Genomic DNA, 57,671 nt, shown 5'->3' with positions numbered 1-57,671 from the left:
CAGCCAGAAGCAACAACCAGTGTTGTACCGAGTAGGGTGATGAGAAGAAGGAGGAAATCTACAGACCCCTGAGCGGCTAAAAAGAAGCCGCCCAGAGTGGTAACGAAGTTACCAAAGAGAATTCCTGGTTTAGTCAGGAATAAATACTTTTTCAACATGACGATCAGTTTAGATCATCATGTTGTAGTGTAAGTAGTTCATAATCCATACAGAGCCGACTAGAAGTACAGCAATACAAAGTACTGTATAGATAAATGCAATCACGTTCCAACGTTGCTCTGAAGATGAGTTCATGTGCAAGAAGTAAACTAATTGAACTAGAACCTGAGCAACCGCTGTAATTGCAATAACCGCCATAACAATACCACGGCCAAAACCACCTGCCATTACCATACCAAAAGGAATAATGGTAAGAATAACAGATAGGATAAAGCCAATCATATATTGCTTAGTGTTACCGTGTGATGCACCAGCAGAGTTGTGATCGTGACTCATTAGAGAACTCCCATCAAGTAAACTACGCTGAATACACAGATCCAAACGATGTCAAGGAAGTGCCAGAACAAGCTTAGGCAAGCTAAACGACGCATGTTCGGAAGAGTCAAACCATATTTCTTGATCTGAATCATCAAAATGATCATCCATACCAAACCTGAAGTTACGTGAATACCGTGCGTACCAACCAAAGTAAAGTACGCAGATAAGAACGCACTTGTAGTTGGTCCAGCTCCATGAATAGTTTCACCCAATGAGTTTACATATTCATAATGGAAAGCTAAATGGTTGAACTCATAAAGTTCCATACCAATAAAGATCGCACCGAAAACCCATGTCACGCCTAACCAAGTTAGAACTTTGGCAACATCTTTCTTGTAAGCAGCTAAAACAGCAAAACCGAAAGTTACAGAAGAAATCAACAGGGCAAAAGTTTCTGTAAGAACGAAGCCTAATGACTCGCCAAACAAATCTTGAGCTGTTGGAGTGCCTACTGGAACGTGGCTACTTAATACAGCGAACGCGATGAAGAGTGTACCGAATAGAATCAAGTCACTCATCAAATAAGTCCAAAAACCAAAGACGGTGATGTCAGTATCATCGTGGTGATGATGCTCATCGTGTCCGTGGTTTTCGTGATGAAGTACGTCGGCCATTGTCTTAGTCCTTCTTCAAATGTTTTTCAAGAATCGCGTAACGTTCATTTTCAATACGCTCAACTTCAGCAGCAGGAACATAGTAGTCCACTTTCTTCGTGAACGAAGACGCGATGAAGCTGATAATAGAAGCGATGAACATCACAACAACTAACCACCAGATATGCCAGATTAAACCAAAGCCCATAACAGTAATGAACATGGCAATCACAACACCAGCAGCACGATTCGTTGGCATATGAATGTCTTCGTATGAAGTAGGTTTCGCATATGCTACGCCATTCTCTTTGTCATTCCAGAACGTATCAATACCATTGATTGTTGGAAGGTGAGCAAAGTTGTAGAACGGAGCAGGAGACGAAGTCGCCCATTCAAGTGTACGACCATCCCATGGATCGCCTGTAAGGTCGAGGTTGTCGTTGCGTTGTAAGTAACCAACAACAATCTGCATAACGAAACATGCAATACCAATCGCGACTAACACAGAACCGAAGAATGCAATAGCAATGTACGGATCCCATTCAGGGTTGTCATATGTATTCAAACGACGAGTCATACCCATGAAACCAAGGATATAAAGTGGCATGAACGCAAAGTAGAAACCGAAGAACCAGAACCAGAACGCAGCTTTACCCCATGCTTCATTGAGCTTCCAACCAAACATTTTCGGCCAGTAGAAAATGATGCCGGCAAACATACCAAACACCACACCACCGATAATTACGTTATGGAAGTGAGCAATCAAGAACAATGAGTTGTGTACAAGGAAGTCCGCAGGTGGAACAGCCATTAATACACCAGTTAAACCGCCAATACCGAATGTTACAAGGAAGCCAAGCGTCCATAACATAGGAGTAGTGAAGGTAATACGACCCTTATACATCGTGAATAACCAAGAGAAGATTTTCACACCTGTAGGAATCGCAATAACCATGGTCATGATACCAAAGAACGCATTCACGTTCGCACCAGCACCCATGGTGAAGAAGTGGTGAAGCCATACTACGAACGCAAGTACTGTGATCGCAATTGTTGCATACACCATTGATTTGTAACCGAACAACGTTTTACGAGAGAACGTTGATACAACTTCAGAGTAAATACCAAATGCTGGTAATACTAAGATGTAAACTTCTGGGTGACCCCATGTCCAAATCAAGTTTACATACAACATTGGGCTACCACCCATGTCATTTGTAAAGAAGTGGAAACCGAAGTAACGGTCAAGCGTTAACATCGCAATTGTTGCTGTTAACACTGGGAATGACGCAATGATCAATACAGCTGTACACAAAGATGTCCAAGTAAAGATCGGCATGTCCATAAGTGACATACCAGGCGCGCGCATTTTAATGATGGTAACGAAGAAGTTAACACCTGTTAATAGCGTACCTAAACCTGAAATCTGAAGTGCCCAGATATAGTAGTCCACACCCACGCCTGGAGAATATTCGATACCTGAAAGAGGAGGATAAGCCATCCAACCTGTTGCAGCGAATTCACCAATTGCAAGAGATGCCATCATTAAGCCTGCAGCACCAGCAAATAACCAGAAGCTTAGAGAGTTTAATAATGGGAAGGCAACGTCACGTGCACCAATTTGAAGTGGTACAGAGATGTTCATTAAGCCAACAACTAGACCCATTGCTACGAAGAAGATCATGATTACACCGTGTGCGGTGAAGATCTGATCGTAGTGTTCTGGGTGTAAATAACCTTCACCGCCACCTTTTGCAAGGAACAGTTGAAGACGCATCATAATCGCATCGGCGAAACCACGCAAAAGCATGATGATCGATACGAAAAGATACATGATACCAATTTTTTTATGGTCGACTGATGTGAACCATTCGTTCCACAAGTAGCCCCATTTTTTAAAGTAGGTAATACCAGCAACAACTGCGATACCACCTAAGATCATCATTGCAACTGTGACCAGTACAATTGGATCGTGCGGAATAACGTCCGGACCTAACTTACCTAAGAAGCTCATGTCTTATTCCCCTACAACTGATGAAGCAGGTTCAACAGCGGCATGTGCTTCAGATGAAGCAGCCCCGTGAGCACCCGCAGTCGCTGAGTGATCAGCACCGTGATAGTTGCTCATATATTTGCTGATGACTGACTTAAACAAGCCTTCCTCTACAGAAGAGTAGTAAGTCACAGGGTGTGGCTTAGTTGGATAAGGCTTCATTGCCTCAGCAGCAGCCTTCTCTTCAGGAGTTTTTGCTTTTGAAATCAAAACTTCAATTTGGTGTTTACCACGGTTACCGTCACGTAAAGACTCAAATTCAGCTTGATCTAAAATTGTTTTTTGTACAGCTTTAGGATTAATGCTTGTACCGTTACCTGCTTTAACTGCAGCAACCCATTCAGCGAATTGAGCGTCAGTTACAGAGTGAGCACGGAAGCGCATTTGCGAGAAGCCGTAGCCTGAATAGTTTGAAGAGAAACCGCGGTAGCCTTCAGCTGGGCTAGTTCCATCTGCTAACAAATTCAAGTGCGTTTGCATGCCTGCCATTGCATAAATTTGACCGCCTAACGCAGGGATGAAGAACGAGTTCATCGTGAAGTTAGAGGTAATTTTAAGTGCAACTGGAGTTTTTTCAGGGAAACGAATTTCGTTAACCGTCGCAATGTTAAGATCAGGGTAAATGAAGATCCATTTAAACTGTTCTGCAATGACTTGAATATTTACAGGTGCTTTATCAGATTCGAGTGGGCGGTAAGGGTCATACTTGTGTGAACCCCACCAAGTTAACCAAGCCAGAATACCAATAATAATGACAGGAATACCCCAAACTACAATTTCAATTGCAGTAGAGTGTGCCCATGTAGGTTTATAGTCTGCATCTTTATTCGACGCGCGATATTTCCAACCAAACCATAATGCCATTACGACTGATGGAATAACCACCAATAGCATTAAATAGATCGCAGTCATCATTAAGTCAGATTGACCTTGTGCAACTGGACCTTTTGAGTTTAGAAGTACCATATCACCACCACACCCAGTTAAGAGCGCGGCTATCGCAGATAAAGACAATACAGCTAAAATCGTTTGTCTCATTTTACAACCTCGGTGAAGAGTCCCATTCCCTAATAAAATTGGGATAGCGAATAAAGTGTAGCATGATTGAAAAGTTTCTTTTTAAGTCTAAAAACACTTCTCAATCATAAGACACCGCTACGTTGTAGGGCATTATGCCTCATATCGACAAACTAAGCTATACGTAAAGATGCTTTAAATGACTGTTATAAAAACCGATTTTTCACTCGGAATTTTATAATTTCTTTGTGGATTTATTTTGAATATCAATAAACTGCGGAAAACTGAGGTGCGCCAAACCTCAGCTTAAATATGGTCAAATTACTGCTTAATGACCTTGGTTTTCGCCAGCTTATCGTGCAAAGTTTGACGCTTTGAAGTTAAACCAAAGACGTGATCGATGATGGTAATAAACGGCATGAACAGCATATTGAGCACAATAAAGACAACACTGCGCAATGTGAATACACGCAAAAGGCTGACTTTTTCGTTGGTTTCTACGTCTACAATTTTAATTTTGGTAATTTTTTTGCCAATACTTTGACCACTTTTTGCTAAGAAAAAGGCCTGGATACCGAGCATAATCAGCAGGTAAATTCCCATGGTGGTCCATGCTTCAGTTGGAATCAAACTGAACAGTTGTGCTTGCAGTTCACTGGCCTGAGTGGCTGTAGTAGCCGCTTGCATTTTTTGCTGAATTTCAGTGAGTTCACCAAATTTATCTGCTTGTAAAAAGAACGAGGGAATAGCAGCGGCAGGGAGCCAAAGAAGTAAATCAATGACTTTGGCTAAGACACGTGTGCCTATCGATGCCAGTTCAGGTTGAGCAACTTTTGCCGCTAGGCGGTTTGGTTGTGAAAATTGATTTGGCGCATGCATTGGCTCAGGAATAGGGGGTTGAGGCTGATAACCTACAGGTTCATACGCCAGTTTTCCTTGGGTGAGTTCACCTAAAGCTTTCCATTCAGGCAAACCCTGATGCCAAACTAAATCCGTCAATAAAACTTGTTGGCTTGCGAGCATCTGATTCAACTGCTCTAAGGTATATGGACCGGCTTGTTGATTATTTCGTGCCAAGTAAATCTGCATATAAACTTAATCTCAAAATATAAATTGGGATATTCAAATAATAAATGTATTTGTTTCAGATGAAAAACAAATAAAAATCTATGATAAAACATGCGGATAGTCTAGAGAATTTCAAGCTGAAATTAACCAAAACTACACAAAATGCAGGACAGTGTAGCAAGGATTATGCTGCTTCTTCTAGCTTTATCGCAATGCGATCTCTTCTCAATCAAGATATTGCTGCATGAATGCCAAACTTAGTCTAAATTTTGTATCAATATGCTTGTTTTAATGCGGATGCGTTAAAAGAATAGATATAAAAAAGACCCATGAAAGGGTCTTTTTTTCGCATCAAAGAGTTAAGCTTTTTGAACTTTTTCTTCTGCAAGGAAGAACCAAGTGTCTAATACTGAGTCAGGGTTAAGTGATACAGATTCGATACCTTGTTCCATAAGCCATTGCGCAAGATCTGGGTGATCTGATGGGCCTTGACCACAGATACCGACGTATTTGCCTGCTTTACGGCATGCATGAATTGCCATAGAAAGAAGTGCTTTTACGGCTGGATCACGTTCATCAAATAAGTGAGAAACAATTCCAGAGTCACGGTCTAGACCAAGCGTTAACTGGGTTAAGTCGTTTGAACCGATAGAGAAGCCATCGAAGTGTTCAAGGAACTGTTCAGCTAATAATGCGTTCGTTGGTAACTCACACATCATGATCACTTTCAGACCATTTTCACCACGTTTCAAACCATTTAACGCCAATAATTCAATTACACGTTTCGCTTCATGTACAGTACGTACGAAAGGAATCATGATTTGAATATTGGTTAAGCCCATTTCGTCACGTGCTTTTTTCAACGCGCGGCATTCTAATTCGAAGCAGTCACGGAAGTTGTCAGACACATAACGGCTTGCACCACGGAAGCCCAACATTGGGTTTTCTTCTTCAGGCTCGTATAACTTACCACCGATCAAGTTTGCATATTCATTTGACTTAAAGTCAGACATACGAACAATCACAGGTTTGTCTGCAAATGCTGCAGCAAGGGTAGAAATACCTTCAACCAGTTTTTCAACATAGAATTCGATTGGAGATGCATAACCCGCAGTACGTGCCATGACCGCAGCACGTGTTTCACGTGGCAAGCTGTCAATGTTCAACAATGCTTTAGGGTGAACACCGATCATACGGTTAATGATGAACTCAAGGCGTGCAAGGCCAATCCCTTCATTTGGAATTTGTGCAAAGTCAAATGCGCGGTCAGGGTTACCGACGTTCATCATTACTTTGAACGGAAGTTCTGGCATAGATTCGATTGAGTTGGTTTGAATCTCGAAATCTAAAGAACCTTCGTAGATGAAACCTGTATCACCTTCAGCACATGAAACAGTTACATCTTGGCCGTCTACTAGAACTTCAGTTGCATTACCACAACCGACGATTGCTGGAACACCCAATTCACGCGCAATAATCGCTGCGTGACAAGTACGACCACCACGGTTAGTGACAATTGCAGCGGCACGCTTCATTACTGGTTCCCAGTCTGGGTCAGTCATGTCAGATACAAGCACGTCACCGTCTTGTACTTTGTCCATTTCTTTAATAGACGTAACAATACGTACTTTACCAGAACCGATACGTTGACCGATTGAACGACCTTCACAAATCACAGTGCCTTTTTGTTTTAAAAGGTAGCGTTCCATGGTGCCGACGTTTTCACGGCTCTTCACTGTTTCAGGGCGCGCTTGAACGATATAAATTTGACCGTCATCGCCATCTTTTGCCCACTCGATGTCCATTGGAGAACCATAGTGGTTTTCAATGATCAGCGCTTGTTTTGCAAGTTCTTGTAGTTCGTGGTCGTTTAATGCGAATTGTTGACGCTCTTGTTTTTCAACATCAACCACAACAACTGATTTACCTGCAGATGCTTCTTCGCCATAAATCATTTTTTGGTGTTTAGAACCCAGATTACGACGGAGGACAGCGTGCTTGCCTGCATTTAAAAGGGGTTTAGAGAGGTAGAATTCGTCAGGGTTTACTGCACCTTGAACAACCATTTCCCCCAAACCATAAGATGCAGTGATGAAAACTACGTCACGGAAACCTGATTCAGTGTCGAGTGTAAACATTACACCCGCTGCACCAGTTTCAGAGCGGACCATACGCTGAACACCAGCAGATAAAGCCACAACATCATGCGCAAAATTTTGGTGTACGCGGTAAGAAATTGCACGGTCGTTATACAGTGATGCAAATACTTCTTTGATCGCGATCAATACGTTGTCGATACCGCGAATGTTTAAGAAGGTTTCTTGTTGACCTGCAAAAGAAGCATCTGGTAAATCTTCTGCTGTCGCTGAAGAACGAACGGCAACCGCGATATCTGGGTTGCCGTTTGAAAGCTCTGCAAATGCTTTACGAACTTCTTGTTCGAGTTCTGCCGTAAGTGGGGTATCTACAATCCATTGGCGAATTTTCGCGCCTGTTTCAGCAAGAGCATTTACATCATCAACATTGAGGACTTTTAACTCTGCATTGATTTTAGCGTTTAGGCCACTTTGCTCGAGAAATTCACGATATGCTTGAGCTGTAGTAGCAAAGCCACCTGGTACAGATACACCTGCATTTGATAGGTGGCTGATCATTTCACCTAAAGATGAGTTTTTCCCACCTACAAGTTCAACGTCGTGTTTCCCTAATTTTTCTAGACCAATTACGCGCGCTTCCAAAGTTGTTACTCCACTTTTGCAGTATTTAATCACTATCTTGGCATCAGATTATAACAAATCTACTTAGCTTTTTGATTTTACTAAGCGACAGTCATGTAAGATCGGTTTACTATAAAGATTATATAGCACTAAGACAAATTTTTGAGGAGAATTTTAATGTCAGGAAGTAAACAATTTAAGCGGAGTGTTTTTTTTGTATCAGATGGTACTGCAATTACCGCTGAAACCCTTGGGCACTCGCTATTGGCGCAGTTTCCAAATGTTGACTTTGACATTCATATTATTCCTTATATTAGCTCTGAAGAAGCTGCTACAAATGTGGTTGCTGAGATCAATTTAAGGGCGCAACAAGACGGACAAAAGCCACTGGTTTTTGACACTTTAGTCGACCCGTACGTGCGTGACATTATTAATACTGCAAATGCTATAAATCTTGATGTATTTGAGGGGCTTATTAGTAAATTGTCTGAAGAGTTGGGAACACCGCCTACAACTTTAGTCGGACAGACCCATGCGGTGACCGATTCGGAGTCTTATAAAGCACGTATTGATGCGGTGCATTTTGCTTTGGATAACGATGATGGTGCACGTACACGCCACTATGACAAGGCCGATCTGATTCTGATTGGGGTATCACGTTCGGGTAAAACACCGACTTCAATTTATTTGTCATTACAGTTTGGGATTCGTGTAGCAAACTATCCATTGACAGAAGAAGACTTGGATGACAACCGTTTACCTGCGGTACTTCGCGCACATAAGCAGAAGCTTTTTGGTTTGATGATTGATGCTGAACGTCTGGTTGCTATTCGCTCTGAACGTAAAGCCAATAGCCGTTATGCAAGCTTCAGCCAGTGTCAAATGGAGCTTCGCGCAATTGAAGGGATTTATATCTCTGAAGGGATTAAATACTTAAATGTCTCGGAAATGTCGATTGAAGAAATTTCAACTCGTGTACTCCAAATGACGGGTTTAAAACGTCGCATTGGTTGATATTGTCATTACATTATAAAGCCTCATATTGATGATGCTTTATAATGTTGATCAATATAAAAATACAGATTAGATCAAATGAAAATAATATCAAAATGCCTATTAGGTGTATTTTGTTTTGCTCATTTTAATATGGCTGTATATGCGCAAAATATATCAATTCAGCAGGCTGAGCAGGCCATTGATCAAAAATATGCAGCGCTAGATTTTTATGCAGTGAATCAACAGATCGAAAATGATGTGGTTGATTTAATCCGTGAAAATGCAGAAAGTTATGCTTATTCTTTCCCCAAATTGACTGAAAATCTTAGACTAAAGATTAATGCCTCACCGGACCAACTGCTTAAATTCTATACCTTTGATGTAGGTGGTGGCGGTACCATGGGTGAATTTTCATCCTATGTGCAGATGAAATCGAGCAATTCCACTAAACTTCAGCCTTTAGAAACAGGCTATATTTTAAAGATTGATCAACTGAAATGGGGTGCACAGCCGATTTATCTGATTCAAAGTTATTACAAAGGCGATAGTTGTCACGGTCTCTATCAAATTCAAGCCTTTAAAATGCATGCCCAAGCTTTGACAGCAACACCAGTTTTTCAGACCAAAAAACAGCAGTTAAGTTCAATTGAAGTAGATTATGACTGTCATTATGACGAAGAGCAGCGCGGTTCATATATTCGTGTTTCAAAAGACTTAAACAAGATTGATATCACTTTATTGGATCAAAACAGTCGACCGACTGGAAAGTACTTACGTTATCAGCGTTCAAATACAGGCTATCGGTATACAGGTGTGACGAAATAAACAACGGGTAAGTGGGTATAAACTTACCCTATACGGTTAATGACTATAGGTGGTAATGATCACATCGACGAGATATTCAGCTCCATCTAAACTTTGAATATCATGTTCTCGAATTTTGACGATTGGCCAAGTGATTAGCTTACAGTTGTCGCGCTGTAAGGCGTGATAATAATGATCGGACTTGAAAAATTTAAGTTTATCGGCAGCGGAGTTAGGTTTGAGTTGATGTCTAAGCCATGGGTCTTGAACTTGGGTTTCTAAAAAGCGTAGGGCCAGTAGGCATTTGATGCGTGTATTAAATAGGCGTCGGTTCTTAATAACCAAAGGATGTTGGATTAAACGCTGAATTCCGCTCTCTGTTTTTGGCAAGATGAATTGCGGTGCGTTTTGAAAAACACAGACCGATTGAGCGACCTGACAAATCGATTCGAGGGCAGTTACTGTATGCTGGTTGGTACCAATAATGGCGACACGTTGCTCGGCAAAAGTATGTTGTTTAATTTCTGAAGCAGCAATCAGTTGTCCTTTAAAATGCTGAAAATATTCGGGATGGTTTTGAAATAAACCAGATATGTTTTCTGTTGAATGCAAATTGACCATGTTCTATCCTTAATTGTTTTTTATCGTCTTTCCTTAATTTATGATTTTTAGTGCTTTTGCTCTAAAAGGCAAAGTGATAAATTGTCTGAGCAGTCACGCTAACTTTAGTCTAGGGCTTGTTGAGAATTAACAAATGCTACTGATTAATTTACAATAGTACTATGGATAGATACATACTTACCGATGCCCAATGGGCAAAAATGGAACCTTTTTGCCTAGGTAAAGTGACCGATCGAGGTCGTAGTGGAAAAGATAATCGATTATTTTTAGAAGCAGTCCTATGGATTGCCCGTACAGGCAGTCCATGGCGTGATCTACCTCCTCATTTTGGTAAATGGAATACCGTCTTTAAAAGATACCGTGATTGGGTGAAAGCTGGTGTATTTGAAAATATTTTTGCATCTGTAAATGAAGATGTTGATTTGGAATACGCCATGATTGATGGAACGATTGTTAAAGTTCATCGACATGGGCAAGGTGCAAAAGGGGGACTTTCAAACAGTCTATAGGTAAATCTCGAGGTGGAATGACCTGTAAAATTCTTGCCTTAGTGGATAGTCTAGGCAACCTTATTAAATTTCGATTAATGCCTGGTCAATATCACGATTTAGTAGAAACCAAACCTTTAATTGAAGATGTTGATTTTCAAGCATTACTGGCTGATAAAGCATTTGATGCAGATTGGCTCATCCAAGAACTCAATGAACGTAAAGTGAAAGTGGTGATCCCACCTAAATCTAATCGAAAAGTAATGAGAGCATTTGATACGATTATGTATAAATGGCGTCATCTCATTGAAAACTATTTCTGTAAGTTAAAAGAATTTAAACGTATAGCGATGCGTAGTTGTAAAACAGATACGAGTTTTGAAGCCATGATTCAATTGTGCGCGAGTTTAATTAACTCTCGGTAATTCTCAACAGACCCTAGACATATCAGCAGTTTTTGCAGGGTTTTAAGGATTTTTTAGATATCGGCTGAGATTTTAGTTATTCATTTATGTATGTCGCCTTATGGGTATGCATTAATACGCATAAGGCGATTCACTTCATTTGTACTTAGCTATTTTTGATCTGCATGAGACGTTCAAAGTTTTCTAAACGTTTGTCCGTGTCATAGATGTCACAGGTGAAAATGAACTCATCGACATCATATTCTAAAAGAAGCTGTTTCAAGCCTTCTTTCACCGTGCCATTGGAACCGATTTGGGCCATGGCATAAAAACTATCTACCGACATTTTTTCCGCAGGTGACCATAGACCGTCAATGCTGGCAATTGGTGCTTTTAACTTTAAACTCTGACCGCGCATAAGACCTAAAACTCGTTGGTAGGCACTGGTCGCTAGATATTCAGCTTCAGCATCGGTTTCAGCAACGACCGTCGGGACACCCATAGACACATAAGGTTTCGATAAGTATTCAGAGGGTTCAAAGTTTTCACGATAGAGCTGAATCGCTTGTTTCAGCATACGCGGTGCAAAGTGTGATGCAAAAGAGTAGGGAAGTCCGAGTTTTGCAGCCAGTTGTGCACTAAATAAACTTGAACCGAGTAGCCATACAGGCACATGTGTCCCTTGCCCTGGAGTTGCAATGATGCGCTGATTCGGCTCAGCGTCTTTAAAGTAATGCAAAATTTCTAAGACATCTTGTGGGAACTGATCTTCAGTTTCTTGACGGCCACGGCGAAGTGCGCGCATGGTCACTTGGTCTGTACCCGGTGCTCGACCTAAGCCTAATTCAATCCGGTTTGGATAGAGTGTCGCAAGCGTACCGAATTGCTCCGCTACGATCAGTGGTGCATGGTTTGGGAGCATGATACCGCCAGAACCCACTTTTAAGGTTGAGGTATTTGCGAGTAAATAGCCGAGTAGCACCGCAGTTGCAGAGCTGGCAATACCATCCATATTATGATGTTCCGCAAGCCAGAGTCGGCTATAGCCTAAACGCTCAGCTTGTTGGGCCAATTTTAAGCTATGCTGTAGGGTGAGTTGTACAGTCTGATCTTCGCGGACAGGAGCTAATTCTAAAATAGAAAATTGAGTCTCGGACAACGTGCGCATTCTACTTCTCAGTTTTGCTTTATATATCGAAATAATACGATATAACTGTTATTTTGTATATCGATTTTATTCGATATTCTGGTTGTTTTATATAAGATATTGATTTAAAAATAAAACTAAATATCTATTCAACATCGTTGATCCGCACCAGCCACACATACGTTTAAAGCAAAAAGAAGTAAGCTACTGTATCGCAGAGACGATACAGTGTCTTTTTTGAGTGTCGACTGTGAGATAAATAAAAAGCACCCGAAGGTGCTTTTTATTTGAAAATATTTTATAGGTGCTTAACGTTTCCCGTTTTTGTACCAGCCCAAGTGACGGCCATTGTCACCACGATAGTCGCGACCATTATATTTATAATTGCTGTTACGGTAGCCGCGGCTGTCATAACGACGATCATAACGGTCATCGTAACGGCGGTCATATTCATCATCATAACGACGGTCTTCAGAGACTTTTTTACCTAGAACTGCGCCACCCGCTGAACCGAGACCTGCGCCAATATATCCACCATTGGTACCGCCCATGTTTTTACCTACGGTATAACCACCAGCACCACCGAGTGCTCCACCAATGATTGCACCATTACGGTCACGTTTGTTGGCTGAAGCGGCTGCACCTGCACCACCACCAATGGCAGAACCAATCATCGCGCCTGTTTGTCCACCCATTTGGTTACCAATCGCCGCACCGACAACACCACCTAATGCAGACGTCAGTGCGGTATTGGTTGTATTACCTGCATATGTTGTGGTCATCGTTAATGCAGAAGCTGCAATTACGGTACTCATTAAAATTGATTTAATTTTCATTTTTAAACTCCTAAGAGCATGTTCATTTTGTCTTGATTTCACTTTAGCGAAACAAGTTGGAAGAATAATGAAGAGAAACTTTATCGAAACCGTTGCTTTGGTAAGTGCTGTGTAACGACTCTTCGTATTTTCTACCAGTTTGACTAGAGTGTTATTGCGTCTAAATCTGTGCCATAAAAAAGCACCCGAAGGTGCTTTCAATGACATCTTTACGATGCAGCTAATTAATGGTGTTTATGTTTTTTCTTCCATTTTTTACCATGGTAAGAGTCATACTGTTTATCTTTTGAGATTTTGTTGCCGAGTGCTGCACCGCCCGCTGCACCTAATGCAGAACCCACGTAGCCACCATTGGTGCCGCCCATGCTTTTACCTACGGTATAGCCCGCACCACCACCGATCGCACCGCCAATAGCAGATTCAGTACGATGACGTTTGTCACTTGCAACTGCTGCACCACCTGCACCACCAAGTGCTGCGCCAATAGTTGCACCAGTTGTGCCGCCCATGTTTTTACCAATTGCTGTCCCTGCAACACTACCTAAAGCACTGGCTGCTGCAACGCGAGTTGTGCTGTCTGCATACGCAGTTGCAGTAAACATAGATGCCGTTGCTAATGTTGCTGACATTAAGAGTGTATTAAGTTTCATGTGTTTCTCCATGTCCAACATTGGTTGAACTGTCTTACTTTTTTCGATGTGGCTAATGTAACAAAAAGATTCCAGTTAATTGTGGAGAGTTAAAACTAAATTGAAACCCGTTGGTTTCTTGTTTGTATCAGTTTTATTACAAATGTGAATAAGCAGAATGAAATTTATCCAAAATCATGCAAATGTGGATAAACCTAGGAGTGATGCAGTTCACACTCTGAATTTTGAGCTGAAATGACCTATTTAAAAGATGTATATGAAATAAGCTGTTTTGCATTTTTTAAGCGTTAGTAAGCGCATAAACACGCTTTAAAAGTGTATCAATCTACTGAGGTGTATAAAGTAAACGTCGCTCAGGATTGAATAAAGATGTTCTTTGCGTGATAGAGCCGTTAAACTAAGCGCAAATTTTTTGGTGCTGTGAAACTGTATTGCAGCCTTTATATTGAGATATTTTCCTAATGAAAGAATCGTTACGTTTACGATTAGATCAACTTTCTGACCGTCACGAAGAATTAACAGCATTACTTGCAGATGTAGAAGTCATTTCGGATAACAAACGCTTTCGTCAGTTGTCACGTGAACATAGTGATTTAAGTGAAATCACAGAAGTGTGGACCAAGTACAAACAAGCTGAAGCAGACATTGAAACAGCTGAAGCGATGCTGTCAGATCCTGATTTTAAGGAAATGGCTGTTGAAGAAATTAAAGAAAATAAAGCCATTATTGCGTCTTTAGAAGCTGATTTAAATATCTTAATGATTCCGAAAGATCCAAATGATGCGAACTCTGCATATTTGGAAATTCGAGCGGGAACAGGCGGTGATGAAGCTGCTATTTTCTCGGGTGATTTATACCGCATGTATACCAAGTACGCTGAATCACAAGGCTGGCGTATTGAAGTGTTGTCTGAAAATGAAGGCGAACACGGTGGTTATAAAGAAATTATTTGTTTGGTGAATGGTGAGGGCGTTTACGGCCGCTTGAAGTTTGAAAGTGGCGCGCACCGTGTACAACGAGTACCTGCAACGGAGTCTCAGGGTCGTGTACATACTTCGGCGTGTACCGTTGCGATTTTGCCTGAAATTGATGTCGATACAACGGTCGAGATTAATGCATCAGACTTACGTATTGATACCTACCGTGCCTCAGGTGCGGGTGGTCAGCACATCAACAAAACCGATTCGGCTGTGCGTATTACCCACATTCCAACAGGAACGGTGGTGGAATGTCAGGAAGAGCGTTCGCAGCATAAAAACAAAGCCAAAGCGATGGCTTTACTTGCTTCACGTTTGGAAAATGCAAAACGTGCAGCAGCTGATGCAGCAACTTCTGAAATGCGCCGTGACTTGGTCGGCTCGGGTGATCGTTCAGAACGTATCCGTACCTATAACTACCCACAAGGTCGTATGACCGATCACCGTATTAACTTAACTTTATACAAGTTAGATGCGGTTATGGAAGGCGATTTAACTGAACTATTAGATAGCTTACATCGTGAATATCAAGCAGATCAGCTTGCGATGCTTGCACAGCAGAATGGTGGATAATGAATATTGCCCAAGCTTTGGCTTTACGTGGTGAAGCTGAGAGTTACGAACGTCAAGAGAATGCATGGTTGTTGGAGCACATTACCAAAATTGATTCTTTTGATTTGGTTATGAAAAAAGATCAAGTGCTGACCGATGAACAAGAGCAGGCCTATGTTGCTGCCTTGGCACGAATCGAAGCAGGTGAACCTTTGGCCTATGTGACAGGTTCGCAGCCGTTTTGGACGCTAGATTTGATTGTTACTTCTGACACTTTAGTTCCACGTCCAGATACCGAGGTACTGGTTGAAACTGTACTACGTTTAGACTTACCTGAAGATGCGCGCATTGTCGACTTAGGTACGGGGACAGGTGCGGTTGCGCTTTCATTGGCCAGTGAACGGGACACGTGGGACATTACGGCGACCGATATTTATGAGCCAACTTTAGCTGTTGCGCAGCAAAATGCAGAAAAGCATGACTTAAATGATGTGACTTTTGTGTGTGGCAGTTGGTTTGCACCGCTGAATCGAAAGTTTTTTGATGTGATTGTCTCGAACCCGCCGTACATCGATGCCGATGATGATCACATGCAAGACTTAGCAACTGAGCCTGAACGTGCTCTAGTTGCGGCAGATCATGGTTTGGCTGATTTAAGAGTCATTATCCAGCAAGGTAAAAAGCATTTAACTCTTGATGGCTGGGTGGTACTTGAGCATGGTTATGACCAAGCTGACGCTGTACAGAAAATCTTTAAAGAAGCGGGCTATAAACAAGTCCGTACGGTGAAAGATTATGGTGGTAATGACCGCGTCACTTTAGGGCAGTGGACACAATAATTTCATTGTTCCCTTCAAAATAAAAGCGCAGTTGATGCGCTTTTATTTTTTCTACCTTATGTTCCAAATACGTCACGCCAACGCAGTAGCCAAGTCTCGATGGCTTTCATAATGCCATCGCTGAATTTTCCAAGTACGGCTAAAAGAATAATTGCTAAGATCACAATATCGGGACGTGAAGTTTCTCGGCCATCACTCAGTAAGTAGCCTATGCCTTGTGTCGCTGCAATCAGTTCTGCTGCAATCATAAACATCCATGCCAAACTTAAACTGTTACGCAGTCCCGTTAAAATTCCCGGAGATGCTGCAGGTAAAATAATCTGTTGCACTTGCTGCCAGTACTTCAATCGATAGACTCGTGCGACTTCGATGAGCTTGCGATCAACCCCTTTAATCGCTGCGACAGTGTTGGTATAGGTCGGAAAAAATGCGCCAATCGCTATCAGGGTAATCTTCGATGCTTCATCAATTCCCAACCACAGTAAAAGTAGAGGAATCCACGCTAAGCTTGGGATGGATTTAACCGCTGAAAAACTGGGTTCTAAAAATGCTTCAACCTGTTTGTTAAGCCCGACCAAAATCGCACAAATTAACGCCAGAGCACTCCCAATAAAAAAGCCTAAAAACACCCGCCATGTACTGGTCCAGACATGCATCCATAAATCTGCCTGACATAAATCTAGAAAGGTTTGCCACAGACTACTAGGTGCAGGCAATAAATAAGGTTCAATAAAACCTGCACGAACCAGATATTCACAAGCAATCAGTAAGAGCACTGGAAGGGTGATCGCTTTGAGAACACTCTTCAATTTCAACTGAACTGAGGAACCCTTTTTCACTTCAATAGGGGTGAAAGAGCTCGTGACTGACTTGGTCATTATTTGCTTACAACCTTTTGTGCATATTGTGGTTTAAACAACTGAGTCACGACTTGATTAACATTGGTGCCTTTACGGACTAAGTCTTCTTCATTCAAGATGCCACCAGACTTTTGTAATGCGGTAATCTGTTTGGCTGACGGGATGTTTTGATCAAAATTGGTACGGCTTAATTGTAATTTTGCGACATTCAACGGAAGTTTGGACTCGCGTGCCAATAACTCCGCCAGTTTCTCTGGATTAGCTTTGGCCCATTTGCGTGCTTGCTCATAAGCTTTAATCACGGCTTCAATGGCTTCGGGACTTTGCTGAGTAAAAGACTCTTTGACACTGAGCACACTATAACTATTAAACCCAATATTTCGATACAGTAGTTTTGCGCCAGATTGCACTTGTGCCGAAGCCATCAGTGGATCTAGGCCTGCCCAAGCATCGACTTGACCGCGTTCTAAAGCCGTTTTGCCATCTGGATGTTGTAAATGAACCAGTTGCACGTCGCGTTTATTTAGACCCACTGTATCCAGCGCTTGTAAGGTAAATAGAAAAGGGTCTGTGCCTTTGGTTGCGGCAATTTTCTTTCCTTTTAAGTCTTTTAGGCTTTTAATTTGGGAGTTTTTAGCAACCACCAAAGCAGTCCATTCAGGTTGGCTCTGGATATAAACGGTATTGATTGGACTGCCGTTGGCACGACTGAGTACGGCTGCAAGTCCTGCGGTTGAAGCAAAATCGACACTGCCACTATTTAAATATTCCAATGAGCGGTTACTGCCTTGGCTAAACACCCATTTAATTTCAGTTTTAGGTAAGGCTTTTTCTAACAGTTTTTGTTCTTTCACCACAAGACTGGTTGGTGCGTAGTAGGCATAATCGAGTTTAAGTGTGTTTGGAATAGCGGCATGGGCATAAGAGCCGATCAGACCTAAAATCAGTGAAGTGCTCAGTAGTTTAAAGTTTTCCATGTTGCATCATTTAAATAAGTTTATTTGTGGATTCTTTTAACCTTATGTATGCGAAAAATAAAAAAAGAAAAATGGATAACAAAATATTAAATTGAAATAAGCAGACAACCTTGATTTAAATACTTGAAATTTAATAAATAGATTGAAGTATGTGGCGATTTTGCAATATAGAATAACTTTAAAAAAGCATAGAATAATTTCTTCTTATATGAAGACTGCATAACTAAATCATTCATTTTGAATGTAAAAAAAGCGACTGTAATAGTCGCTTTTTTTAAGGGATTGCAAGCTTACATAGGATAGTCTTGTAAGCTGTCAGAAACTTCAACTTGCTCTAAAGCATCAGTTTCAAGTGCAAGGCAAAGCGTCACAATTTTCTTTAGATCAGCTAGATATTGTTCATCTTTAAACGATGCACCTAACTGCAGGGCTTGAATACGGTCAGCGCTAATATCTAATGCTTGAGCAGCTTCAATCGCATTAACTTCATTAAAAAATGCAGTAACAGCATGATTTAATTCAAGGTCTGATGCATTGAGAATACCTTGATCCAGTTGCTCTTCAAATTGTGGGGTAGGAGACTGCAAAGCTTGAGTAAAGTTTTGCACCAGACGTTGATCGAGAACATCAATCATTTTAAGCATGTCATAACCTTTAAAAGAAATAAGGTGATTAAACAGGGGGAGTACAGCCGAAAATAAGCATTAAAAATGCTTTAAAAGTGAGTAAAAAGTAATCTATTTTGGAATGTTTTGCAAATAGATTCCGATAAATGAAAGATGGATTTGTTAAGTAAATGAAAAGCCTAAATTTATTAAATTGAGTTCCTGTTTACATTTTACACTATTGTTCCAATGGACTCGGATCGATTAAAAAGAAGTATTCAATCTGGAATATTGTGGAATCTCAATTAAAAATTTATTTGAATTTATTTTAAATTATTGAAATATAATGTTTATATTTTCGGTATTGTTGCAATACTCTTTATTTTAAGATTACTGATTCAAACTTAGACATATTGTGGAAGTGAAATTTACAAGGACCAGCTAAAGCAACATGAGGTATATCACCTTGCTTTAGCTGCTTTGTTTAGGGTGGAGAATGATGAACGTTTAAGCCACTAGTTAAAGTGCTTTTGCCTCAGTTGTTCTAGACGGAGTTGATATTGCTGTTGCCATGCACTTTCAGCTAAGTTTTGTTTTTGCTGGTTCATTTCTTGGTTTAGAGCAGCAAGCTCAGATTGATAACTGGCGATCTGTTGTTGTTGTCGAGCGACTTGTTGTTCGCGTTCAGCCAATTGCACTACATCTTTGCCTGAAAAGTAGCTGTTACGAATTTGTTGGGTAATTTCTTGTTGCTGTATTGGGTCGGTGACGCCAATTAAAGCCAATTTAAGGGCTTTATCATAACTACCACTTTGACCATCAATATTTTTGCTCGGGTTTTTATATTGTTGCTGTAGTTGTGAAAGTTCACTCAGTCGTTGTTGTAAGGTCATGTGCGGTGCGCGGCTCAAGAGCTCACCATAAGCAAACTGATAGCTGGCAAAATCTTTTTCTTCAGCAAAGCCGAGTTGTGTTTCTTGCTTACCTAAAGTCTGTTCGCGTAAGTTCCAAATCTCCTGATAACGCTGTTGCGGTGTCATTTGTGTTGACATGGTTTTAGCTTGCATTTCTTTTTCGTACAGTGGTGGGCGTTCTATCAATTGTTTTAAAGTTTGAGCAAACTGTTGATCTGGATATTCGTCCAATACCTGTTTTAATAATGCCTGACAGTTGGTATCAGGGTAGTTTTGCTGTAACTGGTTTAATAATTGTGTGATATTGCCCGGGTTTTTTTGAAAGTGTTGAATCATTTTTTGGATGGATTCTTGTTGCTGTTGTTGCTGCATTCTTGACTCGTCATTGTTTGCAGCGGCAAGCTTCTCTTGCAAACTGCTGGGTTGAGCAGTCTCTGTAAGGGACGGTGAGGATGCCTGAGTTTGACCCGATGTGGCATATGATGAGCCAAGGCCCAACCATATCACCACACCGATCACCAATACACTCAGCACCAAAGCGATAAGCCCAAAGCGCTTCATTATTCTTCCTTATGGGTTGTATTGGAATTGACCCATTACTGGGAAGTGGTCAGATAAGTCCCAAGTCATAAATACGGGGTCGGCAGCCGAGCGAAGAATACGGACATCATTACGTGCTTGCATAGGCTGACGGTGGTTATTGGATGACACTACATAGTCTAAATATTCTACGGTAGAGCCGCCCGTGAGTCCTGCACCTGCGAGTTTATTCACTCGTGGATCGAAGGTCGATTCGGTATATCCTGTGCTGACTGGTACCGTACCATTCAAGTTGATTTGCATTTGCGCATAATCTTGCGGCCACAGTAGTTTATTGACATTAAAGTCACCGCCCATGAGTACCGCATCAAATGACGCGATATTTTGCTTATCGACCAAAGCGCGGATTTGCTTAAATTGTTGCTGGCGCATATCACGTGCCGCGTCGGTATCAAACGATGCGGTATGCGTGGAGGTCACATGATAGGCTTTGCCATTCTTGAGAATTTCAGCATAAATCACGCCTTTATCGGCAAAACAGTCAATGCCTGTACAGCTCGGGTAAATAAAATGATCCGTTTTTACAATTGGATGGCGACTTGCAACCAATATGCCGCTGTCATAGATATTGAAACCTGAACCGATTGGAATATAAGTTTGGTACGGATATTCCTGCGCTAATTTGGCCAACATGGCGGTACGACCAGAAGCAAAGGTTTCTTGGAATAAGATCGCGTCGTAGCCTTTTAGGTTTTGCGGCAGTTGTTCTAAACGCGAATCAATTTTACTTGCCACTAAAGGAAGAGCATAAATATTGTAGGTTAAAACTTTAAACTCATCGGCACTGCTGACAACGGGTTCTGGCACGGTATTTTGATGGATAGTGTAGTGGAAGTCGTCATAACCACCAGTGTATTCAGCTTTAAAAGCAGTCTGCGCTGCTTTTCCTGCATAATTGGTGTTGAAGCGCTGAATGTTACGATCGTTAAACCATGGTGCAGAGAAATCACTGCCAGATGCAGAGTGTTTAATATCACTGCCAGACTAATTGCCAGTCATAGATTGCTTCAGGGTGACACTGGAACCACCGCCTGTAATCACGGTATCAAAATTATAAGTTTGACCTGACTTTACCCCAGTATAACGGTTAAAACGCAGTACACGTTTGGTTTCATAAGGTGCAATTTGGGTGGCTTCTTGAGCCCATTGACTCCCCTGAGTTAAGGTGCGTGTACCATGATGATTAATATTGACGGATACCGTTTCTGGGGTGGTATTGGTCACATAAATGTATGAGTCTGCTATCACTTGCTGACTGCACAGCAATAATGATAACCATCCGATATTTTTCATTAAGTTTTTATTTAATTGGGTGCTCATGTGTTCCCTCCATGATGTTTTTATAGTCAAACTACTTTATTATTCATACAAGATTCGAAAAAAACTCGAAATAACTCATCGACTGAATCGATCAACCATTCTTTACGCTTACGTTTAACCCATGCCCACATCTGTTCTATAGCATTTAAATCAGGGCTGTATGCAGGAAGCCAAAGAATTTTATGCCCTTGTTGTTCCAATAACTCCTGAATATCTGCTCTTTTATGAAATGCTGCATTATCCATAACCACTACACTATTTTCTGGTAATTCTGGTATGAGGAATTGCTCAATCCAAAAATGAAAAACATCTGAATTGATTTTGCAGTCAAATAAACCGACTGAAAATAAATACCCTTTATGGATTGCTCCAATGGCATTGGTCTGATTCTTTAATTGCCAATTATATTGCCCTAGACAGGGTACTCCTTTTCGTGAGTAGCCATGAGGTCTGTAATCATGTGACTTAAAACCACTTTCATCCAGATAAATAATCGGGTGGTTTTTTTCTAATTCATTCACTTGCTGAATAAATTTATCCCTAAGCTTTGTATCTGCTTTAGGATGGCTTAACGTCTTTTTTTAACTGTAATATTTAAGCGCTTTAATGCAGCACCAATAGATGAAACACCACAATTAAAACGTGCCACACGTTCATATTGATAAGCATCAGGATACTTTTCAACATCTTCACGTAAAGCATCATCGTTAATTTTAGAAGGTTTACGTACACGAGTTTTTTTAATCTCTATACGTTTCTTCCATTGAACAATGGTATTTTTATTAATTTCAAATTGTGCAGCTACCGCTCGAATAGAATAACCTTCCTCAAGCTTAGCTAAAATTTTACGTCTAAAATGTTCTGAATAACTCATTGCACCATTGTATTGGTTTTATAATGATTTGACTATATTCAACATTGTGTCAAGAACAATATGACGAGATCACTATGGCAGGTAATTTTTTTAAGTCAGTGACAAAGTGCGACAGTGCCCTAATTTTCCGATGAATGAGCATCAAAAATTCAATTTAATTTATAAGCCCTGTTGACATTTCATTTGGCCAATCAAAACCAAACCCAGAACAATAGAATGTTGAGGTTTACTTTAACGAGAGAGTTTTATGGGTTGGTTATTTGTTATGTAGAAAGAGCAAGAGCGTTTCGTAGTTGCTTATACCAATCGACTGAAATTAAGCATCCTTATTTTGACGATAAGCACCGGGGCTGACCCCAGTCCACTTTTTAAAAGCACGATGGAAAGCACTCGGATCATGAAAATTGAGTTCAGTGCTAATGTCTTGTAATGATACTTGGCTGTTACTGAGCAGCTCAATGGCCATATCGCGGCGTATATCATTTTTGAGCTGTTGATAACTAAAACCTTCACTTTTCAGTCGCCGCTGAATAGTCGCCTCAGACATATTGAAATGATGGGCAATTTCAGACAGTTCAAGCCACTGGGTCGGGGGTTCTTGCATTAAATAGCGACGAATTTGGGCACTGGTTGAATGTGGATTTTTATAACGGGTCAGTAAAATATGTGGGGTTTGCTGAATAAATTGATACCACGATTTACTGTCCTGTTTTATGGGCATTTTTAAATAATTGGCATCGAACTGAATATAGTTTTCAGCCATTTGATATTGGATATTCTCACAAAAACGAACTTTGTAGTCGATGTCATTTGTAGGTGCATTACATCTGAGTTGAATTTGATTCAAAATCACCCGTTGACCCACTAGCCAACACATTAGGGCATGAATCAGCATGATGTAAGTTGCGTAACTAAACATACGCTTGGGCTGTTGTCGTTCATAAATCACAATATAGGCATAATGCTCTTGCACCATGAGTTGACTGCTAAAGTCGTCTAGTACCAGATTCATAAACTGCAAAATATGCTGAATGGCTTGCTCCAACTGGGTGGTGTGTAATAGTGATTTAGATAAAAACTGAAAACTGCCACGGCGCATAGCATGGCGATCCATTCCAAAAAACTCATCATTCATGACATTGGCCAGTTCAGTCCAGAGCTGTGCATATTGATTGACTGAGACTCGTGTTTTTGTCGCACTTAACAATTCGCTATTGATGCCTGCATTTTTCAAAATATCAGCAACTGCATATCCCTGCTTTTCAGCTTCAAACAATGCTTCGTGTACCAAAGCAATTGAAATGGAATCTTTCTGGGCGTTTGCATGTTCCGATGCAGTCATAGTGGCTTCCATATTTTTATTGTGCATTTTGAGCATTGTCCAAAACCATCATGGAAGATGCAATATTTGGAAATTGTACTCAAGTGCTTCTGTGTTTACATTTCTTCTTAAGTCGTAGCATTCAATCATACAAGGAAAAATAAATGAAGATTCAAGGGACGGTTTTTGTCGTCACTGGTGGTGCATCGGGTTTAGGTGCAGCGACAGCACGTCATTTGATTGAGCAAGGCGCGAAAGTCATTTTGGTGGATATGAACCAAGCTTTAGGTGAAGAGCTACAGCGTGAGTTGGGTGAAAATGCTCAGTTTAAAAGCCTCGATGTTACTGATGAGCACGCTGTGCAAAGTTTCTTCCAAGAAGTCGAGGCGGAATATGGCCAATTGAATGGTTTGGTGAACTGTGCAGGTGTAGCGCCTTCAGCCAAAGTGTTGGGTCGTGATGGTATTCATGAGCTGGCGTTATTCCAAAAAGTATTAAACATCAATGTCTCAGGTACTTTTAATATGCTGCGTTTTGCTGCGCAGTTAATCGCGAAATATGAACTTCAAGCTGGTGAAGAAGAACGCGGAGTGATTGTGAATACAGCTTCGGTTGCAGCCTATGACGGACAAATTGGCCAGACCGCTTATGCAGCCTCTAAGGGCGCTGTGGTTTCAATGACTTTACCGCTGGCACGCGAGCTAGCACGTGAAAAAATTCGAGTGATGACCATTGCTCCAGGCATTATGGAAACGCCAATGTTGAAGGCGATGCCGCAAAATGTACAAGATGCGTTGGGTGAAATGGTGCCATTTCCGAAGCGGTTGGCAAAGCCTCAAGAGTTTGCTCAGCTTGTGGGGCATATTTTTGAAAATAGTTATTTGAATGGTGAAGTGATTCGTTTAGATGGCGCGATTCGTATGCAGCCTAAATAATTTATTTTGACTTGTGATCTTTGAGTTTATAACGGAGTCTTTGCCTCGATAAGTAAAGGCTTCTTATAATCTTCGGTTCGACCTACTTTTCTTTCGGGAAAAGTAGGCAAAACCATCTCCATTCGCAAAACCTGTTTTATTAAATTTACAGACTACTTTCTCGCAGAAACATTATCTTTTGAAAGGCTTTCAGGTTGCGAATGGGGCGCCGTGTATCAAATATTTATTAAATTTAATAACCTGAACAGAGAAGGGATACTCCATGCTTTTAAATGAAGAACAAAAAATGATTCAGGACATGCTGCGTAGTTATTCGCAGGAAAAACTGAAGTCAACAGCAGCAGAACGTGACAAAACCGCACAGTTTCCTGCGCAACAACTTAAAGAGCTGGGTGAGTTGGGTGCTTTGGGTATGACTGTTTCACCTGAGTGGGGTGGTGCGGGTTTAGATTATATTTCACTGGTGGTAGCACTTGAGGAAATTGCAGCAGGTGATGGTGCGATTTCGACCATTGTCAGTGTGCAAAACTCACTGCCGTGTGGCATTACCCAACGTTATGGAACTGATGTTCAAAAGCAGAAATATTTAAGCAAGCTTGCCACAGGTGAGTGGTTGGGTTGTTTTTGTCTCACTGAACCACAAGCAGGATCAGATGCAGGTGCGTTGGAATGTAAGGCCGTTCGTTAGGGCGATGAATGGGTGTTGAATGGAACTAAGCAATTCATTACCACAGGTAAGCATGCTCAAGTCGCTTTGGTTTTTGCAGTCACAGACAAAGCCGCGGGTAAGAAAGGTATTTCTTGCTTTTTAGTCCCAACCGATACCGAAGGCTATATCGTCTCTCGTATAGAGGAAAAGATGGGGCAGCATTGTTCGGATACGGCAACCATCGTTTTGGAGAACTGCCGCATTCCGGCTGATCATTTGCTAGGCGAGGAAGGTGAGGGCTACAAAATTGCGCTTTCGAATTTGGAGTCGGGACGTATTGGTATTGCAGCGCAATCAGTGGGTATGGCGCGTGCCGCTTTAGATGCAGCAGTTGAATATGCCAATGAACGCAAAGCCTTCGGTGTTGAAATTGTACATCATCAGGCAGTTGCTTTTCGTTTAGCCGATATTGCGACGCAAATTGAAGCTGCACGTCAGTTAATTTTCCATGCAGCTGCTTTGAAGGATGCAGGTTTGCCATGTTTAAAAGAAGCTTCTATGGCCAAACTGTTTGCCTCAACTATGGCGGAGCGAGTTTGTTCTGATGCGATTCAAATTCATGGTGGCTATGGCTATGTTTCAGATTTTCCTGTTGAACGAATTTATCGGGATGTCCGTGTGAGCCAGATTTATGAAGGGGCGTCTGATATCCAGCGTCTTGTCATTGCACGTGAAGTTACCAAGGTTTAAGTCTACTCAGTTTTAGACCTTGGTCGATGTTCAAAGCCTGCATTTTCATTGAGGGATTTGGAAATTGTAGGTGCATTTAAAACATGGTTATCTAGGTGCAGCAGTTATTTACCATTATTAAGTCGAGCAGCTAAGCTGCTCTAGATTTTCAATAATATAGGACTGACAATGAGGTCAGTTCAACGCTTAAAACGATAAAGAACATGGACGGCCAAAGTGGATTTGGCCTTAAAAAATGGATAATGCGAGGTTGTCGTGATGAAGACATTAGAACAAGCCCATCAAGAATTTAACTATGATCAACTGATTCAAGAACATTTGGTAGGCTAACCCAATGCAGTGAATGCTTATATTGAGTGCTGTCAGCGCTATGTCGGGCAGCAAAAAACAGCACTCATTTGGGAAGGAAAAAATGGCGAGTCTGAGCAATGGAGTTTTGAACAGCTTGATGTTGCCTCAGCTCAGTTGGCAAATTATTTTAAAAGTATTGGCATTCAAGTGGGTGACTGTATCGCAGGGCTGTTACCGCGTACGCCTGAACTGTTGATTACGATTTTAGCAACATGGCGGATCGGTGCGATTTATCAGCCTTTGTTTACTGCTTTTGAGTCGAAGGCGATTGAACATCGAGTTTTAACTGCAAACACTAAATTGATTGTGACCAATGCAGAGCAACGTCCAAAGCTAAATCACGTTGAAGTCAAACATATTCTTACAGTGAATGCGGGAACAAACTTAGCTAGCAATGAAGCTGATTTTTGGCAGGAAGCAAAACAACAGTCCGATCAATGTGAAGCTGTTTTGCGTAGCTTTGATGATGATTTCCTGATGATGTTTACCTCAGGCACCACGGGTTTGGCCAAATCGGTTCCTGTCCCTTTAAAAGCAGTTTTGGCTTTTAAGGGCTATATGCAACATGCAGTCGATTTAAGAGAAGACGATTCTTTTTGGAACTTAGCCGATCCGGGTTGGGCTTATGGGTTGTACTACGGCATTACTGGCCCGCTCAGCTTGGGGCATAGCATCATTATGGATGAGCGCGCATTTAGCGTCGATCATGTGGTTGAAGTCATTAAAAAGTATCGCGTCAGTAACTTAACGGGTTCGCCTACAGCTTTTCGGATGTTCTTTGGTTTTAAAGAAAAGTTTGATCCTTCCATTAAAACCCACCTACGTGCTGTTAGTAGCGCGGGGGAGCCTTTGACCCCAGAAGTGATTCATTGGTTTAATAATGATTTGAACGTCAACATTTATGACCAATATGGACAAACTGAGTTGGGCATGGTGATCGCCAACCATCATGCATTGGATCATGAGAAAAAAGTCGGGTCGGCAGGCTTTGCCAACCCCGGACACCGCTTTGCTGTACTTGATGCGAACCACCAAGAAGTGAAGTGCGGTGAAATTGGAACGCTGGCGATAGACTTTAGCCAGTCACCACTGACATGGTTTAAAGGCTATGGTGGCAATAATCGTAAATCCTTTGTGGGACAGTATTATTTAACAGGTGATACGGTCAAGCTCAATGAAATTGGCGGTATCGACTTTGTTGGACGTGCTGACGATGTCATTACAACGTCAGGCTATCGAGTTGGGCCTTTTGATGTCGAAAGTACTTTGCTTGAGTGTGCGGAAGTACTCGAGTCAGCTGTGATTGGTAAGCCTGATCCAGAGCGCACTGAAGTGGTGAAAGCTTTTGTGGTGCTAAAGCCACAGTACCAAGCCTCTAAAGAGTTGGATAGCAAACTCCAAGCCTATGTGCGTTCACGTTTATCTAAACATGCTTATCCGAAAGAAATTGAGTTTGTTGAAAGCTTGCCAAAAACGTCGAGTGGAAAAATTCAACGTAATTTGCTGAAACAGCAAGAAGTGGCAAAGATGCAAACCCTACAAGCTGCCATTTAATTTAAAAATAAAAGGGTCTTAGGGGTAACTTGAATTCGATGTATTGTTGATTTAACCGATTGAAAAACAATTATTTTGGCGGAGCCTTATCTAATTTTCATTCAATTTCACCATTAGCCTACGGCTCGCCTACTTTTGTTTCGGCAAAAGTAGGCAAAACCATGGTCATCTGCAAAACCTGTTCTTTTTATCTTACTTACACCATGCAGGTTGCAGATGACGTTTTCCGAGTATCATTTTTTGTTGAAATCTAGTTAGAGTTAAAGCGAGTCAGTTCTAAATAGACTGACTTTTTCTTTTAACCATTTATAGTGGTATGTGACTTGTGGAACACCGCTTGAAATATAGTTAGAGGTATAAATAGCCTAAGAAAATTTAACTAGGCAACTAGGGTCTGTTGAGAATTACCGAGAGTTAATTAAACTCGCGCACAATTGAATCATGGCTTCAAAACTCGTATCTGTTTTACAACTACGCATCGCTATACGTTTAAATTCTTTTAACTTACAGAAATAGTTTTCAATGAGATGACGCCATTTATACATAATCGTATCAAATGCTCTCATTACTTTTCGATTAGATTTAGGTGGGATCACCACTTTCACTTTACGTTCATTGAGTTCTTGGATGAGCCAATCTGCATCAAATGCTTTATCAGCCAGTAATGCTTGAAAATCAACATCTTCAATTAAAGGTTTGGTTTCTACTAAATCGTGATATTGACCAGGCATTAATCGAAATTTAATAAGGTTGCCTAGACTATCCACTAAGGCAAGAATTTTACAGGTCATTCCACCTCGAGATTTACCTATAGACTGTTTGAAAGTCCCCCTTTTGCACCTTGCCCATGTCGATGAACTTTAACAATCGTTCCATCAATCATGGCGTATTCCAAATCAACATCTTCATTTACAGATGCAAAAATATTTTCAAATACACCAGCTTTCACCCAATCACGGTATCTTTTAAAGACGGTATTCCATTTACCAAAATGAGGAGGTAGATCACGCCATGGACTGCCTGTACGGGCAATCCATAGGACTGCTTCTAAAAATAATCGATTATCTTTTCCACTACGACCTCGATCGGTCACTTTACCTAGGCAAAAAGGTTCCATTTTTGCCCATTGGGCATCAGTAAGTATGTATCTATCCATAGTACTATTGTAAATTAATCAGTAGCATTTGTTAATTCTCAACAAGCCCTAGTATGATTCAATCTCCGTAATTTAAAAATGAAAAAGTTGAGCTATGTAAAGCACGTAGCATTTATTGAATTTGTGCATAGCCAACCTTGGTTTCATGGTTATAATTCGCCATCAACATTTTCTTTAGCAAAAGGCTGAATCATGGACGAGTTAGATGAAAGTCTAGAACTCAGTAGTGCTGAAATGCATCTTTATAGCCGCCAGATTTTATTGGATGGATGGGATATAGAGGCACAAGAAAAACTAAAGTTGGCCAATGTACTCATCGTAGGCTGCGGTGGTATTGGTTGTATGACTGCGGAATTATTGGCGCGTGCTGGCGTAGGGCAAATCACTCTGATAGATGCTGATACCATCGAAGTAAGCAATCTTCAAAGACAGATTGCCTATGTAGAAAATAATGTCGGTTTTTATAAAGCAGAGGTTTTGGCCCAGCGTTTAAAGCAGATCAATCCCTATATCAAAGTCCATGCGTATGCTGTAAAACTTGATACAGCCAATGCAGCTAGTTTAATTGCAGGTCAAGACTTAGTCCTTGATGGTTGTGATAATTTTACGACACGGTATTTGGTCAATCAGCAGTGTAAAGCGGCCAATGTTCCACTCATCAGTGCATCGGCCATTGGTTTTCAAGGGCAACTGTTTATGGTGGAAGGTGAGTCCGCTTGCTATGAATGTCTGTTCCCTAAAGAAGAACATGCGAATGAAAGCCTACGCTGTGCAGATTCGGGCGTTTTAGCTACCACCCCGAATGTAATGGCCAGCCTTCAAGCGCATCATGCACTTTTATATTTGGGTTTAAATGTGACTGCACTCAAACAACGCTTGTTACTTTGGGATGGCTTAAGTATGAAACAACGTTTGCTTGCTTTCGAAAAAGATACAGATTGTCCAGTTTGTCAGGCAAGATAAGCCTGCAATTTTTTCATTCTTTGATACACTCAATACAATTTATTTTTGACCGATATTATGAAAAACAATATCTTTTTAGATGGACTGCGTTCTGTTGCCCGTGTTGGGGAAACTGCAGTCATTGCAGCACGTGCTGGTATTAAGTACGCAACTGAAAAACCAAGTAATGCCAAATTGATGCGTGAAACCTTTGAGTCTCTGGGTTCAACCTATATCAAGTTGGGGCAATTTATTGCGAGTACACCTTCACTTTTTCCACGTGAATATGTTGAAGAGTTTCAAGGCTGTTTAGACCAAACCCCATCATTACCATTTAGTTATGTACAAGGGGTTTTAGCTTCTGAGTTTGAAGGTCGAAATCTGTCTGAGATTTTTGCATCGATTGATGAAACGCCGTTAGCTTCAGCGTCTATTGCCCAAGTTCATGCCGCGAAGCTGGTGACGGGTGAAAATGTGGTGATTAAAGTACAAAAGCCAGGTGTAGAAACCATTCTCTATACCGACTTAAATGTTCTGCACTGGGCTACCAAGGTTTTAGAAAAAGCAGTGCCTAAAGTCAAATTTGCATCTCTTGCAGATATTGTAGAAGAAATCAAAACCCGCATGGTTCGCGAGGTCGATTTTATTGAAGAAGCCAGTAATCTGGATGACTTTGTGAACTATCTCAATATCACGCAAAACCATAAGGCGATGGCACCTAAGGTCTATCACCAATATTCAACGCGCCGTGTACTCACCATGCAGCGTCTTTACGGCGTACCACTGACTGATTTTGAAGTGGTTAAAAAGCGCTGTAAAGACCCATCCCAAGTCCTGATTACTGCTATGAATACATGGTTTGGTAGTCTAATGATGTGTAACAGTTTCCATGCTGATTTACACGCTGGAAACCTGATGCTGCTTGATGATGGTCGTGTGGGTTTTATTGATTTCGGAATTGTGGGGCAGTTGAAACCTGAAGTATGGACAGCTTGCATCGCGTTTATGGATGCCTTGCAAAAAACAGATTATGCACTCATGGCGGAAAATATGCTGGGAATGGGCATGACCGCAGTGAAGATTGATACTCAGGTGTTGGCCGCAGATCTTGAACGTTTATTTAGTGGTGTGTTGTTGGCAGATCCGCAAGAGTTGCTTAGTTCAAACCCAGCAGATTTGAATGACATCATGATGGATATGGTCGCAGTGGGCGAGCGCCACGGGATTCGCTTCCCGCGTGATTTTGCCTTGTTATTTAAACAGATGCTGTATTTTGATCGTTTCATGCGCATCCTTGCGCCGTATACCGACATCTATGCTGACCAGCGTTTGCAAATGGTGCAAACTATGGACCCAAATGTGTTATTAAAAAACTAAGTTCTTTTGAAACACATTCACCAAAAAATCTCTTTCAGTCCTTCTTTTGAAAAGAGGGACTGAAAACGCTTTCCTGTTTAAAAGGGTGAGAAACTTGGTTTCGCAAGGCAGGGATTAAAAGTCAAAATCGGTTAAAGGTAATAATGTGGACGCAATTATCATTGAAGGCTTAAAAGTTGAAACAGTGGTTGGCTGTTTTAACTGGGAACGTCAGATTATTCAGCCTTTAATGTTGGATATGATTATTCAAACAGATTTGGAACAAGCTTCAAACTCAGATGACTTAGACCATACCTTAAATTATGCTGAAATTTGTGAAATTGCAGCAAAGGTTATTCAAGATGCTAAGCCTGAGCTGATTGAACATGCGGCAAAATTGGTCATCAACGCACTTTTTTCTACCTTTCAGGCGATTGAATCGATTAATATTACCATCCGTAAGCCTGCCATTATCGCGCAAGCAAATTCTGTAGGAATTCGTCTTGAACGCCACCGAAACGATTTTCGCCCTAGCTCTGGCGAGTAATAATAATCCAAAGCAACACTTTTTATATGCCTCTGATGAACTTGCTAAAATTGGGCAACTGCAATTTTCGAATATTTATTTAATTCCATGCCGTGATGGGGTTGGGGCAGATTATTGGAATGCAGCCTGCTTGCTGAAATCATCTTTTTCGGTTACCGATATTTCGGTATTGCTGAAAAATATGGAAGTCGCATCTGGGCGTATCCGCCCATCGCATCAGATTTCATTGGATGTCGATTTGATTGCATGGGGGAGTGACTTAGAACATATGCAGTTCAATCCCAAAAAATTACCTTTAGCTTTAGACGTTAAAATTCCAATGTTTGATGTGTGGAAGGATGCTGCATTTCAGCATCAAACACATGCATTTCCAACGGTGAGCTGCTTGGAAGCCAAGTAACATATCGAAGTGTGATTGACACTTGAACTGGCTTAACATGCTTATAAAATATAATTCGCAGCGAGCTATTTTCATGAAAATACAAATTTTGAGTGCTCTTTCTTTAGCCATGTTTTTAGCGGGCTGTCATTCAACTCCGTCCAAAACGACAGCGACACCTGCTATGGATATAACGAGTGTATCTCAAACGACTGAAAAACAAGGGTTAAAACTAGCTATACAGGCCTATACGCAAGATCAATCGGATTATCAAACTAGCCTATATGATTTAAACCAAGACGGAATCGATGACGCCGTGGTGCTATTAAGTGGGATGGAGTGGTGTGGTTCTGGTGGCTGTACATTGCTGGTCTTTCAAGGTCTTGCAAATGGAAGTTTTCAACCGCATAGCAAAATGACCGTGTCATCTACACCGATTTATGCCTTAAGTACCCAAACCCAAGGTTGGCATGATTTGTCGGTTTATACCCGTGGTTTAGGACAGGTCATACTGAAGTACAATGGGAAAAGCTATCCATCCAATCCATCACTAGCGTCAAAATATACGGCGAATTTAAAGCAAGTAGGTAATACTTTATTACTGCCGATATCAGCGGAATAAGCAAATTAGAGTCAATAAAAAAGCAGTGGCATAACCACTGCTTTTTTATAAGAGTAAGGTCTCTGTACACGACAAAAATAGATAACTCATTGAAATAATGTCATAATAATTGTTTTCTAACGACGAATACTATGACACATCTCAATGAGTTATATCTTATCTTAAACAAATCTCTAAAATGGAACAAGTCACATTTAAAGTGCTTTGCGCTCATCATGCTTGTGATCATTTTAAAGCAAACATGTAATCTTTCTTCTGCATCTAAAGCCTTGCCCATCAAGTGCTTACCACAATCATTTTATCGACGTATGCAGCGCTTCTTTGCAGGTCAGTATTTTGATTATCGTCAAATTTCTCAGTTGATTTTCAATATGTTTTCATTCGACAAAGTGCAACTGACTTTAGATAGAACCAATTGGAAATGGGGAAAACGAAATATTAATATCCTGATGCTTGCGATCGTTTATCGTGGAATAGCGATACCTATCGTTTGGACATTGCTTAATAAACGTGGAAATTCAGATACGAAAGAGCGGATTGCTTTGATTCAACGCTTTATATCCATTTTTGGTAAAGACCGTATTGTGAATGTGTTCGCAGACAGAGAGTTTATCGGTGAGCAGTGGTTTACATGGTTAATTGAACAAGACATCAACTTCTGCATTCGTGTTAAAAAAACTTCATTGTCACCAATCATTTAGGGAAGAATCATAAAATTAGTGATTTATTTCGCCATCTTCAACTTGGTCAAATTGAATGTCGTAAACGACGGATTTTGGTTGGTCGGGTGAAACTATATATGAGTGCACTACAGTTAGAAAATGGAGAGCTTTTACTCGTCGTTTCTCCTCAGTTTAATGCCAATGCTATTCAGGATTATGCATTACGCTGGGAAATTGAAACCTTATTCAGTTGTCTCAAAGGACGAGGATTCAATCTTGAAAATACGCGCTTGACAGACCCTAGACGAGTGAAAAAATTGATTGCGGTCTTAGCTATAAGCTTCTGTTGGTGCTACTTAACGGGTGAATGGCAACATGATCAAAAAAAAGCGATAAAAATAAAGAAGCATGGACGACTCTCAATGAGTTTATTTCGCTATGGTTTAGACTATGTTCAAATGGCGATTCAGCGTTTAATTGGTTTTGGGAAAAAAGAAGAGTTTAAGGAAATTCTGGCAATTTTAAGAAGGCAGATGCCTGATAGGATAAGAGTTCTGTGAAATTTGTCGTGTACAGAGGAGTAAGGTATATTTGTTTAAATAAAATAACTGGTCTTGGTCATGAGTTTTGAAATAGCCGTCATGGTGATTTTGACAGGAATTGGCAAATCGACTCCGCCAGCATTCAGTGCTGTATCACGATGGTGTAATTCATCTTCATTCATTTGCACAAGAATATTGCGTGAACGGTCATCTTGAGCAGGGAGTTGGCTGATGTGATGCTGTAAATGCAGGCTCACTTGGCGTTCAGTTTCTGCAACAAAACCTAAGCTATATTTATCGCCTGCAATGCCTGCGATTGCACCCATGCCAAAGGATAAGCCGTACCAAATTGGATTGAGCAGACTGGTATGGCTATCTAGCTCTTTTAAGCGGTCTTCACACCATGCAAGATGGTCTTGTTCTTCAATCGCCGCTTGTTCCATTTCGCGGCGTACATTCGGCAGTTTTGCCGTTAAAGCTTGCCCATGATAAAGCGCTTGTGCACACACTTCACCACTATGGTTGACCCGCATTAGACCTGCAACATGACGTGCTTCACTCACTGCGAGTTGGGTTTCTACCGCCTTGCCTGGGTTTTCACGTTGAGCAGACGTTGTGCCTGGAACTAAGCTACGCAGGGCTTGATCAAAAGAATTGATAAATTTATCGATGCCAGTGTAATGACGCATAACTTTAGTCCTCTAACTCAGGTTGTACAGTTTTTAGCATGGGTTTGAGTCGATATAACAACCACAGCGTAAAGCCCGCACTTAATACAGCAGTAATGCTGAAAAGTATTTTAATATCAATCTTCAAAACACTTAAAATGATAATCGAAAATATAGCAGAAGACACCATAAACACCGCATTTAATATGTTGTTTGCGGCAACAACACGTGCACGATGTGAACGCGGTGAATAGGCTTGCATCATGGCGTATAGCGGCACAATATAAAAACCACCACTGATGCCGAGCAAGGTCACCGCAAGCATGACATGGTAGTAAATTGCACCGTGGTTAAACATATCCGTGACATTCATCATTGCCCCTGTACGCTCAGGTACAAAGGCTAGACTCAAAGCCAAGTAAAAGGCAAATAGGGTGAGCCCAATCGAACCGATAGGCACCATTTTAATATTCACTTCAGAGCCACCAATTCTACGACACAGCAGGGAACCGACTCCAATCCCGACAGAAAAGAACGTGAGTAAAAGACTGACGACATTTTCTGATGCATGTAGGTTTTGTTGAGTCAACTGTGGAATTTGGGTGAGATAGGTCGCGCCGTAAAACCAATACCATGAATTTCCCAGTAAAATCATAAAGATGAGGGGGATGCTTTTGGCATATTTGAGTGTTTGAAAACTGGTTCTAAAGAAATTCCAGTCAATTTTTAAGTCGGGTGAGCTGACTTTTTGTTTTAAGATAAATCGACTGGAGAAATAACCCAAAACGGCAATGATGACGACAGTCAGGCTGATCCAAATAAGATTGCCTTGAGACATCGAAATGACCGCACCACCTAAAATCATGCCCACCAATATGGCAATAGATGTACCCGACTGAAATAGCGCATTGCCCGACATGAGTTCATTTGGTTTTAGAATCTCAGGTAAAATGGCGTATTTAATGGGGCCAAAGAAGGTGGAGTGTGTGCCCATCATAAATAGAGCCAAGAGCAGTAGCCATAAATTGCCCAATAAGAAACCCGCGGAACCGATGAGCATAATCACAATTTCTAGAACTTTGATGCCACGAATAAGTTGTGAGCGCTCAAACTTATCGGCAATTTGTCCTGCGGTTGCAGAAAAAATGAAGTAAGGCAAAATAAATAACAGCGCGGCTAAATTATTTAAGGTACTGACATCCGCGGCTTGTTGATTAATCCATCCATAAGTAATGACTAAAAGCAAAGCTTGTTTATAGACATTGTCGTTTAAAGCACCAAAAAATTGGGTAATAAACATGGGAAGAAAACGACGGGTACTTAATAGATGTTCATTGTTTTTCATGCTTTTTGCACTGCATTAAGTTTTATTAAGAAATGTGACTAATTGCTCAAACGTTCAATAAAATCATGTAAGATATTTAAAACCTGAAATTGGGTAAAATAATCAATAGATTTCAGTTCTTTTGTGACAATTCATTAGAGCAAATCCATAACGATTAAATAAATTTAGAGTTTTCTATGCTTGCCAAAACACAATTTAAAAAGTCGACTCTTTCATTGAGTATGAATTCTTTCATACCGTGGCATCATAACAATAAATATTTGTGTCTGAGTATCTTTTTAACGCTTTTGTCACAAGCCGCTTTGGCTGAAACGCCCGTTGCGATTGAACCAAGTAACGCACAAGTCGAGCCACAAACTTCTACGCAATTCACTGAAGACATTAAAAAAGAAGCAATTCGCCAAGGTATGGGCAGCGCGGACGAATTAAAAAAAGTTGAAAATTCTGTAGTTCAGCCCACGGTTCCAGACAGTATGCAAATGTTGCAACAGCAGCAGACGGCTTTAAAAAATTTACCTGAATTTGCACCGATTGAGTTTGATGATCTTGAAGATTTTCCAACTGTGCAAGTTGATCAAGGCATGGCCAATGATATTTATCAGGTGGCTGAGCAAGCGAAAGCAGAAGCACAAGCTTATCGTAGTGGCCAAACGAAAGAGCTGGTGGTGAGTGATGCCACTCAACAGGAAATGGCGGAAATTAATCAAGCTCCAGTCAATGTTGATCAACTGATGCAAAGCATCCAAGCAGACAGTAAAATTTCTGTAGAAGCCAACACGGAAGGCAATACCTTAGACTTTGGCATGAGCGCTGAAGAGCAAATTGCCAAAGAACCCAATTTCTTTAAGCGCATGCTTTATAAAATTCGACCACCAAGAGAACTGGATACTGCAAAAGTACCGCGGATCAGTGCGGATGTTGAAATCATCAATGCGAAATATGAAGGCGAAATATCCAATAAAGCGTATCAGGCCGCTTTGGTTAATTTAAAAGAAAATATTGAAGGTAAAGTTTCAAGCTTTACACAAGAGTCTTTTGAAGATTTTCCTTCGGCATTGCCGCAGCTACGCTCAATTTCAAACCAAGCCGCACAAGCCGTCGGGTTTTATAATGCGGAATTTAAGTTTGAAAAAACCAGCAATAACCGTGTGCGCATTCAAGTGGTGCCGAATATACCTGTGCGGATTGAAGAACAAAACATCGAGTTTAGTGGTGCAGGTCAGTACTTACCGCAGTTCCAAGTGATTAAAGTCTTACCTGAACAAGACGTCGGTGATGTATTGCATCATGGTTTGTACGAGTCGACCAAAGCACGAATTAATGAAGCGGCCAGCAATAACGGTTTCTTTGACAGTTACTGGCGCTTACATGATGTGAAAGTGGAACAGCCGCAAAATACGGCAGACATTAACTTACGTTATGAAACAGGTGAACGCTATAAACTCGGCGGTGTTGAGTTTGTGATGAGTGACTCAAGTAAACCACTGCCTATTGATTTAGATGTTTTGCAAAGTTTAGTGACTTGGGAGCCTGGCGCGGACTATACCTTTTGGCGTGTTAATGGTTTGGCCAATAATTTGACCAACTCACGTTACTTTAACTACAGCTTGGTAGATGCTGTTCGACCTGATCCTGTTGAAAGAGTTCGTGAGTTACCACCTGATTTACAGCAGTTGGTCGATGAACAACAACTTTCTCGTCAAGATGCTTTGATCCAAGAGAGGAAAGAAGTTGTTTCAAATCGTGAAGTAACACAGTCTGTGGTGAGCGAAGCACAGTTCGCCGGTGTCAATGATGCCGAGCAGAACAAAGCACAAGCAGCGCTTCGCACCGCACAAGAAACCAAAGAAAGTGAAGAAGAACGTTTAAAACTGGAAGCTCGAGAAACAAAAGTAATTCCTGTTAAAGTTACTTTAAACGCGGACCAGTTAAACAGTGTAGAAGTCGGCGCAGGTTATGGTAGTGACTCTGGTGCGCGTTTACGTGCGCAATACCGTCGTGCCATTGTAAACCGACGTGGTCACTCTTTTGACGCCAACTTTGAGCTTTCAGAAATTCGTCAGTCTATCGACGGTCGTTATAATATTCCTTATAAACATCCACTGAATGATTATATCAGTCTCGTGGGGGGTTATGAGCGTGAAGTGCGTGATGATGTGGGACAGGGCGTAAACTTACTCACAGAATCAGCAGTTGCAGGGGCTGACCGTGTCATTAAAAACCCAATGGGGAACTGGCAACATACTTATGGGGTGCGTTACCGTTTAGACCGCTTAACGCAAAAAGGTACAGCGAGTGCAACAGATATCCCTGATGCATTTATTGCCAATGATGACCCAGAGCAAGAGTCACTTTTATTGGGTTATGAAATTTCTAGAATTGACAGTGATAAACGGGTCAACCCAAGCAAAGGAATTAAACAAACCTATAAAATTCAATTGGGGAGCGAAAGCCTACTTTCAGATGCAGATATGGCCATCGTAAACGCGGGTTGGCGTTTTATCTATTCCTTGGGTGAAAATGACAATCACCAATTTGTCGGACGTGGCGATCTCGGTTATATCTTTACTGAAGACTTTAATAAAGTCCCTTATAACTTACGTTATTTCACGGGTGGAGACCAAGGCATTCGTGGTTTTGACTACAAGAGTCTGTCACCTGTGGTCGATGGTTTTAAAGTGGGTGGTCAAGCCTTAGCTGTCGGCTCCATGGAATACAATTACCAATTTAAAGAAGGCTGGCGTGCGGCAGTATTCAGCGACTTTGGTAATGCTTATGATACAGATTTTAGCAATGACACCGAATACAGTGTAGGTCTTGGTGTGCGCTGGGCATCACCGATAGGCCCCATTCGGATTGATGTAGCTTCAGGTATTTCTGATGATAGTCATCCGATACGTGTGCATTTCTTTATTGGCTCATTATTATAAAATTTAACACTTTTTTGGGAAGACTATGGCTGAAGTAGAACAGCAGCAAGAACCAACACCACCTGCGCCGCTCATCAAGCAGCGACGTATTTTTAGAAGTGTCATTTTGACGCTGTTGTTGACGCTCATCTTGTTGGTGATATCGCTTGCGGTCATGTTTTCTACCGATAAAGGCAGTAAGTTCTTACTTGACCAAGTTTTACAACGTCAGCAGATTATCCAATATGAGTATGAAGGCGGTAATCTGTGGAAAGGCATTATTCTTAAAAATGTGGTGGTCACCTTAAAGCCTGTTGATGTCAAAATTGACCGTGCTGATGTGAGTTTGGGCTGGCGCGCCATCTTAGATAAAGAAATTCATTTACGTGAAGCCGATGTGCGCAATTTGCGCATCATTACCAAAGGTGAACCGAGTGATGAACCGTTTAAGTTCAGCGAAATTAAATTACCCTTTGTTTTACGTTTAGATACCGCAGATGTTGATCATCTAAATATCCGTACCGCATCCGATGCCCAAGTAGATTTTTATGATGTGCATTTAAATAATGCCCTCTGGTCGGGGACGGAACTTGAGTTTGAAGACTCTCGTATGGACATGGGCTATTTAGCAGTTCGTAAAGCAACTGGGAAAATGAAATTCTCAGGGAAATATCCGCTTGAAGCGACCGCCATTGCAAACTTACCGGCACTGCGTGATAGTTTAAATGTGCATGATATTGCTGTACACGCAACGGGGACACTGGACACTATCCAAGCGGGTGTCGCGACACGGACGCCTGACCTGTTGACGGGTTGGGCCATTTTGCACCCTGTACGTAAACATGTACCGATGCAAGGTCAGCTCAAATTTAATCATTACAACTTACCGCTGTTGACCGATTACAAACTCTATGCTGAAAAAGGTGTTGCTAAATTTTCAGGTGATATCGAACGTTTAAATATCGACTTAAATACAGATCTGAGTGGTAAAGACATTCCTAAAGGTCAATATACTGCTTTGATGCATACCGATTTGGTTCATCAACTTGATATTGATAATCTAAATGCTCAGTTGATGAAAGGCTCGGTCAATCTGGGTGGTGTGGTGAGTTGGAAAGATCATGTCACTTGGGATGTACAAGGTCGTTTAGATAAAATCAATCCTAAAGACGATGTACTGCCACAAGTGGTTTCTGACTTTCTACCGCCAAGTTTGGATGCAAAAATTGCATCACAAGGCACGCTTGAAAAAGGTTTACACTTAACCGCAGATCTAGACTTTGATCGTTATGAAGCATGGCATCTCAAACTAGACCAAAACCCAGAGAAAAATAACAAAGTTCAGCCAATGTTGATGGATGTCTCTTGGAAAAATATTGACCGCGCCGTGCCTTATATCGGCTGGTTAAGTAGTGCTTCAGGGGATGTAAAACTGGCGTTGGTTGAAGGTCAGCAAGATATTCATGTTGCCACTGTTGTGAGTCAACACGAAAAAGCGACGTTACCTGCGGGTAATTACCTCGCACAGTTAAATTTTAAAAATAATAATTTAAATGTGCCGAGTTTTAGTTATGTGGCAGGCAAGGGAAGCTTAAGTGGTAATGCGGTGGTTGAGCTACCAGATGAGAAACGTCAACTGAAGTGGAAAGCCGTTTTAAACGCGAAAGATTTTAACCCGCAAATGGTGGCAGAGGCTTCACCGGTTAATCTATTGAACGGAAAGCTACAAGCAAGTGGCTATGCCAAACCGAATCAGCAAATCATTCAGCTACAGGGCATTGATCTGACTGGAAAACTAGTGGGTAATAATGAAACGGTTCACTTAACGGGTAAGTCAACTGCGGCACTCCTGTTCAATGATGAAAAAGCGGGTGGTGCTTTCAAAGGCTATGCAGTGAACTACGATGGTGCTTTAAAAGCCAGCCAGTTTGAAGCCAGTCAGGGCACATTAAACCTAAAACTTTCAGGAACGCCTGAATTTATTAAAGTGACTGAGCTGAAACACAATGGTGTGGCAGGTCAAATTAATGCCAGCGGTTTGGTGCATTTTATTCACGGCATCACTTGGGATGTGAATGCAGCATTCATTCGTTTTAAACCTCAATATTTTGCGTCTAGTGTTAAAGGCGAATTGTCTGGTGTGGTGAAAACCAGAGGCACATGGTCGGATGCTTTAAAACGCATTAACATCGAGAGCTTAAACCTAGCGGGTACGCTGAACAATAAGCCAGTGCGTGGCACAGGTAATTTAGCTTTGGTGCTCAACTCCAGCGAAAAGGGCTTTTTACCGCAACAGTTTGAAGCGAATAACCTACTGTTGGCTTATGCCAAAAACCAAGTGCAAGCGACAGGTAATGCGCAAAATTTAAGACTGAATATTAATGCGCCTGCACTGTATGAAATTTATTCGGGCTTACGTGGTCGTGCCTACGGCTATTTAAATATCCAATCTCAACCACGTTTAAGGGCTACGACAAACTTAGCAGTGGATAATTTTGGCTTTAAAGATCTGATTGATATGCGTAAATTACGCATTGTCGGGCAATTACCGACATCGGAAACAACACCGTCATTATTGACTGCAAAAATGGAAAGTTTAAGAAGTGGTAATCGTGAAATTCAACAAGGTGAAATTTCACTGGCAGGTATTCGCAAAGCCCATTTATTAAAAGTTTCTGCACAAAACGAAAAGTCGAAATTTTATGTGCAATTGGCAGGTGGTTTTAATGCGCAAAATGATTGGTTAGGTCAGATCCAAAAAGGTGATTTTGACTCTTTGCGCGCACGTTTGGTGCAGCGCCAAAGTGCAGCTGTGGTCTATAACAGTGCCAAAGCAGATTTGTTGATTGGCGCGCATTGTTGGATGAGTCAACAAAGTCAGTTGTGTTTTGACCAGCCGATTCGTGTCAGTAAAACGCGTGGCAATATTTCATTCTTGACTCAAAACCTCGACCTAAACGACTTTGCTGCCTTTATGCCTGAAGGATTAGCGATTACAGGTAAGTTAAATGGACATGCTAAAGCGGTTTGGGCACAAGGATCTAAACCAAAAATTGATGCACGTTTAGTCACCCGAGATGGTGTGATTGGCTTGGCGGCGGATGACCCACAAGATATGGGCTCAACCTTAAAATATGAACAAGTGGCTTTGGTTGCCAAAAGCATCGCGGAAGGTTTACAAATCCGTTTGGATGTCAAAACACCTGAAATTGGTGTGGGCTATGCCAATGTGGTTATTGATCCGTATCGGGACAGCATGCCTATGCGCGGTGAAATTGCATTTGATCAGGTGCAACTCAAAGTCTTTAAACCTTTCATTGCTGATGTACGTTCGATGGGCGGAACACTTTCGTATGCAGGTAAGATTAATGGAACGCTAAAAGCACCACTATTGACAGGTGATGTCCGTCTGAAAGATGGTTCGATTAGTATGATTTCATTGCCAGTCAACTTGACCAATATCCAGCTGTATTCGGCTATACGCCAAGACCAAGCCACCATCAATGGTGCTTTTAACAGTGGTCGTGGTGTGGGTACACTTACAGGGACGGTAGATTGGAAGAATGATCCACGCATTCAGCTTCAGTTGAATGGAGAAAATTTACTGATTCGCCAAGCGCCATTAATTACCGCGCTAGTGACACCGAAAATCACACTGGATGTTTTGCCGTTGAGTAGGAAGTTGACCTTAAACGGTGAAATTCAAGTTTCTCGTGCGCTTATTTCGATGCCTGAAGCATCTGTACCTGTGGTGAATGTATCGTCTGATGTACGCGTAGTCAGAGAAGGCCAAAACCAATTGGCGATTTTAAATAGCGCCAAACCTTGGGACATTCGTGCCGATCTGATGGTCGGACTAGGTAATCAAGTTGTCTTCCAAGGGTTTAATAGTCGTATTCCATTGTTAGGTCGTTTATATCTATCGCAGCGCGGTGCTGAAACCGCAATGCGTGCCAATGGTGCAATTGGGGTAAGTCAGAAAGTTAAAATTGAAGCCTATGGGCAGAGTTTGGACTTAAACCGTGCCATTGCGCGTTTTAACGGTGTGTTGAGCAATCCAACACTGGATGTCGATGCAAATAAAAATGTACAAGGCAGCACGGTGGGTTTCCGTGTGACGGGTACGGCAACATCACCCAATATTCAAGTCTATAACGATGCAGGGCTTTCCGAGCAAGAAGCTTTGAATGCATTAATTACAGGCCGCATTAATGAAGGTACAACTGGTTTAAGTCAAACGGAAGGCTTTAAGTCAGATGTCAATAACACCATTGCTGCCGCAGGGATTAGTTTAGGTTTAGGCGGGACACGCGCCTTTACTAACCAAATTGGACGTACTTTTGGTTTAAGCGGTTTAGCGCTGGATGCGCAAGGCACAGGGGATGACACACAAGTCAGCCTGACGGGTTATATTACACCTGACTTATATATCCGTTATGGCGTGGGTGTCTTTACACCAGTTAATAAACTGACCCTGCGTTATCAAATGAACAAACGTATGTACTTAGAGGCGAGTCAGTCATTAGAGCGTGCCATCGACGTCTTCTATAATTGGAAGTTCTAAAGCTGCTCTTCTGCCAAATAAAGCCTACATCATGTAGGCTTTATTTTTAGCTGCTCATTTAAGTTTAATACGACATTTGATAAAACTCTTTATTTGATAGATGAAGAAAACCTATGAATAACAGACACTAGATACTTAAAATCAATTAAACCATAATGAAAGTAGGTGTATAGTAAATGGACTTGCTAAATTTAGAGTGATGATCCCTATGCCGATCAATTTTGTAATACGCTTTGCAGTGATTTTATTTTCAGTTTTAATTTTAGTGGCGCTTGCTATCCAGTTTTTCTTTGATCCGCACTATACCGTGGTCTTTTGGATCTTTGCTATGCCGTTCATTTTAGGTACTCCAATTCTAGCATCTGTAGTTTTAGCAAAAAATGAAGAGCTTGATATTCACTCAGTCAATTAAAATTGACCTGAAAATCTAGCTTTTCAAAATAAAAAGTCCGTCAAATGATGGGCTCTTTATGCAATCTTAAATTTTGCAAAACTCGCACAATTTTTTTCAAACATATTTGCTATGTTGATCTTTTATCTAAAGAAATATTTTTTATGAAAAAAATCGTAATGCTTGGATTAATGGTTGCTGCTATTTCGGGTTGTAGTACTGCGCAAAAAAATGAAACTGAAAAGCCAACTTTAGGTATGGCTAATCCTGCCAGTACATACTGTGTTGAACAGGGTGGTAAATTAGAGATTCGAAAAGAGGCCAATGGTGAAGTAGGCTATTGCCATTTGCCGAATGGTCAAATCATTGAAGAATGGGCGCTTTTCCGTGCTAGTCAAAGCAAATGTGTTGCTGAGCAAGCGACAGCTTTGATTGGTCAGTCAAATTTAACTGAAGCACAGATTAAGCAAAAAACCAGTGCGAAGATGGTACGCTTAGTACAACCAGGGCAGCCTGTGACTATGGATTATCGCGAAGACCGTGTGACAGTAACAGTCGATCCGAAAACCAATAAAGTAGTTCAAGCAAGCTGCGGTTAATTTTTCTAAGTATAAAAGCTCAAATTTGGGCTTTTATACTATTTAAAGTGGGTAATGGTTCTTCATTTGAAAAAGTTTGATTATGATAGGGCGAATAGGAGGGTTGTAATGAAAAAGTTATTCGCTTTGGCTGCTGTGATTGCACTGGTGGGTTGTGCTGAAAAAAAACCGTTAACACCAGAAGAGCAATGGCATGGCTATTGTAAAAGTATTGGTAATGCAGCACGTTCAATTATGTTAGACCGTCAAAATGCCATTGAAAAAGATAAAGCGATTGAGCATGCCAATAAAGTTGAAGACGAAATGACCAAAACATTTGCGTTAGAAATTATTGAAGATGTTTATGCTTTACCTGAGGCTGAAATTAAATCCGATATTGAAGGTGCGCGTGAAAAAATTCGTGTGAAATATACTGAAAAATGTATTGCAACACCGCATACTGAAATGCCAGATTACAAACCGTTCTAAGGAACGGTTTTTTATTTTTTGCATGGAACTTTTTGTGACAAAACTCTAAATCATATATATAGCAAAGCATATAAAAATAAAGAATAATGAACCTAGAATAAAAAAACGAGAGGAGCAGAAAATGGAAGTTGTTGGCTATTTAAATCACGCAGATTTACTCTTGGAAGATGAAAATGGTGTGGCCGTAATTGGCGGTGGTCATTATGTTCTCAGCTTGGGTGACCATGTATACTTCAAACACGCACTTGACCATGAACCTACACGAATTTCAGTACAAATTTCTTTTGCAAGCTCTGCACATCAAAATTTACATGAGGATGAAATTCAGATGAAATTTGAAGGCTGTCGTGAAAGTTTCAAACAATATATTCAAGCCACAACAGTACACTAAGGTTGAATATTTATATTGCGTAAAAAGAGGCAACATAGGTTGCCTTTTTTGTTTTTAAATGGCAGTTCAAAGTTAATGTGAAATAATTCCAAACGATCTGACTATATTGCTGTTTTTATGTGCAATTGATATGAACATCATTTAGTTTGAAAATAATGGGCATCACGAAGAAACACTTGTAGCGCATTAACTTTTAACTGGAATTTTAGTAAAATTAAGCAGTCCATATTATTTACGTAGCTTTATTTAAAGCAGGAATACGTAAATAATTTTTTAAAAAAGAGGAATAACACCGTGCTAGAAGCTTACCGCCAACACGTTGCAGAACGTGCCGCACTCGGAGTCCCACCGAAGCCACTTGACGATGCTCAAACAGCTGCATTAGTTGAATTATTAAAAAACCCACCAGCTGGCGAAGAAGCATTTTTAGTTGATTTACTAGAAAACCGTGTTCCAGCGGGTGTTGACCAAGCTGCATATGTTAAAGCTGCATTCTTAGCTGCTTTGGCTAAAGGCGAGGCGACTTCACCATTAGTTTCTAAAGAACGTGCGGTTTACTTACTAGGTACTATGCTTGGTGGTTATAACGTTGCTCCTTTAGTTGCTCTTCTTGACGATGCTGCACTTGCTGAATTAGCGGCTGAAGCATTGAAGAAAACGCTTCTTGTATTTGATGCGTTCCATGACGTTGCAGACAAAGCAAAAGCGGGTAACGCGAATGCACAAGCGGTTATGCAATCTTGGGCTGATGCTGAATGGTTCACGACTCGTAAAGACGTTCCGACTGAAATCAAACTGACTGTTTTCAAAGTCACTGGCGAAACTAACACTGACGACTTGTCACCTGCACAAGACGCATGGAGCCGCCCAGACATTCCATTGCACGCAAATGCAATGTTGAAAAACGTACGTGACGGTATCAACCCAGAAGTTCCTGGTGAAGTTGGTCCACTTAACCAAATCAAAGACTTGATCGCGAAAGGCAACCAAGTTGCTTACGTAGGTGACGTTGTTGGTACTGGTTCATCTCGTAAATCTGCAACTAACTCTGTACTTTGGTTCTTCGGTGACGAAATTGCTCACATCCCGAACAAAAAAGACGGTGGTTACTGCTTAGGTTCTAAAATCGCTCCGATTTTCTTCAACACAATGGAAGATGCTGGCGCGTTGCCAATCGAGATTGATGTTGCAAACATGAACATGGGCGACGAAATCGTTCTTAACATTGATCATGCTGCTGCAAAAGTAACTGCAACTAAAGACGGTGCAGTCATTGCTGAAGCTGAACTTAAAACTCCAGTGCTTCTAGACGAAGTACGTGCGGGTGGTCGTATCAACTTAATCGTTGGTCGTGGTTTGACCACTAAAGCGCGTGAAGCTTTAGGTCTTGCTCCATCTACTTTATTCCGTACTCCAGTTCAACCTGCTCCTACTGGCAAAGGTTTCACTCAAGCACAGAAAATGGTTGGTCGCGCATGTGGTCTTCCTGAAGGTCAAGGCGTACTTCCAGGTACTTACTGTGAACCTAAGATGACGACTGTTGGTTCGCAAGATACCACTGGTCCAATGACTCGTGACGAATTGAAAGACTTAGCTTGCCTAGGCTTCTCTGCTGACCTAGTTATGCAATCTTTCTGTCACACTGCTGCGTATCCAAAACCAGTTGACGTTCAAATGCAACACTCGCTTCCTGATTTCATCATGAACCGTGGCGGTGTATCTTTACGTCCAGGTGACGGTATTATCCACTCTTGGTTAAACCGTATGCTTCTTCCAGATACCGTTGGTACTGGTGGTGACTCACATACACGTTTCCCAATTGGTATTTCATTCCCAGCGGGTTCTGGTCTTGTAGCATTCGCTGCTGCGACTGGTGTTATGCCACTGGATATGCCTGAATCTGTACTTGTTAAGTTCAAAGGTAAAATGCAACCTGGTATCACACTACGTGACCTTGTACATGCAATTCCTTACGTTGCGATTCAGCAAGGTGACTTAACTGTAGAGAAGAAAGGTAAGAAAAACATCTTCTCTGGTCGTATCCTTGAGATCGACTTAACAGAAATGGAAACTGACCTTACTGTTGAACAAGCATTCGAACTTTCTGATGCTTCTGCTGAACGTTCTGCTGCGGGTTGTTCTATCACGCTTTCTGAAGAGAAAGTTGCTGAATACTTGAAATCAAACATCACAATGTTGAAGTGGATGATTTCTGAAGGTTATGGCGATGCGCGTACGATGGCTCGTCGTGTAGAGAACATGGAAAAATGGTTAGCGAATCCATCACTTCTTAAAGCTGATGCTGACGCTGAATACACGAAAGTGTATGAAATTGACCTTGCGACAATTACTGAACCAGTTCTTTGCTGCCCGAATGACCCAGATGATGCGAAATTGCTTTCTGACGTTCAAGGCGTGAAAATTGACGAAGTATTCGTTGGTTCATGTATGACAAACATCGGTCACTTCCGCGCAACTGGTAAGTTGTTAGAGAAAGTTCCTGGTGGCGTACTTTCAACTCGTTTGTGGATTGCTCCACCTACGCGTATGGACGAACGTCAATTGATGGAAGAAGGTTTCTATAATACTTATGGTAAAGCTGGCGCACGTACTGAAATGCCAGGTTGTTCATTGTGTATGGGTAACCAAGCACGTGTAGCGCCGAACACTACTTGTGTATCGACTTCTACGCGTAACTTCCCGAACCGTTTAGGTCAAGGTGCGAACGTTTACTTAGCGTCTGCTGAACTTGCTTCTGTTGCTGCTGTACTTGGTAAATTACCAACTCCAGAAGAATACCAACAGTATGCAGCTCAAATTGATAGCATGTCTGCTGACATCTACCAATACTTAAGCTTCGACAAGATGACAGACTATACTAAACCTGCATCTGAGATTGATACGAAGAAAATTGCTGCTGCTCAATTAACTTAATTGTTGATTAAAAAGTAGTTTAGAATAAGGGCTGATTTATCAGTCCTTATTTTTTTATGAAAAATTATTACGAAGAAAAATTTGATTCATTATTTACAGAATTTGATCCAAAAAAAGCATTAGAAAAAATAGTCGAAGACTTACTATATAAAAGTTCACAACCAAAATATTTTGATTATAAAAATAAATTTGATATGTTTTGGCAGTCAAATTTTATTAAGCTACTTACAGTTGATGAGGTTAGGAGTGAGAATTATATTTTGGCTCTAAGTCAGTATATTCGATATACAATTACGGATAAAAATATTTGTATAAATTATCTAAAACTTGATATTCAGAGTTTTATTTTAGCGGTACGATATTCTGGCATTATTCTCAATTCTGAGCATGATTCATGGGGTATATTAAAGGAAATTTCACAAGAATTTGATTCTGAAGAATTATGCGGCTTTATTCAGACTGTCACACATTTACAACTACAATATAAACATAGATTAGCTGTTTATGAAGATATACAAAATAAGCTGAATATTGGTCAAATTACTGCTATGAGCTTCAGTAGTTTATATGCTTATGAATACTTAGTGCCCAATAAAGACTTTTTTCAATTGCCATATCAATTTGACCCAGAAGAAAAAAATTCAGCTGAAGTAGTGTGGAGGGCATTTGATGAGATTATTAAGACTTCAAGGAAAAATACAAAGAAATTAACAGAAAAATCTTTAGCGTTAGCTTTAAAATTTAAGATGATTCCTTTCTTACTCGGTGAAGGAATGACGAGTGAGCTGCAACTCCAATATGATTTATTTAAAAAGTTAGTAGCAATTAAAGTTGAACTTATAAATTACAAAAGGAATGTATTAGAGTCTTTTAGTTTCGACTCTACTGTAAAATATATTTTAAAAAATGAATCATTATCATATTTAAATCAACGGAATGTAAAAGATAATTGGCTTGAAAAGCACTCACTTTTATTAAATTACTGGTTGATAGTGGGCAGTCAAAGATTATTTGATTCAGATTATATTTATAGAATTTTACCGACGGGTGATAATTTAGAAGCAAATGCAATTGCTCTGTCGAAAGCTTTTGGTGTGAAAGAACAACTAAAACAAATTTATGGAATTGAGTATTTAAAAGTTGATAATGTACATTTAGATTTATTTGATGTGATGATGACGCTTTCATTATCACAAGCACATTATTTAAAAGATCATATACATAAGTTCGAACAATTTTTAAGTGATTCAAATTTTAATTTAGAAGCACTTAGTAAACTTATGATGCATGGTTTTATAATAGGTGAAAATCGTATGCCAATGACATTTGCTTTAGAGAATGATAAATCTAAAAAAATGTCGTCTTGGATTACAGAAGGTAGTAATAATCAAAAACTCAAACAAATGAAGAAAATTCTAAAGTTTTGGAGTTTTGATTTATATGATGAAAATGATCAATCAACTTATATGCAAAAGCCATTTTATCGAATCGATGATTTTATTTTTCAATTTCCGTGGCTTACTGCATTCCAGAACTTAAATACTGCCATGATTAATTATGTACGTAAATTACATAAGAACCGTCTTGAGTTAAAAAGTGAAACTGATCAAATTGAGCTTAATTTGGCTGAAAAACTTGACAGAATTGGTTTCCAAGTGTTTTGCCAGTATGTCCCTTCAGAGGGTAATGCGGGTGAAATAGATCTCATCGCTATGTATGACAATCATGTGATTGTAGCAGAAGTGAAATCTACATATATAAGAAGTAGTATTCAAGAAATTTATGAATATAAAAAATTCGTTTTGAATAAAGCAAGTTATCAATTAGATAATAAAGTTGAATATATAAAAAGACACTTTCTAAGTAGGCATTTTGAAGACATTAATGATGTAATTATTCACTCTTGGATTATAGATACAACCTTAGAGTTTGATCATGAATATTTTGGTAATCATTTAAAAGTATCTTTAGATGAAGTCATCATTACATCAAATTGTGAATCTGAATTTATGCAAAAACTTGTTGATGAGCAATTTGATATTGAAAAAGATGAAGTGAAAATTGATCCTATCCAATTTTTAGAATCAATTGAAAAAAATACATTTTGGTCAAAGCAATTAGGCAACTATGATCATTACATGGAAAAGATGCTGAGTAAACTTGCTTCTTGATAAGGTCAGAATTGTTCTTGGTTACGCTTTACAGTGTTTTCAATAAATCGTTTAATTACCTCATTATTTAGTAAGATTAAAAGTAGATCTAAGCAAATGCCCAAACAATCCCGATTCCTCTGTATTGGTGGTTTCCTCAACGGAACTCAGGTTAAAGACCAAGGTGACAGCTTTGTCTGTGTAGAAAACGCTAAACAAGTGACCTATCGAAAAATGGAAATTTTCCATCAAGACGCGTGGGATCAAGACTACTATGTGTGTGAAACGACAACAGACCAACAAGCTAGGAATTGGGTCTATGACATCGAAAATTAATTTTGTTTATTAATTTCTTAAATTTTAGACATTAAAAAGCCCCATGGTTAGGGGCTAGTCGTATGCACATCTAAGGTACATACTGTAAGAGGCTCATCTCATACTGCGTGTATTAAACCACATTTACACAATATTTGCAGCAATCACTCAATCATAATGAGGTCTGATTTATTTTCGAGTTTCAAAGGGCGTAAGGCAAAAATTGAGCGTGTATGACGTACACCTTTCATTGAGTATAAGTTTTTACGCAAAAAGCGCTCATAGTGTTCTGCATTTTTCACTGCAACTTTGAGTAAGTAGTCATAATCGCCAGTTACTAAATGGGCTTCAACCACTTCAGGCATGTAAGCCAGTGCTTCACTAAACTGCTCTAAGATTTCATCATCATGGCGCTCAAGCGTAATTTCAATAAAAAACAGCTCATTAATCCCAATAGCTTTTGAATTAATCTTTGCTGTATAGCCTTCAATGATGTTGAGATTTTCTAGGCGTTTTACACGTGTCCAGCAAGGAGAAGAGGACAGCCCAACTTTCTCAGCCAACTGGGTAACGGTCAGACGGCCGTCTTGGCGAAGTTCAGACAAAATACGGCGGTCAATTTTATCTAAAACGTAGTGAGCGTCATTCATAACGTATTCCTGCGTATAATTTTCTTTATAAACTATTTTATGTGAAAATATTTCTCAATAAATACTCAAAATAAGCAAATAAAAGAGAAACACTCTGCATCGGTCATGACTACAATAAAGTGATTCAATCAAAGTCATTTGGGAAATTGGCTTTGATTTGCAACCAGCGCCCTTAAAGGGAAGGGTGCCTTTTATTGGCGCTGTTTGCTGACTTATTTATTGTATTTTTTGCGTTTTTGATCTTTGTTTAAACCAGTAAGTTAGAGTTAAGCAGCCAATCCAAAGTGGAATCAGCATCACTGCAATTCGCATATCAGGTGTGAGCCACATCACCACTAAAATACCAAGCATAAATACAATACAGATATAGTTGCTGATAGGGTAAATCAAAGTTGGAAACAAGGTTGATTTTTGCAATGCCAGCATACGTTGCTTGAATTTTAAATGGGTCAACGCCAACATCATCCAGTTAATCACAATGGCTGAAACTACAAGACTCATTAGTAGTTTAAAGGCTTTTTCTGGGAAGATATAATTCAATACGACACACAGTAAGGTCACCAACGCAGAGCATAAAATGGCTGCATAAGGGATGCCACGCTGGTTAATTTTCTTTAGAAACTGTGGGGCATTGCCTTGTTCTGCCAAACCTAGCAGCATACGACTCGTGCCATAGCTGGTACCGTTATACACCGATATAGCTGCGGTTAAGACCACAAAATTCAGCACAGTTGCAACGCCTTGACTACCTAAGGAGTCAAATATCAAAACAAAAGGACTACCGCCTTCTGCGATTTGATTCCATGGAAACAATGAGAGCAGAACAATGATCGTAAGCACATAAAACAGTAACACACGGTAGACAATTTGATTAACCGCTTTAGGAATTGTTGTGGTCGGGTTTTTAGTTTCCGCAGCTGCAATACCAACGAGTTCAATCCCGCCAAAGGAAAACATAATGATGGCCATCGCCATGATTAAGCCAGAAATACCATTGGGAAAGAAACCACCTAGAGCCCAGAGGTTGGAAATAGAGGCATGTGCACCACCGTGACCACTTGCCAGTAACCAAGCGCCATATCCAATCATGCCAATGATCGCGAGAATTTTAATCATGGAGAATAAAAATTCTGTTTCACCAAACACTTTTACATGCAGCAGGTTGATGGTATTGATCAGTACAAAGAAACCAAGTGCTGAAATCCATGTGGGAATTTCAGGCCACCAATACTGGACATAGAGCCCGATGGCACTCAGTTCCGCCATGCAGACTAAAACATTGAGTACCCAATAGTTCCAACCCGACATAAAGCCCGCAAAAGGACTCCAAAAATTATAGGCAAAATAACTAAAAGAACCACTCACGGGTTCTTCAACCACCATTTCACCCAACTGGCGCATCATGAAAAATGCAATTAAGCCCGCCAGTGCGTAGCCTAAAATAACAGAAGGGCCCGCCAGTTTAATGGTTTGCGAAATGCCTAAAAATAGGCCTGTACCAATAGAGCCGCCTAAAGCAATCAGCTGAATATGGCGGTTGCTCAGCCCATGCTTAAGCTGGGGTTGCTGTTGTGCAGACATTATTCATCCATCTCTAGCACATGCGATAGACATCACATGAACTATGACTTAATAAAAATTCGTGGTGGAAATATAATATTTATTTATCGATTAATGAAATTAAATTTATCAATAGCGTTGGTTTTTATTTTAAAGCTGCAATTTTGCGGTGAAAATAAAGCCAGTCAAGCTAGTGCTGCTTGAACTGGCGATAGGTTTTACTAGATATGTGCAGCCTTAAGATGAAAGCTGTGCTGCAATTTCAGGCCATATGTTTTGATGGGAACGCTTAAACATCGCCATATGACCAATGGCTTTATGGCCATATGCCTGTGGTTTGAGTTCAATTTGATCTGTCTGTGCATTTGGGTAAAGGTTGAGTAGGCCTTTGACATTCACTTGCGTAGCAATTTCATCATCCGATGCCCAAATGGCTGTGATTGGACAGCGAATATCACGGTGGAAGTCATCTTGTACTGTTTTGCCTAGGGCATTAATTACATAACCCGGTTTGCTGCAAAACTGTGCCCAATCACGTGCCACATCTTTGGGTAGGTTTTCGCCCATGCCAATGGCATTGGTCGGCCCATAACCTAAGGTATAACGTGCAATAGGAAAGATTAGTTTAAACATCACAGGAGCCAGCAATTTGGTACGACCTTTCAAATCTTTTACGTGGCCTGTTGATCCTGCAACAGCAACGACTTTTGCGACTTTTTCATAGTTTGGGTTAATGCCTAAAAGTTGCCCACCTGCACTATGACCGAGCAAGATCACTTGTTTTGCTTGGGTCTTATTCAATAATACCTCCATCGCCGCTGGGATATCCAATTGCCCCCATTGCACGATGCTGGCTTTCGACTTTTTAAGTGGTTCATGCAAAGACTCTCCAATGCCGCGAAAGTCAAAAACCAAAACGGCATAGCCTTGTTCTGCAAGCCATGAAGCAAAATGGTGGTAAAACTGTTGAGTAATACCTGTGGCAGGGCAGATTAAAACAGGCAGGGCTTGTTGTATGCCTTGGGCTGCATAAAAGCGTCCACTGAGTGAATAATGGTCAGAGCAGGTAATAGCTAAAGTTTCGTAATTTTGCATAATCGGTTAAGTATTGAATTTTTTCTACTCTACCTAAGTTCCAAAAAGAAACTTGTCTAATCTATGACTTTGAAGTCAAGTAGATCTGTATAGAATAGAGTGAAAATAAAAAAGGAAAACACATGCAGTTTGTTGAATTAGATATGTCGGTAAAATTTGCACTTTTGTTTAGTGGGATTTTTCTGTTTGTTGGGATGCTGACAGGGGTATGGAAATATGCGCAAATTCGCCATTCACCGCAGTTTCGCGCGCACTATTATGTTGATATCGCACACCGCAGCAGTTTGCTATATGCACCTGCAAGTTTAATTATTGCGGTAATGGCCGCCATTTCCGTCTGGACAGAGCCTGTGAACATACTGTTTGTGGGAATCAATTTATTCTTTTTTAGCTTTTCGATACTGAGTTATATTGTGCATGGGCTATTGCAAGACACCAATAACCAGTTCCGTAGTCCGCATGTTTTAGGTAAATGGACTTTACCCAAATCAATCATGCTGATGGCAATGATGGCATTGGTTGTGGGGGAAATTGTAGCGACGTTGGGCCTGTTGTGGGGAATGTTTTTAGGTTTATTTTAAGTTGTTCTTATAGTTTTTTAATTTTTATACTTTTACAAAGGTGGATGACTAATCATCCACCTGTTTGCTAGTCAATTGACTGTGTGGCCTTTCGGAATTTCTGATCGACGACTGCCCATAAATAAAAGGCAAATGATACGACGATAGCGTAAGCAAAATATTCAGCTTTAAGGTTACCTTGAATTAAACCATGCATGATCATAATGACCATCAGGGCAATGGTGGTACTTAAATACGTCACCATATTCTTGTTTGCCTTCAGAGCGTTAATGAAGACTTGCTTGTTGAAATGTAATGATAACATCTCCATCCCTCCTTGAGTTTTTGACTAAAAACCAATGTATTTAGTCGGATTAGTTCTTAATGTTGTACTGCTAAAACTTGTGTTGATCAAGAGCAAAAACAACTATTTTTCAGAGAAATTATGCTATACTAATCAGAAAATATGTATGTAGCATTTTTTTAGTGAATAAATAGTATTTCGTTACGGTATAAGATGACAACTAAATAATGTATGTAAGCTTATACATAGATTGTATAAAGCAATATTGATGCCATGAATAGCTTGATAGGAAAGGCTTTAAAGAGTTTTTTATTTTCTAATATTAAATTTATAAGAGATATGAAGGTGTTGATATACGACTTTAGCGGTGTATATGAAATGTGTCAGTATGTATAAAAACTGATGTAAAAAGAAATGAAACAATATGTGTCCATTTGGATAAAATGTAACAAATATTGATCATGCTTAAAATCAGGTTTGGGTAAAACTAGATTTTAACAACATCAGTTTTTGCTTACTTTTTCACTTTGTCGATTACAACAGCAATTACAAAAACCACCAATGATGGGATAAGCCATGCAAGGTTTTGCTCTGCAAGAGGTAAGTGAGTGAGCGCATAAGGCAGTTCAAAGTTCGCAACTTTTAAACCGTCTAGAAGACCAAAGACCAAAGACACTGCGGTAACAGGTGCGATCACTCGGCGAGGATGATTAAAGAATTTCCAGCCAAAGCTCAGCATAATAACCACAATTGCAGGTGGATAAATTGCACTTAAAACAGGCACAGAAAAGGCGATGAGTTTGGTTAAACCTAAGTTTGAAATAATGAAAGAGAAACCAATCAGAATGAAGACCCAAACTTTATAGCCAATTTTAGTGATTGAACTGAAATATTCAGCACATGCACAGGTCAGGCCAATCGCAGTGACCATACACGCAATAAAAATCATGGCAGACAGGAAGATAGAACCTAAGTCACCAAATGCATGTTGAACATATGCATGCAGGATCACTGCACCATTACTCGCATTTGCTGCGACTTCATGGCTTCCAAGGCCAAGTTTAAATAAGCTGAGATAAACTACAGTTAAACCAATACCAGAAATGATACTCGCAATAACCGCATAACGCGTAATCAGTTTAGGGTTGCTGACACCGCGTGAACGAATGGCTTGAATAATCACAATACCAAAAACCAAAGCACCTAAAGTGTCCATGGTCAAGTAACCATTTACAAAACCTTCAGAAACAGGGCTGTCGATATAATTATTGATGGCCGGCGGAACGAAACCCGTTGGAATCATCATCGCCGCAATGCCAAGGATGGCTAAAGATAAAATCTTCAGTGGCGAGAGTACATAGCCAACCGTGTCTAAAATCTTGTTTGGATACAGTGAAATGAGGGTGACTACACTAAAGTAGATTGCACTGTAGATCAGCAAACTGCTGCTTGATGTTCCAAGATAAGATGAAAAACCAATTTCATAAGAAACGGTTGCAGTACGTGGTGTTGCAAAGAGTGGCCCGACAGTTAGGTAACACGTAATGGTTAAAATGAGGCTGGCTATTTTACCCAAAGGTGAACTTAAAATTTGAATCGAACCTTCGACACGTGACAGCGCAATAATGGTGATTACAGGTAAGCCTACAGCAGTGATTAAGAAACCAAAAGCTGCTAGCCATACATGCTCACCCGCTTGTTGAGCCACAATCGGTGGAAAGATAATGTTGCCCGCACCAATGAAGAGTGCGAAAGTCATAAAACCCAAAGCAACAATATCCCGAGTACGCAGACTTGTCATAAAAGGGAGATCGAGTTGAACAAAGGGGACGATTTTAGTGCATAAGTGTTTTTTTGGCTAATTTATTTCATGGGTGGTATTAAATTTTTTTATAAGATGAAAAGTGAATATATCAACTTGTAAAAAATAGGTTGATATATGTGATTGATTATCCATTTTAAAATATAAAAATTATAAATATGAAAAGCTTGAGTCGCTATTTTTCCTAAATTAAAAGTTGTAGTGCAAATGCTTTAAAATTACACAAATTATTTAGAGGTCAGTTGTTGAAGGCTAGCCTAAGATTTAAGTTTGAACAAAAATATTGAGAAAAGGTCTATACTTGCGGCTTCATAATTGAGGATATTTCAATGCGTGGCTTAAATGTGAGCATAAAAACTGAACAAGATGTAGAAAAACTTCGTATATCTGGTCGTTTGGCTGCCGAAGTTTTAGCGATGATTGGTGAACATGTAAAGCCGGGTGTTACGACTGAATATCTGGATGATATTTGTCATGACTTCATTGTAAATACCTTAAAAGTGACGCCTGCCAATATTGGTTATCATGGCTATACCAAAACCACCTGTATTTCTCCAAATGAAGTGGTCTGTCACGGTATTCCATCGCCGAATGTTGTACTTAAAGATGGCGATATTATTAATATTGATGTGGCGATTATTAAAGATGGCTACTTTGGTGATACCAGTCGTATGTACTATGTGGGTACAGTGAAACCGGAAGCCAAAAAGCTAGTCGATACGACTTATGAG

At 40.5% G+C, this 57,671-nt stretch carries 49 protein-coding genes and 4 pseudogenes (2 of these 53 cut by a window edge); 26 read left to right on the top strand and 27 right to left on the bottom strand.

What is annotated here, in order from left to right:
• The 7 genes from cyoE to ppsA form a co-directional block, all read right to left on the bottom strand.
• A protein-coding gene (gene cyoE, locus HUK62_RS11320; RefSeq protein WP_004982036.1) for a heme o synthase crosses the window boundary here: on the bottom strand, window positions 1–158 show its beginning. 721 nt of this gene lie to the left of the window's left edge; only the first 158 of its 879 coding nucleotides appear in the window; the start codon lies at window positions 156–158; its stop codon lies beyond the left edge, outside the window.
• Between the two features lie 10 nt (window positions 159–168).
• Entirely contained in the window at window positions 169–495 is a 327-nt protein-coding gene (locus HUK62_RS11315; RefSeq protein WP_058869866.1) for a cytochrome o ubiquinol oxidase subunit IV, read from the bottom strand.
• Complete coding sequence (gene cyoC, locus HUK62_RS11310; RefSeq protein ID WP_176537897.1) at window positions 495–1,151, bottom strand: cytochrome o ubiquinol oxidase subunit III; 657 nt, start codon at window positions 1,149–1,151, stop codon at window positions 495–497. The genes HUK62_RS11315 and cyoC overlap by 1 nt, the downstream gene beginning before the upstream one ends.
• 4 nt (window positions 1,152–1,155) lie before the next feature.
• Window positions 1,156–3,144: a cytochrome o ubiquinol oxidase subunit I gene (gene cyoB / locus HUK62_RS11305; protein ID WP_176537896.1), complete on the bottom strand. Its 1,989-nt coding sequence runs from the start codon at window positions 3,142–3,144 to the stop codon at window positions 1,156–1,158.
• A gap of 3 nt (window positions 3,145–3,147) precedes the next feature.
• Window positions 3,148–4,221 carry a ubiquinol oxidase subunit II gene (cyoA, locus tag HUK62_RS11300; protein WP_004696450.1) on the bottom strand — a complete coding sequence of 358 codons (1,074 nt, stop codon included), beginning with the start codon at window positions 4,219–4,221 and terminating at the stop codon, window positions 3,148–3,150.
• Window positions 4,222–4,521: 300 nt separating this feature from the next.
• Entirely contained in the window at window positions 4,522–5,289 is a 768-nt protein-coding gene (locus HUK62_RS11295; RefSeq protein ID WP_176537895.1) for an RDD family protein, read from the bottom strand.
• A gap of 338 nt (window positions 5,290–5,627) precedes the next feature.
• Window positions 5,628–8,006 (bottom strand): phosphoenolpyruvate synthase, encoded by a 2,379-nt coding sequence (gene ppsA, locus HUK62_RS11290; RefSeq protein WP_176537894.1) that lies wholly within the window; start codon window positions 8,004–8,006, stop codon window positions 5,628–5,630.
• Window positions 8,007–8,162: 156 nt separating this feature from the next.
• On the opposite strand from ppsA, the gene HUK62_RS11285 reads away from it, so the two are divergent.
• Window positions 8,163–8,999, top strand: a complete 837-nt coding sequence (locus tag HUK62_RS11285) for a pyruvate, water dikinase regulatory protein (protein ID WP_005400687.1) — start codon at window positions 8,163–8,165, stop codon at window positions 8,997–8,999.
• Window positions 9,000–9,131: 132 nt separating this feature from the next.
• A complete protein-coding gene (locus HUK62_RS11280) occupies window positions 9,132–9,806 on the top strand; it encodes a hypothetical protein (protein WP_176537893.1) in 675 nt (224 codons plus the stop codon).
• A 36-nt stretch (window positions 9,807–9,842) separates the two neighbouring features.
• On the opposite strand, the gene HUK62_RS11275 is transcribed toward HUK62_RS11280, so the two are convergent.
• The gene (locus HUK62_RS11275; protein ID WP_176537892.1) at window positions 9,843–10,406 is read right to left on the bottom strand and encodes a flavoprotein; all 564 of its coding nucleotides are present in this window, start codon (window positions 10,404–10,406) and stop codon (window positions 9,843–9,845) included.
• Window positions 10,407–10,567: 161 nt separating this feature from the next.
• On the opposite strand from HUK62_RS11275, the gene HUK62_RS11270 reads away from it, so the two are divergent.
• Window positions 10,568–11,319 (top strand): IS5 family transposase gene (locus HUK62_RS11270; RefSeq protein WP_176537334.1). Its coding sequence is split into 2 segments (ribosomal slippage): window positions 10,568–10,904 and window positions 10,904–11,319, totalling 753 coding nucleotides; the frame shifts between segments, so codons are not numbered across the junction.
• Between the two features lie 145 nt (window positions 11,320–11,464).
• On the opposite strand, the gene HUK62_RS11265 is transcribed toward HUK62_RS11270, so the two are convergent.
• The 3 genes from HUK62_RS11265 to HUK62_RS11255 form a co-directional block, all read right to left on the bottom strand.
• Window positions 11,465–12,466, bottom strand: coding sequence for an LLM class flavin-dependent oxidoreductase (locus HUK62_RS11265; protein WP_176537891.1), 1,002 nt, complete (start codon window positions 12,464–12,466; stop codon window positions 11,465–11,467).
• 287 nt (window positions 12,467–12,753) lie between these two features.
• Window positions 12,754–13,281: a hypothetical protein gene (locus HUK62_RS11260; RefSeq protein ID WP_004982017.1), complete on the bottom strand. Its 528-nt coding sequence runs from the start codon at window positions 13,279–13,281 to the stop codon at window positions 12,754–12,756.
• A gap of 224 nt (window positions 13,282–13,505) precedes the next feature.
• Window positions 13,506–13,931 carry a hypothetical protein gene (locus HUK62_RS11255; RefSeq protein ID WP_004696467.1) on the bottom strand — a complete coding sequence of 142 codons (426 nt, stop codon included), beginning with the start codon at window positions 13,929–13,931 and terminating at the stop codon, window positions 13,506–13,508.
• A 461-nt stretch (window positions 13,932–14,392) separates the two neighbouring features.
• Here HUK62_RS11255 and prfA point away from each other — a divergent pair, with 461 nt between their 5' ends.
• Window positions 14,393–15,481 (top strand): peptide chain release factor 1, encoded by a 1,089-nt coding sequence (gene prfA, locus HUK62_RS11250; protein WP_004982013.1) that lies wholly within the window; start codon window positions 14,393–14,395, stop codon window positions 15,479–15,481.
• Window positions 15,481–16,299: a peptide chain release factor N(5)-glutamine methyltransferase gene (gene prmC / locus HUK62_RS11245; RefSeq protein WP_176537890.1), complete on the top strand. Its 819-nt coding sequence runs from the start codon at window positions 15,481–15,483 to the stop codon at window positions 16,297–16,299. The genes prfA and prmC overlap by 1 nt, the downstream gene beginning before the upstream one ends.
• Window positions 16,300–16,355: 56 nt before the next feature.
• On the opposite strand, the gene HUK62_RS11240 is transcribed toward prmC, so the two are convergent.
• The 8 genes and pseudogenes from HUK62_RS11240 to HUK62_RS11205 form a co-directional block, all read right to left on the bottom strand.
• A complete protein-coding gene (locus HUK62_RS11240; RefSeq protein WP_176537889.1) occupies window positions 16,356–17,177 on the bottom strand; it encodes an ABC transporter permease in 822 nt (273 codons plus the stop codon).
• Window positions 17,177–18,136 (bottom strand): aliphatic sulfonate ABC transporter substrate-binding protein, encoded by a 960-nt coding sequence (locus HUK62_RS11235; RefSeq protein ID WP_176537888.1) that lies wholly within the window; start codon window positions 18,134–18,136, stop codon window positions 17,177–17,179. The genes HUK62_RS11240 and HUK62_RS11235 overlap by 1 nt, the downstream gene beginning before the upstream one ends.
• A gap of 290 nt (window positions 18,137–18,426) precedes the next feature.
• Window positions 18,427–18,780 (bottom strand): hypothetical protein, encoded by a 354-nt coding sequence (locus tag HUK62_RS11230; protein WP_176537887.1) that lies wholly within the window; start codon window positions 18,778–18,780, stop codon window positions 18,427–18,429.
• Between the two features lie 476 nt (window positions 18,781–19,256).
• Window positions 19,257–20,216, bottom strand: coding sequence for a hypothetical protein (locus tag HUK62_RS11225; protein WP_176537886.1), 960 nt, complete (start codon window positions 20,214–20,216; stop codon window positions 19,257–19,259).
• Window positions 20,217–20,225: 9 nt separating this feature from the next.
• A pseudogene (locus HUK62_RS11220) lies at window positions 20,226–21,548 on the bottom strand (sphingomyelin phosphodiesterase).
• A 53-nt stretch (window positions 21,549–21,601) separates the two neighbouring features.
• The gene (locus HUK62_RS11215; protein WP_267314090.1) at window positions 21,602–22,096 is read right to left on the bottom strand and encodes an IS630 family transposase; all 495 of its coding nucleotides are present in this window, start codon (window positions 22,094–22,096) and stop codon (window positions 21,602–21,604) included.
• A 47-nt stretch (window positions 22,097–22,143) separates the two neighbouring features.
• Window positions 22,144–22,449: an IS630 transposase-related protein gene (locus tag HUK62_RS11210; RefSeq protein WP_176537748.1), complete on the bottom strand. Its 306-nt coding sequence runs from the start codon at window positions 22,447–22,449 to the stop codon at window positions 22,144–22,146.
• Between the two features lie 316 nt (window positions 22,450–22,765).
• A complete protein-coding gene (locus HUK62_RS11205) occupies window positions 22,766–23,791 on the bottom strand; it encodes an AraC family transcriptional regulator (protein WP_176537885.1) in 1,026 nt (341 codons plus the stop codon).
• Window positions 23,792–23,934: 143 nt separating this feature from the next.
• Between HUK62_RS11205 and HUK62_RS11200 the strand changes: the two genes are divergently transcribed.
• The 3 genes and pseudogenes from HUK62_RS11200 (at window position 23,935) to HUK62_RS11190 (ending at window position 28,009) form a co-directional block, all read left to right on the top strand.
• A complete protein-coding gene (locus HUK62_RS11200) occupies window positions 23,935–24,705 on the top strand; it encodes a 3-hydroxyacyl-CoA dehydrogenase (RefSeq protein ID WP_176537884.1) in 771 nt (256 codons plus the stop codon).
• A 262-nt stretch (window positions 24,706–24,967) separates the two neighbouring features.
• Window positions 24,968–26,104 (top strand): annotated as a pseudogene (locus HUK62_RS11195) (acyl-CoA dehydrogenase family protein).
• Between the two features lie 258 nt (window positions 26,105–26,362).
• Window positions 26,363–28,009: pseudogene (locus tag HUK62_RS11190) on the top strand (AMP-binding protein).
• A 404-nt stretch (window positions 28,010–28,413) separates the two neighbouring features.
• Here the strand turns inward: HUK62_RS11190 and HUK62_RS11185 are convergent.
• A pseudogene (locus tag HUK62_RS11185) lies at window positions 28,414–29,126 on the bottom strand (IS5 family transposase).
• A 231-nt stretch (window positions 29,127–29,357) separates the two neighbouring features.
• On the opposite strand from HUK62_RS11185, the gene HUK62_RS11180 reads away from it, so the two are divergent.
• From HUK62_RS11180 to HUK62_RS11155, 6 genes are all read left to right on the top strand, one after another.
• Complete coding sequence (locus tag HUK62_RS11180; protein ID WP_176537883.1) at window positions 29,358–30,128, top strand: HesA/MoeB/ThiF family protein; 771 nt, start codon at window positions 29,358–29,360, stop codon at window positions 30,126–30,128.
• Between the two features lie 57 nt (window positions 30,129–30,185).
• Window positions 30,186–31,484 (top strand): AarF/UbiB family protein, encoded by a 1,299-nt coding sequence (locus tag HUK62_RS11175; protein WP_176537882.1) that lies wholly within the window; start codon window positions 30,186–30,188, stop codon window positions 31,482–31,484.
• A gap of 145 nt (window positions 31,485–31,629) precedes the next feature.
• Window positions 31,630–32,010 (top strand): dihydroneopterin aldolase, encoded by a 381-nt coding sequence (folB, locus tag HUK62_RS11170; protein WP_176537881.1) that lies wholly within the window; start codon window positions 31,630–31,632, stop codon window positions 32,008–32,010.
• On the top strand, window positions 31,967–32,410 hold the full coding sequence (locus HUK62_RS11165; RefSeq protein ID WP_176537880.1) for a 2-amino-4-hydroxy-6-hydroxymethyldihydropteridine diphosphokinase: 444 nt from the start codon (window positions 31,967–31,969) through the stop codon (window positions 32,408–32,410). The genes folB and HUK62_RS11165 overlap by 44 nt, the downstream gene beginning before the upstream one ends.
• 163 nt (window positions 32,411–32,573) lie before the next feature.
• Window positions 32,574–33,011, top strand: a complete 438-nt coding sequence (locus HUK62_RS11160) for a hypothetical protein (protein ID WP_176538483.1) — start codon at window positions 32,574–32,576, stop codon at window positions 33,009–33,011.
• A 131-nt stretch (window positions 33,012–33,142) separates the two neighbouring features.
• Window positions 33,143–34,233, top strand: a protein-coding gene (locus HUK62_RS11155) for an IS4 family transposase (RefSeq protein ID WP_100607964.1) whose coding sequence is annotated in 2 segments (ribosomal slippage) — window positions 33,143–33,683 and window positions 33,683–34,233 — 1,092 coding nt in all. Because the reading frame shifts where the segments join, the coding sequence is not laid out codon by codon here.
• 35 nt (window positions 34,234–34,268) lie between these two features.
• Here HUK62_RS11155 and coq7 read toward each other — a convergent pair.
• Complete coding sequence (coq7, locus tag HUK62_RS11150; RefSeq protein ID WP_004696505.1) at window positions 34,269–34,904, bottom strand: 2-polyprenyl-3-methyl-6-methoxy-1,4-benzoquinone monooxygenase; 636 nt, start codon at window positions 34,902–34,904, stop codon at window positions 34,269–34,271.
• A gap of 4 nt (window positions 34,905–34,908) precedes the next feature.
• The gene (locus tag HUK62_RS11145; RefSeq protein ID WP_176537879.1) at window positions 34,909–36,228 is read right to left on the bottom strand and encodes an MFS transporter; all 1,320 of its coding nucleotides are present in this window, start codon (window positions 36,226–36,228) and stop codon (window positions 34,909–34,911) included.
• 176 nt (window positions 36,229–36,404) lie between these two features.
• Between HUK62_RS11145 and HUK62_RS11140 the strand changes: the two genes are divergently transcribed.
• From HUK62_RS11140 to HUK62_RS11100, 9 genes are all read left to right on the top strand, one after another.
• Window positions 36,405–39,158, top strand: coding sequence for a BamA/TamA family outer membrane protein (locus tag HUK62_RS11140; RefSeq protein WP_176537878.1), 2,754 nt, complete (start codon window positions 36,405–36,407; stop codon window positions 39,156–39,158).
• 25 nt (window positions 39,159–39,183) lie between these two features.
• Window positions 39,184–43,701: a translocation/assembly module TamB domain-containing protein gene (locus tag HUK62_RS11135; protein WP_176537877.1), complete on the top strand. Its 4,518-nt coding sequence runs from the start codon at window positions 39,184–39,186 to the stop codon at window positions 43,699–43,701.
• Between the two features lie 208 nt (window positions 43,702–43,909).
• Entirely contained in the window at window positions 43,910–44,113 is a 204-nt protein-coding gene (locus tag HUK62_RS11130) for a hypothetical protein (RefSeq protein ID WP_004696512.1), read from the top strand.
• A gap of 143 nt (window positions 44,114–44,256) precedes the next feature.
• Window positions 44,257–44,691: an I78 family peptidase inhibitor gene (locus tag HUK62_RS11125; RefSeq protein WP_176537876.1), complete on the top strand. Its 435-nt coding sequence runs from the start codon at window positions 44,257–44,259 to the stop codon at window positions 44,689–44,691.
• Window positions 44,692–44,799: 108 nt separating this feature from the next.
• Window positions 44,800–45,159, top strand: coding sequence for a hypothetical protein (locus tag HUK62_RS11120; RefSeq protein ID WP_176537875.1), 360 nt, complete (start codon window positions 44,800–44,802; stop codon window positions 45,157–45,159).
• A gap of 121 nt (window positions 45,160–45,280) precedes the next feature.
• A complete protein-coding gene (locus tag HUK62_RS11115; protein ID WP_004696516.1) occupies window positions 45,281–45,550 on the top strand; it encodes a hypothetical protein in 270 nt (89 codons plus the stop codon).
• Between the two features lie 294 nt (window positions 45,551–45,844).
• Window positions 45,845–48,484 carry a bifunctional aconitate hydratase 2/2-methylisocitrate dehydratase gene (locus HUK62_RS11110; RefSeq protein WP_176537874.1) on the top strand — a complete coding sequence of 880 codons (2,640 nt, stop codon included), beginning with the start codon at window positions 45,845–45,847 and terminating at the stop codon, window positions 48,482–48,484.
• A gap of 56 nt (window positions 48,485–48,540) precedes the next feature.
• The gene (locus tag HUK62_RS11105; RefSeq protein WP_125273288.1) at window positions 48,541–50,655 is read left to right on the top strand and encodes a hypothetical protein; all 2,115 of its coding nucleotides are present in this window, start codon (window positions 48,541–48,543) and stop codon (window positions 50,653–50,655) included.
• A gap of 96 nt (window positions 50,656–50,751) precedes the next feature.
• Window positions 50,752–50,970, top strand: a complete 219-nt coding sequence (locus HUK62_RS11100; RefSeq protein ID WP_176537873.1) for a hypothetical protein — start codon at window positions 50,752–50,754, stop codon at window positions 50,968–50,970.
• A 143-nt stretch (window positions 50,971–51,113) separates the two neighbouring features.
• Here the strand turns inward: HUK62_RS11100 and HUK62_RS11095 are convergent, their stop codons facing one another.
• Together HUK62_RS11095 and HUK62_RS11090 are read right to left on the bottom strand one after the other, a co-directional pair.
• Window positions 51,114–51,599, bottom strand: a complete 486-nt coding sequence (locus HUK62_RS11095; RefSeq protein ID WP_004696532.1) for an Lrp/AsnC family transcriptional regulator — start codon at window positions 51,597–51,599, stop codon at window positions 51,114–51,116.
• Window positions 51,600–51,815: 216 nt separating this feature from the next.
• Complete coding sequence (locus tag HUK62_RS11090; protein WP_176537872.1) at window positions 51,816–53,180, bottom strand: amino acid permease; 1,365 nt, start codon at window positions 53,178–53,180, stop codon at window positions 51,816–51,818.
• Between the two features lie 36 nt (window positions 53,181–53,216).
• On the opposite strand from HUK62_RS11090, the gene HUK62_RS11085 reads away from it, so the two are divergent.
• A complete protein-coding gene (locus HUK62_RS11085) occupies window positions 53,217–53,363 on the top strand; it encodes a hypothetical protein (RefSeq protein WP_176537871.1) in 147 nt (48 codons plus the stop codon).
• A gap of 33 nt (window positions 53,364–53,396) precedes the next feature.
• On the opposite strand, the gene HUK62_RS11080 is transcribed toward HUK62_RS11085, so the two are convergent.
• Window positions 53,397–54,254: an alpha/beta fold hydrolase gene (locus HUK62_RS11080; RefSeq protein ID WP_176537870.1), complete on the bottom strand. Its 858-nt coding sequence runs from the start codon at window positions 54,252–54,254 to the stop codon at window positions 53,397–53,399.
• Window positions 54,255–54,376: 122 nt separating this feature from the next.
• Between HUK62_RS11080 and HUK62_RS11075 the strand changes: the two genes are divergently transcribed.
• Window positions 54,377–54,835 (top strand): hypothetical protein, encoded by a 459-nt coding sequence (locus HUK62_RS11075; RefSeq protein ID WP_176537869.1) that lies wholly within the window; start codon window positions 54,377–54,379, stop codon window positions 54,833–54,835.
• 67 nt (window positions 54,836–54,902) lie between these two features.
• On the opposite strand, the gene HUK62_RS11070 is transcribed toward HUK62_RS11075, so the two are convergent.
• The gene (locus tag HUK62_RS11070) at window positions 54,903–55,139 is read right to left on the bottom strand and encodes a hypothetical protein (protein WP_004696541.1); all 237 of its coding nucleotides are present in this window, start codon (window positions 55,137–55,139) and stop codon (window positions 54,903–54,905) included.
• 493 nt (window positions 55,140–55,632) lie between these two features.
• Window positions 55,633–56,919, bottom strand: a complete 1,287-nt coding sequence (gene brnQ / locus HUK62_RS11065; RefSeq protein WP_176537868.1) for a branched-chain amino acid transport system II carrier protein — start codon at window positions 56,917–56,919, stop codon at window positions 55,633–55,635.
• A 350-nt stretch (window positions 56,920–57,269) separates the two neighbouring features.
• Here brnQ and map point away from each other — a divergent pair, with 350 nt between their 5' ends.
• Window positions 57,270–57,671 carry the 5' portion of a type I methionyl aminopeptidase gene (gene map / locus HUK62_RS11060; protein WP_005400725.1) on the top strand. Its footprint extends 393 nt past the window's final position, so the window shows 402 of its 795 coding nt (coding positions 1–402); the start codon lies at window positions 57,270–57,272; its stop codon lies off the right edge, out of view.

Origin of the sequence: Acinetobacter sp. NEB 394 (genome assembly GCF_013374795.1) — a bacterium.
GTDB lineage: Bacteria > Pseudomonadota > Gammaproteobacteria > Pseudomonadales > Moraxellaceae > Acinetobacter > Acinetobacter johnsonii.
Note: the sequence above shows the minus strand (reverse complement) of the source record. Positions and strands in the feature narration are given on the sequence as shown.

What these genes read in the sequence shown, in the direction of transcription:
- HUK62_RS11200 (WP_176537884.1), top strand. Translation starts at nt 23,935, where the DNA reads ATGAAGATTCAAGGGACGGTTTTTGTCGTCACTGGTGGTGCATCGGGT.
- HUK62_RS11070 (WP_004696541.1), bottom strand. Translation starts at nt 55,139, where the DNA reads ATGTTATCATTACATTTCAACAAGCAAGTCTTCATTAACGCTCTGAAG.
- HUK62_RS11260 (WP_004982017.1), bottom strand. Translation starts at nt 13,281, where the DNA reads ATGAAAATTAAATCAATTTTAATGAGTACCGTAATTGCAGCTTCTGCA.
- HUK62_RS11210 (WP_176537748.1), bottom strand. Translation starts at nt 22,449, where the DNA reads ATGAGTTATTCAGAACATTTTAGACGTAAAATTTTAGCTAAGCTTGAG.
- HUK62_RS11120 (WP_176537875.1), top strand. Translation starts at nt 44,800, where the DNA reads ATGAAAAAGTTATTCGCTTTGGCTGCTGTGATTGCACTGGTGGGTTGT.
- HUK62_RS11160 (WP_176538483.1), top strand. Translation starts at nt 32,574, where the DNA reads ATGGATATAACGAGTGTATCTCAAACGACTGAAAAACAAGGGTTAAAA.
- HUK62_RS11205 (WP_176537885.1), bottom strand. Translation starts at nt 23,791, where the DNA reads ATGACTGCATCGGAACATGCAAACGCCCAGAAAGATTCCATTTCAATT.
- HUK62_RS11265 (WP_176537891.1), bottom strand. Translation starts at nt 12,466, where the DNA reads ATGCGCACGTTGTCCGAGACTCAATTTTCTATTTTAGAATTAGCTCCT.
- HUK62_RS11095 (WP_004696532.1), bottom strand. Translation starts at nt 51,599, where the DNA reads ATGAATGACGCTCACTACGTTTTAGATAAAATTGACCGCCGTATTTTG.
- brnQ (WP_176537868.1), bottom strand. Translation starts at nt 56,919, where the DNA reads ATGACAAGTCTGCGTACTCGGGATATTGTTGCTTTGGGTTTTATGACT.
- cyoA (WP_004696450.1), bottom strand. Translation starts at nt 4,221, where the DNA reads ATGAGACAAACGATTTTAGCTGTATTGTCTTTATCTGCGATAGCCGCG.
- HUK62_RS11115 (WP_004696516.1), top strand. Translation starts at nt 45,281, where the DNA reads ATGGAAGTTGTTGGCTATTTAAATCACGCAGATTTACTCTTGGAAGAT.
- HUK62_RS11105 (WP_125273288.1), top strand. Translation starts at nt 48,541, where the DNA reads ATGAAAAATTATTACGAAGAAAAATTTGATTCATTATTTACAGAATTT.
- cyoC (WP_176537897.1), bottom strand. Translation starts at nt 1,151, where the DNA reads ATGGCCGACGTACTTCATCACGAAAACCACGGACACGATGAGCATCAT.
- HUK62_RS11135 (WP_176537877.1), top strand. Translation starts at nt 39,184, where the DNA reads ATGGCTGAAGTAGAACAGCAGCAAGAACCAACACCACCTGCGCCGCTC.
- HUK62_RS11275 (WP_176537892.1), bottom strand. Translation starts at nt 10,406, where the DNA reads ATGGTCAATTTGCATTCAACAGAAAACATATCTGGTTTATTTCAAAAC.
- HUK62_RS11140 (WP_176537878.1), top strand. Translation starts at nt 36,405, where the DNA reads ATGCTTGCCAAAACACAATTTAAAAAGTCGACTCTTTCATTGAGTATG.
- cyoB (WP_176537896.1), bottom strand. Translation starts at nt 3,144, where the DNA reads ATGAGCTTCTTAGGTAAGTTAGGTCCGGACGTTATTCCGCACGATCCA.
- prmC (WP_176537890.1), top strand. Translation starts at nt 15,481, where the DNA reads ATGAATATTGCCCAAGCTTTGGCTTTACGTGGTGAAGCTGAGAGTTAC.
- HUK62_RS11225 (WP_176537886.1), bottom strand. Translation starts at nt 20,216, where the DNA reads ATGAAGCGCTTTGGGCTTATCGCTTTGGTGCTGAGTGTATTGGTGATC.
- HUK62_RS11285 (WP_005400687.1), top strand. Translation starts at nt 8,163, where the DNA reads ATGTCAGGAAGTAAACAATTTAAGCGGAGTGTTTTTTTTGTATCAGAT.
- HUK62_RS11240 (WP_176537889.1), bottom strand. Translation starts at nt 17,177, where the DNA reads ATGACCAAGTCAGTCACGAGCTCTTTCACCCCTATTGAAGTGAAAAAG.
- HUK62_RS11090 (WP_176537872.1), bottom strand. Translation starts at nt 53,180, where the DNA reads ATGTCTGCACAACAGCAACCCCAGCTTAAGCATGGGCTGAGCAACCGC.
- HUK62_RS11100 (WP_176537873.1), top strand. Translation starts at nt 50,752, where the DNA reads ATGCCCAAACAATCCCGATTCCTCTGTATTGGTGGTTTCCTCAACGGA.
- HUK62_RS11085 (WP_176537871.1), top strand. Translation starts at nt 53,217, where the DNA reads ATGAACTATGACTTAATAAAAATTCGTGGTGGAAATATAATATTTATT.
- HUK62_RS11145 (WP_176537879.1), bottom strand. Translation starts at nt 36,228, where the DNA reads ATGAAAAACAATGAACATCTATTAAGTACCCGTCGTTTTCTTCCCATG.
- HUK62_RS11175 (WP_176537882.1), top strand. Translation starts at nt 30,186, where the DNA reads ATGAAAAACAATATCTTTTTAGATGGACTGCGTTCTGTTGCCCGTGTT.
- HUK62_RS11255 (WP_004696467.1), bottom strand. Translation starts at nt 13,931, where the DNA reads ATGAAACTTAATACACTCTTAATGTCAGCAACATTAGCAACGGCATCT.
- coq7 (WP_004696505.1), bottom strand. Translation starts at nt 34,904, where the DNA reads ATGCGTCATTACACTGGCATCGATAAATTTATCAATTCTTTTGATCAA.
- HUK62_RS11075 (WP_176537869.1), top strand. Translation starts at nt 54,377, where the DNA reads ATGCAGTTTGTTGAATTAGATATGTCGGTAAAATTTGCACTTTTGTTT.
- HUK62_RS11280 (WP_176537893.1), top strand. Translation starts at nt 9,132, where the DNA reads ATGGCTGTATATGCGCAAAATATATCAATTCAGCAGGCTGAGCAGGCC.
- HUK62_RS11235 (WP_176537888.1), bottom strand. Translation starts at nt 18,136, where the DNA reads ATGGAAAACTTTAAACTACTGAGCACTTCACTGATTTTAGGTCTGATC.
- HUK62_RS11180 (WP_176537883.1), top strand. Translation starts at nt 29,358, where the DNA reads ATGGACGAGTTAGATGAAAGTCTAGAACTCAGTAGTGCTGAAATGCAT.
- HUK62_RS11080 (WP_176537870.1), bottom strand. Translation starts at nt 54,254, where the DNA reads ATGCAAAATTACGAAACTTTAGCTATTACCTGCTCTGACCATTATTCA.
- HUK62_RS11315 (WP_058869866.1), bottom strand. Translation starts at nt 495, where the DNA reads ATGAGTCACGATCACAACTCTGCTGGTGCATCACACGGTAACACTAAG.
- HUK62_RS11230 (WP_176537887.1), bottom strand. Translation starts at nt 18,780, where the DNA reads ATGCTTAAAATGATTGATGTTCTCGATCAACGTCTGGTGCAAAACTTT.
- prfA (WP_004982013.1), top strand. Translation starts at nt 14,393, where the DNA reads ATGAAAGAATCGTTACGTTTACGATTAGATCAACTTTCTGACCGTCAC.
- HUK62_RS11125 (WP_176537876.1), top strand. Translation starts at nt 44,257, where the DNA reads ATGAAAAAAATCGTAATGCTTGGATTAATGGTTGCTGCTATTTCGGGT.
- HUK62_RS11295 (WP_176537895.1), bottom strand. Translation starts at nt 5,289, where the DNA reads ATGCAGATTTACTTGGCACGAAATAATCAACAAGCCGGTCCATATACC.
- HUK62_RS11130 (WP_004696512.1), top strand. Translation starts at nt 43,910, where the DNA reads ATGCCGATCAATTTTGTAATACGCTTTGCAGTGATTTTATTTTCAGTT.